Source organism: Paenibacillus sp. MABNR03, assembly GCF_050455445.1.
GTDB classification, from domain to species: domain Bacteria; phylum Bacillota; class Bacilli; order Paenibacillales; family Paenibacillaceae; genus Paenibacillus; species Paenibacillus xylanilyticus.
The window spans coordinates 115343-173013 of record NZ_JBCIYR010000007.1 but is presented as its reverse complement, the minus strand read 5'-3'; the positions used below and the strand labels follow the sequence as shown (position 1 = coordinate 173013).

Annotated in this window: 47 protein-coding genes, 1 pseudogene and 1 riboswitch (2 of these 49 running past the window's edge); of the genes and pseudogenes, 10 read left to right on the top strand and 38 right to left on the bottom strand. The window is 47.2% G+C overall.

The features are described from left to right. The 9 genes from rsbW to AAIH57_RS26135 all read right to left on the bottom strand — a co-directional run. Positions 1 to 221, bottom strand: partial view of an anti-sigma B factor RsbW gene (gene rsbW / locus AAIH57_RS26175; RefSeq protein ID WP_175395333.1) — the start only. Its footprint begins 232 nt before the window's first position; only the first 221 of its 453 coding nucleotides appear in the window; its start codon is at positions 219 to 221; its stop codon lies beyond the left edge, outside the window. Positions 222 to 239: 18 nt separating this feature from the next. After that, on the bottom strand, positions 240 to 578 hold the full coding sequence (locus AAIH57_RS26170) for an STAS domain-containing protein (RefSeq protein WP_095361785.1): 339 nt from the start codon (positions 576 to 578) through the stop codon (positions 240 to 242). 86 nt (positions 579 to 664) lie between these two features. Beyond that, positions 665 to 2338, bottom strand: a complete 1674-nt coding sequence (locus AAIH57_RS26165; RefSeq protein WP_175395332.1) for a response regulator — start codon at positions 2336 to 2338, stop codon at positions 665 to 667. Between the two features lie 16 nt (positions 2339 to 2354). Continuing rightward, entirely contained in the window at positions 2355 to 3227 is an 873-nt protein-coding gene (locus AAIH57_RS26160) for a CheR family methyltransferase (protein WP_175395331.1), read from the bottom strand. Positions 3228 to 3298: 71 nt separating this feature from the next. Beyond that, a complete protein-coding gene (locus AAIH57_RS26155) occupies positions 3299 to 7018 on the bottom strand; it encodes a response regulator (protein ID WP_175395330.1) in 3720 nt (1239 codons plus the stop codon). Beyond that, positions 7015 to 8184, bottom strand: coding sequence for a PP2C family protein-serine/threonine phosphatase (locus AAIH57_RS26150; protein WP_175395329.1), 1170 nt, complete (start codon positions 8182 to 8184; stop codon positions 7015 to 7017). Before AAIH57_RS26150 ends, AAIH57_RS26155 begins: the two co-directional genes overlap by 4 nt. Before the next feature lie 334 nt (positions 8185 to 8518). Further along, complete coding sequence (locus AAIH57_RS26145) at positions 8519 to 8863, bottom strand: general stress protein (protein ID WP_413037252.1); 345 nt, start codon at positions 8861 to 8863, stop codon at positions 8519 to 8521. Positions 8864 to 8964: 101 nt separating this feature from the next. Continuing rightward, a complete protein-coding gene (locus tag AAIH57_RS26140; protein ID WP_175395327.1) occupies positions 8965 to 9501 on the bottom strand; it encodes a hypothetical protein in 537 nt (178 codons plus the stop codon). 71 nt (positions 9502 to 9572) lie between these two features. Next, positions 9573 to 10085, bottom strand: a complete 513-nt coding sequence (locus AAIH57_RS26135; protein WP_175395326.1) for a DUF948 domain-containing protein — start codon at positions 10083 to 10085, stop codon at positions 9573 to 9575. A 218-nt stretch (positions 10086 to 10303) separates the two neighbouring features. Between AAIH57_RS26135 and AAIH57_RS26130 the strand changes: the two genes are divergently transcribed. Both AAIH57_RS26130 and AAIH57_RS26125 read left to right on the top strand, forming a co-directional pair. Beyond that, complete coding sequence (locus AAIH57_RS26130) at positions 10304 to 10468, top strand: DUF1328 domain-containing protein (RefSeq protein ID WP_017692264.1); 165 nt, start codon at positions 10304 to 10306, stop codon at positions 10466 to 10468. 408 nt (positions 10469 to 10876) lie between these two features. Continuing rightward, complete coding sequence (locus tag AAIH57_RS26125) at positions 10877 to 11341, top strand: hypothetical protein (protein ID WP_175395325.1); 465 nt, start codon at positions 10877 to 10879, stop codon at positions 11339 to 11341. Between the two features lie 95 nt (positions 11342 to 11436). Here AAIH57_RS26125 and AAIH57_RS26120 read toward each other — a convergent pair whose 3' ends face one another. Further along, the gene (locus AAIH57_RS26120; protein ID WP_175395324.1) at positions 11437 to 12324 is read right to left on the bottom strand and encodes a cation diffusion facilitator family transporter; all 888 of its coding nucleotides are present in this window, start codon (positions 12322 to 12324) and stop codon (positions 11437 to 11439) included. A gap of 291 nt (positions 12325 to 12615) precedes the next feature. On the opposite strand from AAIH57_RS26120, the gene AAIH57_RS26115 reads away from it, so the two are divergent. Then, a complete protein-coding gene (locus tag AAIH57_RS26115; protein ID WP_095292429.1) occupies positions 12616 to 12804 on the top strand; it encodes a hypothetical protein in 189 nt (62 codons plus the stop codon). 104 nt (positions 12805 to 12908) lie between these two features. On the opposite strand, the gene AAIH57_RS26110 is transcribed toward AAIH57_RS26115, so the two are convergent. The 6 genes from AAIH57_RS26110 to AAIH57_RS26085 all read right to left on the bottom strand — a co-directional run bounded on the left by AAIH57_RS26110 (position 12909) and on the right by AAIH57_RS26085 (position 21566). Beyond that, on the bottom strand, positions 12909 to 14534 hold the full coding sequence (locus AAIH57_RS26110; protein WP_430023552.1) for an ABC-F family ATP-binding cassette domain-containing protein: 1626 nt from the start codon (positions 14532 to 14534) through the stop codon (positions 12909 to 12911). Between the two features lie 206 nt (positions 14535 to 14740). Then, the gene (locus AAIH57_RS26105; RefSeq protein WP_430023551.1) at positions 14741 to 15784 is read right to left on the bottom strand and encodes an MBL fold metallo-hydrolase; all 1044 of its coding nucleotides are present in this window, start codon (positions 15782 to 15784) and stop codon (positions 14741 to 14743) included. 67 nt (positions 15785 to 15851) lie between these two features. Next, the gene (gene cydS / locus AAIH57_RS26100; RefSeq protein ID WP_170948273.1) at positions 15852 to 16004 is read right to left on the bottom strand and encodes a cytochrome bd oxidase small subunit CydS; all 153 of its coding nucleotides are present in this window, start codon (positions 16002 to 16004) and stop codon (positions 15852 to 15854) included. Positions 16005 to 16009: 5 nt separating this feature from the next. After that, entirely contained in the window at positions 16010 to 17044 is a 1035-nt protein-coding gene (locus AAIH57_RS26095) for a cytochrome d ubiquinol oxidase subunit II (RefSeq protein ID WP_175395321.1), read from the bottom strand. Further along, on the bottom strand, positions 17041 to 18387 hold the full coding sequence (locus tag AAIH57_RS26090; RefSeq protein WP_175395320.1) for a cytochrome ubiquinol oxidase subunit I: 1347 nt from the start codon (positions 18385 to 18387) through the stop codon (positions 17041 to 17043). The genes AAIH57_RS26095 and AAIH57_RS26090 overlap by 4 nt, the downstream gene beginning before the upstream one ends. A 332-nt stretch (positions 18388 to 18719) precedes the next feature. Continuing rightward, positions 18720 to 21566 carry an ATP-binding protein gene (locus AAIH57_RS26085; protein ID WP_430023550.1) on the bottom strand — a complete coding sequence of 949 codons (2847 nt, stop codon included), beginning with the start codon at positions 21564 to 21566 and terminating at the stop codon, positions 18720 to 18722. Positions 21567 to 21907: 341 nt separating this feature from the next. Between AAIH57_RS26085 and AAIH57_RS26080 the strand changes: the two genes are divergently transcribed. After that, positions 21908 to 22606 (top strand): response regulator transcription factor, encoded by a 699-nt coding sequence (locus AAIH57_RS26080; RefSeq protein ID WP_175395318.1) that lies wholly within the window; start codon positions 21908 to 21910, stop codon positions 22604 to 22606. A gap of 15 nt (positions 22607 to 22621) precedes the next feature. On the opposite strand, the gene AAIH57_RS26075 is transcribed toward AAIH57_RS26080, so the two are convergent. Next, a complete protein-coding gene (locus tag AAIH57_RS26075) occupies positions 22622 to 23086 on the bottom strand; it encodes a hypothetical protein (protein ID WP_175395317.1) in 465 nt (154 codons plus the stop codon). Between the two features lie 224 nt (positions 23087 to 23310). Between AAIH57_RS26075 and AAIH57_RS26070 the strand changes: the two genes are divergently transcribed. The 3 genes from AAIH57_RS26070 (at position 23311) to AAIH57_RS26060 (ending at position 27215) form a co-directional block, all read left to right on the top strand. Further along, the gene (locus AAIH57_RS26070; protein ID WP_175395316.1) at positions 23311 to 24453 is read left to right on the top strand and encodes a virulence factor; all 1143 of its coding nucleotides are present in this window, start codon (positions 23311 to 23313) and stop codon (positions 24451 to 24453) included. A gap of 145 nt (positions 24454 to 24598) precedes the next feature. Next, a riboswitch (Lysine riboswitch) is annotated at positions 24599 to 24818 on the top strand. A gap of 115 nt (positions 24819 to 24933) precedes the next feature. Continuing rightward, positions 24934 to 26403, top strand: coding sequence for an amino acid permease (locus AAIH57_RS26065; RefSeq protein WP_175395314.1), 1470 nt, complete (start codon positions 24934 to 24936; stop codon positions 26401 to 26403). 173 nt (positions 26404 to 26576) lie between these two features. Continuing rightward, complete coding sequence (locus AAIH57_RS26060) at positions 26577 to 27215, top strand: class D sortase (RefSeq protein WP_430023549.1); 639 nt, start codon at positions 26577 to 26579, stop codon at positions 27213 to 27215. Between the two features lie 108 nt (positions 27216 to 27323). Here AAIH57_RS26060 and AAIH57_RS26055 read toward each other — a convergent pair whose 3' ends face one another. From AAIH57_RS26055 to xylA, 10 genes and pseudogenes are all read right to left on the bottom strand, one after another. Next, positions 27324 to 31988 (bottom strand): collagen binding domain-containing protein, encoded by a 4665-nt coding sequence (locus AAIH57_RS26055; RefSeq protein ID WP_430023548.1) that lies wholly within the window; start codon positions 31986 to 31988, stop codon positions 27324 to 27326. 201 nt (positions 31989 to 32189) lie between these two features. Continuing rightward, positions 32190 to 33317, bottom strand: coding sequence for a transglutaminase domain-containing protein (locus AAIH57_RS26050; protein WP_430023547.1), 1128 nt, complete (start codon positions 33315 to 33317; stop codon positions 32190 to 32192). Between the two features lie 195 nt (positions 33318 to 33512). After that, positions 33513 to 35894: a YcdB/YcdC domain-containing protein gene (locus AAIH57_RS26045; protein ID WP_430023546.1), complete on the bottom strand. Its 2382-nt coding sequence runs from the start codon at positions 35892 to 35894 to the stop codon at positions 33513 to 33515. 269 nt (positions 35895 to 36163) lie between these two features. Beyond that, positions 36164 to 37099 carry an alpha/beta hydrolase gene (locus AAIH57_RS26040; protein WP_312884260.1) on the bottom strand — a complete coding sequence of 312 codons (936 nt, stop codon included), beginning with the start codon at positions 37097 to 37099 and terminating at the stop codon, positions 36164 to 36166. Positions 37100 to 37219: 120 nt separating this feature from the next. Continuing rightward, a complete protein-coding gene (locus AAIH57_RS26035; protein WP_430023545.1) occupies positions 37220 to 37852 on the bottom strand; it encodes a bifunctional 4-hydroxy-2-oxoglutarate aldolase/2-dehydro-3-deoxy-phosphogluconate aldolase in 633 nt (210 codons plus the stop codon). Between the two features lie 197 nt (positions 37853 to 38049). Next, positions 38050 to 39120 (bottom strand): glycosyltransferase, encoded by a 1071-nt coding sequence (locus AAIH57_RS26030; protein WP_430023572.1) that lies wholly within the window; start codon positions 39118 to 39120, stop codon positions 38050 to 38052. A gap of 423 nt (positions 39121 to 39543) precedes the next feature. Further along, positions 39544 to 40062: pseudogene (locus tag AAIH57_RS26025) on the bottom strand (hypothetical protein); the annotation flags it as partial. After that, the gene (locus tag AAIH57_RS26020) at positions 40013 to 40729 is read right to left on the bottom strand and encodes a glycosyltransferase family 2 protein (protein ID WP_430023544.1); all 717 of its coding nucleotides are present in this window, start codon (positions 40727 to 40729) and stop codon (positions 40013 to 40015) included. The gene AAIH57_RS26020 and the pseudogene AAIH57_RS26025, both read right to left, overlap by 50 nt. Before the next feature lie 209 nt (positions 40730 to 40938). Beyond that, a complete protein-coding gene (gene xylB, locus AAIH57_RS26015; protein WP_175395307.1) occupies positions 40939 to 42432 on the bottom strand; it encodes a xylulokinase in 1494 nt (497 codons plus the stop codon). A 661-nt stretch (positions 42433 to 43093) separates the two neighbouring features. Continuing rightward, positions 43094 to 44410 (bottom strand): xylose isomerase, encoded by a 1317-nt coding sequence (gene xylA, locus AAIH57_RS26010; protein WP_175395306.1) that lies wholly within the window; start codon positions 44408 to 44410, stop codon positions 43094 to 43096. A gap of 199 nt (positions 44411 to 44609) precedes the next feature. Between xylA and AAIH57_RS26005 the strand changes: the two genes are divergently transcribed. Together AAIH57_RS26005 and AAIH57_RS26000 are read left to right on the top strand one after the other, a co-directional pair. After that, complete coding sequence (locus tag AAIH57_RS26005; protein ID WP_430023543.1) at positions 44610 to 45776, top strand: ROK family protein; 1167 nt, start codon at positions 44610 to 44612, stop codon at positions 45774 to 45776. 145 nt (positions 45777 to 45921) lie between these two features. Further along, entirely contained in the window at positions 45922 to 46119 is a 198-nt protein-coding gene (locus AAIH57_RS26000; RefSeq protein WP_053779005.1) for a hypothetical protein, read from the top strand. 271 nt (positions 46120 to 46390) lie between these two features. Here AAIH57_RS26000 and AAIH57_RS25995 read toward each other — a convergent pair whose 3' ends face one another. Both AAIH57_RS25995 and trxB read right to left on the bottom strand, forming a co-directional pair. After that, positions 46391 to 46621 carry a glutaredoxin family protein gene (locus tag AAIH57_RS25995; protein WP_095361761.1) on the bottom strand — a complete coding sequence of 77 codons (231 nt, stop codon included), beginning with the start codon at positions 46619 to 46621 and terminating at the stop codon, positions 46391 to 46393. Between the two features lie 65 nt (positions 46622 to 46686). Then, positions 46687 to 47628, bottom strand: coding sequence for a thioredoxin-disulfide reductase (gene trxB, locus AAIH57_RS25990; protein WP_175395304.1), 942 nt, complete (start codon positions 47626 to 47628; stop codon positions 46687 to 46689). 254 nt (positions 47629 to 47882) lie between these two features. On the opposite strand from trxB, the gene AAIH57_RS25985 reads away from it, so the two are divergent. Continuing rightward, a complete protein-coding gene (locus AAIH57_RS25985) occupies positions 47883 to 48614 on the top strand; it encodes a ZIP family metal transporter (protein ID WP_430023542.1) in 732 nt (243 codons plus the stop codon). Between the two features lie 124 nt (positions 48615 to 48738). On the opposite strand, the gene AAIH57_RS25980 is transcribed toward AAIH57_RS25985, so the two are convergent. The 9 genes from AAIH57_RS25980 to AAIH57_RS25940 all read right to left on the bottom strand — a co-directional run. Further along, entirely contained in the window at positions 48739 to 50688 is a 1950-nt protein-coding gene (locus tag AAIH57_RS25980; RefSeq protein ID WP_430023541.1) for a heavy metal translocating P-type ATPase, read from the bottom strand. A gap of 298 nt (positions 50689 to 50986) precedes the next feature. After that, entirely contained in the window at positions 50987 to 52294 is a 1308-nt protein-coding gene (locus tag AAIH57_RS25975; RefSeq protein ID WP_430023540.1) for a homocysteine synthase, read from the bottom strand. Positions 52295 to 52528: 234 nt separating this feature from the next. Then, the gene (locus AAIH57_RS25970; protein ID WP_430023539.1) at positions 52529 to 53374 is read right to left on the bottom strand and encodes a sugar phosphate isomerase/epimerase family protein; all 846 of its coding nucleotides are present in this window, start codon (positions 53372 to 53374) and stop codon (positions 52529 to 52531) included. A gap of 35 nt (positions 53375 to 53409) precedes the next feature. Further along, positions 53410 to 54162: a 2-dehydro-3-deoxy-D-gluconate 5-dehydrogenase KduD gene (gene kduD, locus AAIH57_RS25965; RefSeq protein ID WP_175395299.1), complete on the bottom strand. Its 753-nt coding sequence runs from the start codon at positions 54160 to 54162 to the stop codon at positions 53410 to 53412. Positions 54163 to 54264: 102 nt separating this feature from the next. After that, complete coding sequence (locus AAIH57_RS25960) at positions 54265 to 55023, bottom strand: DeoR/GlpR family DNA-binding transcription regulator (protein WP_430023538.1); 759 nt, start codon at positions 55021 to 55023, stop codon at positions 54265 to 54267. 35 nt (positions 55024 to 55058) lie between these two features. Beyond that, on the bottom strand, positions 55059 to 55898 hold the full coding sequence (kduI, locus tag AAIH57_RS25955; protein WP_413037363.1) for a 5-dehydro-4-deoxy-D-glucuronate isomerase: 840 nt from the start codon (positions 55896 to 55898) through the stop codon (positions 55059 to 55061). 217 nt (positions 55899 to 56115) lie between these two features. Further along, positions 56116 to 56445 carry a cytochrome o ubiquinol oxidase subunit IV gene (gene cyoD / locus AAIH57_RS25950; protein ID WP_175395297.1) on the bottom strand — a complete coding sequence of 110 codons (330 nt, stop codon included), beginning with the start codon at positions 56443 to 56445 and terminating at the stop codon, positions 56116 to 56118. Then, a complete protein-coding gene (gene cyoC, locus AAIH57_RS25945) occupies positions 56446 to 57060 on the bottom strand; it encodes a cytochrome o ubiquinol oxidase subunit III (protein WP_095292385.1) in 615 nt (204 codons plus the stop codon). It lies immediately after the preceding gene. Next, positions 57060 to 57671, bottom strand: partial view of a cbb3-type cytochrome c oxidase subunit I gene (locus AAIH57_RS25940; protein WP_175395296.1) — the 3' end only. 1359 nt of this gene lie beyond the right edge of the window; only the last 612 of its 1971 coding nucleotides appear in the window; its start codon lies off the right edge, out of view; it ends in the stop codon at positions 57060 to 57062. Before AAIH57_RS25940 ends, cyoC begins: the two co-directional genes overlap by 1 nt.

Here is a 57671-nt window from a genome sequence, read left to right as displayed (position 1 = left end):
CTGTCCACTTCAAAAACAACCTCAACCATGCCGCCTTCGTGTGAGTAGGCATAAAGTACAGAGTTGTTACAAGCCTCAGATACAGCAACTTTCATATCCTCAATGTCCTCATAAGAAAATCCCATTTTGGACGCAACACCATAAAGATTAAGTCTTACAATATCCACGTAATCAGCTGTCGCCGGTAAGTTAAGGGTGACTCTTTGAACTTCTGCATTCATTCCTTTTTCGATCCTTTCCTATTGGGAATTCTTCTGTGAGACAAAGAATTTGGCAATACCCGTCATATCAAAAAGCTTCTGAATCTGCGCAGGAACTTCTTGTACTTCAAAGCGTGCTTCCATTCCATGTCGTGCTTTCAGAACAGATAACAGGATTCCAATCCCTGTGCTATCGATATACTTCAGGTCCTTCATGTTAATAATCAAATCCTGTTCCTTGTTGTCCACAAGCGGCTCCATGACCAAACGAAATTCAGGAGCTACTGACAAATCCAGTTCGCCAGTAAGGTATACCGTGCACACGCCGTTTTGTGTTTCGGTCTTTGCATTGAATTTTTCATTTTTATTTGTATTCATTAGACATCTCTCTCCTGATCAATGGTTTCCTTACCTAATAACCCAACTTGAGCCCACATGAAACAAAAAGCAAATTAACAATTATTTCAATTGGCATGATTCATGGCTGACGAGGGGGATTTGTAGATTTGCCGCTCCTCCTGAAATCGTGACAATTTTTGCTTCACACTTCCCATTTTGACGGGTTTGCTGATGTAATCATCCATCCCGACAGCCAGGCAGCGCTGCTGGATACCTTCCATTACATTTGCAGTCATGGCCAATACGACAGGCTGTTTTTCTTTGGGCAGACTTTCCCGTATCCTGCGTGTACATTCCAAGCCATCCATCACCGGCATTTGCAAATCCATAAATATATAATCATAGTTCGGATTCTCTAGAACCATATCCAGCGCCTTCTGTCCATCTTCAGCGGTATCCGAGATAAAGCCCAGCTTGCTAAGCATAATGGCCATCAATTTCTGGTTAATCGGATGATCATCGACAATTAATACGGAAGGCTGCATTTCATAACGTTCCATATCCTCCGATCGTTCTTCTCCATTCCCATTTAACAGCTCCGTCTCTACATAACGCTGAACCTGAATTGTGAAGATAAAGGTAGCACCACGCTTTTCGCTCGTGTCCAGATAGATGTTCCCACCCATCATTTCCACTAGCGTTCGGCAAATAGCCAGTCCCAGCCCGGTTCCGCCGTATTTGCGTGTCATGGATGTATCAAGCTGGGAGAATGGTTGAAACAGGCGATCCACTTTGTCAGATGAAATGCCTATCCCTGTATCTTTTACTGCAAATTCCAGCGTCATTCTGCCGTCTTTTTCTTCGTTAATGGATACGATCAGATACACTCCGCCTTGATCCGTAAATTTGATTGCATTGGCAATCAGATTCATTAGGACCTGACGCAGTCTCGCCATATCTCCATAAACCAGTTCCGGGACAGAATCCTCCAAAAAGTAGTCCAGCTCCAGATTCTTCTTCCCCGCTTCCACAGCAAACAGGCCCAGAACTTCTTTTATACATGTAACGAGATCAAATGGATGCTCCTCGAGCTCCATCTTCCCGGATTCCATTTTCGTAAAATCAAGAATATCGTTAATAACTGTTACAAGTGCATCCGCACTTCGTCTTACGATATCGACGTATTCTTTCTGATCGTCTTTCAATTCAGTCTCCATCAGCAAATCAACCATACCGATGACACCGTTCATCGGTGTCCGGATCTCATGACTCATCATGGCGAGAAATTCGGTTTTGGCATTTGCCGCAATCTCCGCTTCCTCTTTGGCCTGAATAAGCTGCTGATTCATTTTTTCGAGTTCCTGTGTTTTCTGGTGAAGCAGCATGGTTTGGGTTTTCAGCCGTTTGTTTGTAATGAACATTTCAACAAACCCATCAATTTTCGATTTTAAAATTTGAGGAATAAACGGCTTAACCATGTAATCGATGGCACCCGCCGAATACCCGGCAAATAAATGTTCTGCTTCCCTGCTGTTGGCAGAGATAAAAATAATCGGTACATCCTTTGATTTATCGCGCGCTTTAATTAACTTTGCTGTCTCAATTCCGTCCATTCCAGGCATCTGCACATCCAGCACAATGACCGCAAATTCGTCTTTAAGCAAGCATCGAAGTGCCTCTTCTCCAGAAGTTGCCTTGACGAGTTTATATTGTTCCGATTCCAATACTGCTTCCAAAGCAAGCAGATTCTCGGGGCGGTCATCTACCAATAATATGTGGATTGGTTCATTGAGCCCCATGGCTAACCCTAACCCCCTATTTGATCTTCCGGTATATTTTTTCCGTCCGGTCTAACGGCTCGTAGGCATCGCTGAATTCCGTAAAATGTATTGATTCCTTGGATCCCAGCACAAGGATGCCGAAGTGGCTCAAGCTCTCATGAAACAGCCCGTGCACATGATTCCGCAGTTCATCATTAAAATAAATCATTACATTGCGGCAAAAGATAACGTTAAACTCGTTAAATGACCGGTCAGTTGCCAGATTATGCTCCGCAAAAATAATGTTTTTCCTCAAATAAGGATGAAACATAACGGAGTTATACTTCGCTGTATAGTATTCGGAGAAGGCTCTTGTACCCCCTGCCTCCAAATAGTTTGTCGTGTATAGTTTCATCTTTTCGATGCCATATACGCCTTCCTTGGCCTGCTGCAAAGAACGGTCATTCATGTCGGTAGCATAGATGCGTGCCTTATCATAGAGACCCTCCTCATGCAGCATGATCGCCATGGAATACACTTCTTCGCCCGTGGAACAACCCGCGTGCCAAATCCGAATATACGGATATGTTCTTAACACAGGAATGATCTTTTCACGGAACGTCCGGAACAGCGTAGGATCGCGAAACATCTCGGTCACAGGAATGGACAGGTTTTGTACGAAACGCTCAAATGCAGAACGCTCATGTAAAACCAGTTCCTGCAGACCGGATATCGTCTTAACACCTTCCGAATGGGCATAATGCCAGATTCTTCGTTTCAAAGACGGCAATGCGTAATTTCTGAAATCATATCCATATAGACGGTGCATACCTTCCAATAACAACTCAATCTCAATCAATTCGCGTTCTTCGTCTTGCGGCATGCGGACCGATTGTTCATCAGCCTCGGTAGGTTCCCACGGTGTCATAGATTCTCTCCACTTCTTCATTTGTTACTTGCGTAATAGATGTATTGTTGTTCATTACCCAAACTATCGGGTTACGAATACAGCCACACACGCATTAATGATAACAGTTGATCCGTTTGGATCGGTTTTTTCACATAATCGGATGCGCCGGCTTCAATACACTTGCCCCGATCATCCTTCATGGCTTTGGCCGTCAGCGCAATAATTGGCAGTTTCTCAAACCTTGGAATCTGTCTAATCCGTGTCATAGCCTCGTATCCATCCATTTCTGGCATCATCATATCCATGAGTACAAGATCAATCTCCGGATTCTTATCCAGAATCTCCAGGGCTTCACGCCCGTTCTCAGCAAACGTAACATCCATTCGGTAACCTTCAAGCACACTCGAAAGTGCAAATACGTTTCGGATATCATCATCTACGAGCAGTATTTTTTTGCCTTCAAATAAGGTCTCCTTGTTATGAAGCTTCTGCAAAATTCTTCGCTTGTCTTCCGGCAGATTGGCTTCTACCCGGTGCAGGAACAAGGTTGTCTCATCAAGTAAACGTTCAGGTGATTTCACGTCTTTGATAATGATGGACTCCGCATATTTGCGGAGCTTCATCTCTTCCTTGCTATCCAGCTCCTTGCCTGTGTAGATAATGATCGGAAGATCATTCAGATATTGATCATCCCTGATCTGATCCAGCAATTCGAATCCGGTCATGTCTGTCAACATCAGATCCAGTACCATGCAATCGTACCGCTGGCTATGCAATTCCGTTAAAGCCTCACTGCCTGTAGATACAGCGGTTATGGCCACATCATCATGTCCAATGAGTTCTATAATGGCTTTACGCTGAACTTCATCATCTTCCACAATAAGCAAACGTTTCAACTGATTCTCTGTATAGGATTCGATATGCGAGAAGGCTTTATCCAGCGAATCCTTGCTGGAAGGTTTTTTCAGGTAGGCAATTGCGCCCATCATCAATCCCTGTTTCATATCGTCAATCACAGAAATAACATGTACTGGTATATGACGTGTTGCCGAGCTGCTTTTCAGTTCGCCCAGGATGGCCCAACCATCCATGACCGGGAGCTGAATATCGAGAATAATCGCATCCGGCAAATATTGACGGGCCATGTCGAGCCCCTTGTCTCCTTGCGTTGCCACAATCGCCTTGAATCCTCTTCCTCTGGCCATATCCATCAAAATATGAGCAAAGTTGACGTCATCTTCAATAATGAGCAATATTTTGTCTCCCTCGATGAGATTGCTCTGATCATCCTCTACATGCACGGATACAGCTGTGTCGGTTGCTGGCATCTCCATCAGGGAAGTGGCATCAGGATCCGGTGCAATTACAGTCTGCCGGCTTGAACGCAAGGTTCGGGACCGCCTTGCAGACGAATCATACTCTGCAGATGCGGCTGCTTCGATAACTCCTTCGTCCTCCGGAGCCGCTTCCTCATGATTGTCAGGAAGGTATAATGTAAACGCACTGCCCACACCTTCGGAGGATTCGACTTGGATCGCACCGCCCAATAGACGTGCCAACTCACGACTGATGGATAATCCCAGTCCGGTACCCCCGTATTTGCGGCTGGTTGTTCCATCAACTTGCTGGAAGGCCTCGAAGATCAAATCCGTTTTGTCAGAAGGTATTCCGATCCCGGTATCCTTCACGGTAAATCCGACATACTCTTGATTGGTATTCAGATAACCCGGAAGTTCCTCAGGTGTCATTTTCCGTCCAATAATGCTTACGGATCCCCGATTGGTAAATTTAAAGGCATTCGACAGCAAGTTGCGCAAAATCTGCTTCACACGGTGACTGTCGGTATACACCCATTCAGGTAAAGTGCTGTCGAATTGAATGTTTAGATCCAGTTCTTTTTTGTTCGCCATAGGCCCGAAGTTTTGTTCCACAAAAGCGGTCAATTCATCCATTCGAACCGTCTCATAATTGATATCCATCTTGCCCGCATCGACTTTGGAAAGGTCCAAAATCTCATCAATCATCTTAAGCAAATCTGCGCCCGACATATAAATCGTTTGAGCATATTCCTGCTGCTTGCTGCTGAGGTTGCCTTCCTTATTTTCAGACAGCAATTGGGACAGGATGAGCAGACTGTTCAGCGGAGTTCGAAGTTCATGCGACATATTCGCCAAAAATTCGGACTTGTATTTGCTTGTCATCGACAGCTGCATCGCCTGCTGTTCCAGCTGTGTTTTCGTTTTCTCAATCTCGTCATTTTTCTCTTCCACTTCACGAACCTGCTCTTCAAGTGCACGGGTCTTGGCAATCAGCTCGGTATTGAAATGTTCCAGCTCTTCCTGCTGACGCTGGAGCAATTCTTCAGAGCGCTTAAGAGCCCCCGTCTGTTCTTCCAGGTTTTCATTGGAGCGACGTAATTCCTCCTGCTGTGTTTGCAGTTCCTCGGATTGCACCTGAAGTTCTTCTGTAAGTGCCTGCGACTCACGCAGCAGCTCTTCCACGCGCAAGCGGCGCCGAACATTGTTAAGAATGACGCCCAAGTTCATGATCAGCTGGGAGAATAACTGCTTATGCAGATCATTAAACCCTTCAAAAGAAGCCAATTCGACCACACCGATCAGCTCATCCTCAAAAACGACAGGATAAATCATGATACTGGTAGCACGGGTAGAGCCTGAGGCAGAACCAATGTTCACATAATCTTCAGGTGTATTTTCAAGAATAATCGGTTTCATATCGAGAGCTGACTGGCCGATTAGCCCTTCACCAACCCGATATACTTCCTTGCCAACGTCCTCGTTCTCTTCAAAGGCGTAAGCACCATACCGTCTCAATTCATCGGGGTGCTTCTCTTCATCAATCAGATACACCACGCCGAGCTGTGCTCCAAGCACTGGTGTAAACTCGCTAATAAACATTTGCGAAATCTGACGAATTGAACCGATGCCGCGCAGCAATTCAGGTACTCTGGCTATATTGGAGCTCATCCAGTTCTGATCCTGCTGGGCCTTCATATAAGCCTTCTCTATTTCTAGTTTTTCTTCCAAATCAGCAGATACATCTTTGAATACACTGGCAATCTGCCCGATCTCGTCCGTGGACTTGACCTGAATACGTCTGATCGTGCGATATCGGCCTTTACCAAAACTTGTAATCATCATCGACACCGTATTCAGACCTCTTGTAATGCTTGGCAGCACCCAGAGGATAACGCCAAGTGCAAACAGAAGCCCGACAATCATAATGCCTACGGTAATCTGAACAGCACGGTTGAATTCCTCGTTCGCTTGCTTGATCTCCGTATCAATCTCCTGATCCTGAAAACGAGAGAGTGCATTCAGACTATCCACAGCTTCCTTTTGCACAGCGAGCCCTGTTGAATTACGGTAGTTATTGGCATCTTCGATACGCCCTTGAGACAAGAGGCTGAGCTGTCTCGTTGAGTACGCACCATAGGCTACCCAGGCCTCATTGACACGGTCGACCAATTGATGCTCACCTGCGCTATCTGCCCGTGCACGTACTTCCTCTAGATAGCCTTCTCCTCTCTCTTCCATCTCCTTGAGTTCACCATCGGCGGCACTAATCGAATTGTTCGGATTAAGCAACAAGTTAGTCAGCAATTTTCCTATGTCATTGACCTCTCCACGTACCGATGAAGTGTTCCTGACTTTCAGATAACGATCCTGATACATCTGATCGATCTGTTGATTGGCACTACTCATCCGCTCGTAACTCACGAAAGTGAGCACAAGTAGAATAGCCATGAGAGCAGTAAAGCCAATCAGCAGTTTATTCCTGATCTTCATTCAGCTTCCGCCCCTTTATTCAATGTGATCCATACCAAGCATTTATCATCATCCCGCTCCTGCGGAATTTCATCATCAAAAAATAACGCCTGCATCGCAGGTTCATTCCATTGATGTTCACCTTTTAACTGTTCAATCAAAAATTGGAGTTGTTCCTCCTGGTCTCCTTGAACAGCTTCTGTTAAGCCATCCGTATAGAGTGCAATATGTCCCTCACCCTCATAATGAATGGTCTGCGGTTCAATATCCATTTTGTCGAACAACCCCACCGGACAACAAACCGAATCAAATGTGGTTACACTTCCATCGCCTTGGAAAAATAAAGCTGGTGGGTGCCCTGCATTGACATAATCAATACGCTTCATTCGGGTGTCTACAACCAGGTAAATAGCTGTAAAGTAGTACTGTACCAACTGTTTTTCCAAATGCAGTTGGTTAAAACGACGATTCAGCTCCTGAATCACCTTCTCCGGATCCACATAGGTCGTAACCGTATCTTTCAGTACCGAGGCAATGAACATGGTAAACAGCGAGGAAGAGATTCCGTGCCCCATCATATCCAGCAGCAGTACCCCGTAACGGCCTTCCCCTAGTGGGTACCATGAATACAGATCCCCCGCAAGTTCGAATGAAGGTTTATAGATCGCATTGACATGGAACAACGGATCTTCGATAGCCGGACTTAATACTGCATTCTGTACCATGGCAGCCAGCTTAAGCTCATCCTGGATGCGCTGATCACGTTCCTTATGCCAGTCCTTTTCCTGCTTCAGACGGAGAGCGAGGCGAATTCGGGCCATCAGTTCCACTTTGTTAATCGGTTTCGTTACATAATCCGACGCTCCGGCGTCCAATGCTTCGGCAAGTTTTTTGGAGTCACCGATCGCTGTAACCATAATAATGGGAATATCCTTAAGATTTTCGAATTTCTGCACAATTCTGCAGGCTTCGATCCCATCCATTTCAGGCATCATCATATCTAGCAAAATAAGGTCAATATCCGACGGTTTCGGACGGAGTTCGTTGTTTTCCTCCCCAATTCCCAATACTTCAAACATTTCCATGGCTGAACTTGCCGTTAAAATGTCACGATAGTTCTCTTTTTTCAGAATTTCTCGAATAATAATGACATTCGTCGGATTGTCGTCAACAATAAGTATTTTCATTTCTATCTCCCTTATCTGTGGCGTTCCGTTCCGGGTTTGTCGATTTTTATCAAGTCATGTAACAACCCAAAATATACATTTTTCGCGATCAATACGGCGGTAGACATAATATTTCCTACTATAACTATAATCTCAAAAGCAAAAAACTTCTATCAGTAAATGGCACCACTACAGGAAAACACACCTGCTTGCTGCCCTGTTTTTGCTGCGTTCTGATCCCGCTTCCAAACTCGCAAAAACATAGATAAGGAATGGGGATATCCCCATTCCTTATCTATGTTTTTGATCCTAAAGCCTGTCCTTTTCAGGATGCTTCGGTTAACATGTATACCAATTAATCTTTCTTTTTGGCAATAACAAGCACTTTGCCTTTATCGAGTTCAGTCTCGTAGAAGTCCGCCTCAGCTTCGGTAAAGCCCATGGATACAATTTTGGCCCGGAGTTCATCACCACGTGAACGGAACAAATTCGCCATGGAATCGAATACGCCTTCCTCCTTGATACCGATCTCCTTGGCATCAGCTGTATCAGCAATTCGATCCGTACGATCCTTCTCGTGGGCCAGAACGAAGATATGATCAGCAAGGTATCCGGTATTCTGCAGTTCTTTCACCGCTTCTACCGCTTGGACTCCGTTTTCTACCACTTTTGCATAAGCTTGCGCATTGGTTGAATTCATCGTTTCCACTCTCCTCTGATAATCTTCATTTCGAGCTGCTTTTAATATATAACCTTACGATATTTGATTGAAACGCTTCTTTAGAAGAAACTTTTTCCCTTTTACTGGAGATGATCCTCAAAAAGATCAACACCATCAATCCGCTCGGTGCCAGGCTTCATATAAACCTTGATGGCCTGATGACCTCGCAGATACACTTCTCCATCTTCAGCCACAACATAGGGCTCGCCCAAAACCTCGCGGATGGACTCAATATCCATGTCGATCCACTGCTCATTGAGCTTCAATCGGCCTTCGGTTCCATCAATGTGCACATACTGGATTTCTCCGGTATCCTCACAGAGCCCAACCTTGACATCATTGAATTCAAATTCAGGACAACCAAGGTATGGATCTACCTTCTTTTGAAGCGGCTGACCTTTCTCTGCTAAAATATGACCTTTGCTGTCATTCAGAGAGATGCCATTCAGAGTCCGAAAATGCTGAACCGGTCCGGATCGATCAGCAGCCAGATTAACCTCTGGTACTTCCTCTTCCACTACCGTCCATTGCATATCTTGAGCAGCAGGTACTGCTGCTGCCGGTTGAACGGAAAAGGGAGAAATTACGCTAAACATAACAAGCAGTAGTTTCATCATGATTCTCACCCTTTCATTTAGTTCAGTTCATCACCGCTCTGAAAGACATTCAGGATTACACAGCGGTCACGTTACTTGCGCATACGTTGCCAAACATTTGCGGCCAGATCAATATATTTCACCCAATTTTTCCCGCCCTTTGCAGTATCATTATATGTAGCTTGATAACTTTGCAGGGTCCGATCGTTCGGTGTCGCAGGCGTTGTCTGTACTTTGGCTACCTCTGAACGTTTGTTCTGCTGTTCTTGATTGTTTCGTTTGGTTTGAAATTTGGCGATCATGGTCGTGGATACCTGTTTGGCAGCCTCTGTCACCTCATTCAAAACCTCCCCAAGATTCTGTACCGATTCCATTACCGGATCAATTTGCTTCATTTTGTGCTGTACGTCGACAGTAATATCGTTGGCATGCCTTACCGTCTGTTTGACTTCATAGCTCAGTTCATCAATCGTCTTTTGAACTTCCTGAAGTGTCTTGGATACGTTGTCGAGCGAGCCTTGAGCAGATTTCAATGTACGAATTAAGAAGAAAACCAGCACTGCAAACGCCACTGCAATCAAGGCAACACTAATTTGATAGATCATAGAAGAACCTCGCTTTCTCATTTACATCGTTTTGTTATTGCTATAGTTACCCGACCATTTCAAGTGCGAAACAAATTCGAATCGAACTTCATCATATACTTAATTTGGAAAAAGCCCTTATGTTTCAAGGTAAAAACCCTAGGTTAAAGAACAACTACAACACGGCGGCGGCATTAACGCTAAGCGCCCCGAATCTCTATACGAAAGGATGAATACTCATGTTGAAATGGTCTGTACTATTTCTGATTATTGCTCTTGTTGCAGGTATTTTCGGCTTTTTCGGAATTGTTGAGGCAGCGGCTTCCATCGCGAAAGTTCTCTTCTTCATCTTTGTTGTATTGTTCGTCATCTCCCTGATTACCGGACGCAGCCGAATGCGATGAATCAAGTTAATCTCGCCACTTATTTAACAAGATTACATACAAAAGCCTAACGCGCTTGCAAAAGCCGTTGGGCTTTTGTTATGCTCTCACCTTTTTTGCATCAAACGACCCAGGCCAAAAGGTCCCCCACCTAATTATTATGTATTACACTCCTTTCGGGTCTATTCCATCCTTATTCCGCTCCAAACTGTTCCTTTATGAACAAACAGGACTTTTCTTACATAGCCAACCCGGTTTTCTCCCACTCAAGTCTGATATTCACAAGATTTCCTTATACCCACATATGCTCCAGTTGACACTGGAGAATAAAAGAAAATATTGTTAAAATGTTGATTCATAAGTGAGCTTGCCTGGTTACTTTTAACACAGAACAACAAATTACATACCTAACCCGAGGAGGAAAAACAAATGAAAAAAATCGTAAGTTTTGCCGCTGCTTTGACTTTGATGGGTTCAATGGCTGCTGCTGCCGGTGCTGAGGAAGCGGTTACTGGAACAGTAACCCCAGAGACAGGAACGGAGGCAACAACACCTGCTGAAACTACACCTGCGGTTGAAGTGAACAAACCGGTTGTAGAAACGGTTGAAGGCACAGTGGAGACGGTTACTGGTGCAACTTATGGAACGGATGAAGACAAAATCTTTGACGAGCCTGTTGTAAAACCGGGTGACGAAGTTCTTGTCCCTACAATGCTGCTCAACCTGCTGGAGCGCACATGGTTCTACGATACACCTAACGGTAAACCAATCGGTGCACTGGGTGCCCAAGTTATCGATACAACAGGTGAAGTTGTAGACGGTTTCGATGGCGGCGAATGGGTTCAAGTATACACTTGGAAAGGCAAAGCGTGGATCCACGTTGCCATTCAATAGTATCGTATAATCGTTCTAAACATAAGTAAAGAGGACAGCGCACACAGCGACTGTCCTCTTTTTTTTAACAAACGTTACCTGCCCTCTCAGACATTTCACGAATGGTCTGCCAAATCATCCATTCTCGGCTCTACGTGCACATGAACATGCATAATATTATGTGATCGCTTCAACCGTTCCTCCACTTGATCGCAGATCTGGTGACCTTCAATCAGACTAAGCCCGCCATCCACTTCAATCACTACATCCACAAGTACATGACTCCCATGTACACGGGCCTTGACGTCCTTGATCATTTCCACACCAGGAACCCGGGCAACAGATGATCTAAGATCCGTTAACTGTTCCTGATCGAATCCGTCTGTCAGGCGATGCGTGGAATCCCGGAATATTTCCCAGGCGGTTTTGCAAATCAGAAGCCCGACAGCAATCGCAGCTACCTTGTCCAACCACGGTATTCCGAATTGTGCACCCACAATCCCGACTGCGGCTCCGATACTTACCCAGGCATCTGAACGATTGTCCTTGGCAGCTGCCATGAGGGCCTGATTGTTAATCTGTAATGCCAATCGATGATTATAGCGGTACACGCCGAGCATAACCACTGCACAGATTACAGCGACCGCTGCTGACCATAGATTAGGAGCTGCAAAGTCCCCTTCGTACCACGAACGTACTGCTTCGACTAATACCTGAAGCCCGACCATGGCCATAATAAAGGAAGCAATTAAGGCAGCAACCGTTTCTGCTCTGAAATGGCCATAAGCATGATCTGAATCGGGTGGTTTCTGGGAAATCCGAAGCCCAATCAATACAGCAACCGAAGCAACAATATCCGTAAGGTTATTAAAACCATCTGCCAGCAAGGCGCTGGAAGCGAATAAATATCCACAGATTAGCTTAAAGGCGGACAATACCAGATAGGCCGCGATACTGACCCAGGCCCCTCGTTCCCCTTTACGTATTTCCTCATAAGCGTTCAAACCGGGCGACACTCCTTTTACGTTTCGTATTACGGTTTTTCTATGGTACCAAATGCCACCCGTGTGGGTCTATAGAAACAGTGTTGCCAAGTTGCATGGCTGTAGGGATGCTGAAACAAAGTTGCCAAGCTGCATTGCTGTAGGCGTAGAGAAAAAATGTTGCGCCAGTCAAAAAGTCAAGGATCCCCGCTTATTATCAGGTTGCCCTTGTGGGGCTTTTGCAAAACGTATAAAATAAGTACATCCCGTCCAATCCGGACGGCTTACTGTAAGACCGGGAGGGAAATAATGATGAGCGAAAACACTGAACCGAAGAAAATCAGTTTGCAGGATGCCATACGCCAGAAGCTGGCGCAAAAGAAACAACAGGCGAACTCCGGTAACCAATCCAGCGCCTATTTTGAAGGCGGACCAAAAGCGATGAAGAGTCAAAACAACAAAAAGCCCAACAATCAGCGCCGCCGTACGGGTGGATCCTAGAGATACCTGGAACCTATCTATGCAAAAAGAACCGCAAGCTCCTTCAACAGGGCTTGCGGTTCTTTGTATTACTGGCGTTTTTAACCTGCTCGTTGTTGCCTTAATTAAGCTTCAACAGGGTACATTTTGTTACGCAGTTCTTTAATTTCGTCACTCTCCAGATATTCATCATAGCTCATTTGGCGATCGATAATGCCATTTGGCGTAATTTCGATAATCCGGTTTGCAATCGTTTGGATGAACTGATGGTCATGGGAAGTGAACAGCATGGTGCCGTCAAAATCAATCATACCATTGTTCAGCGCGGTAATGGATTCGAGATCCAAGTGGTTCGTTGGCTCATCCAGAATCAGGGCATTGGCACCTGTTTGCATCATTTTCGCCAGCATACAGCGGACTTTTTCTCCCCCGGAGAGCACACTAGCCTTTTTCAGGGATTCCTCGCCTGAGAAGAGCATACGACCCAGGAAGCCACGAAGATACGTTTCGTCCTGATCTTTGGAGTATTGGCGCAGCCAATCGACCAAAGTCATCTCTACACCGTCGAAGTATTTCGAGTTGTCTTTCGGGAAATAAGCCTGTGATGTCGTTACACCCCAAGTATATTCACCGCTATCCGCTTCCGTTTCACCCATAAGGATGTCAAACAACAGCGATTTAGCATTACCATTGGGTCCAACGAATGCAATTTTATCCCCTTTGTTTACCACAAAGCTGACATCATTCAGCATGTTGACACCATCAATCGATTTGCTGATACGATCCACGGTTAACAATTGTTTACCCGCTTCACGTTCAGGTTTGAAGTTGATGAATGGATATTTACGGTTTGATGGACGAAGATCATCCAGCGTAATTTTGTCGAGCTGCTTCTTACGCGAAGTCGCTTGCTTCGACTTGGAGGCATTCGCCGAGAAGCGTTGAATAAAGGCTTGCAGTTCTTTAATCTTCTCTTCTTTTTTCTTGTTGGCATCACGCTGCAAAGCAAGTGCTAATTGGCTGGATTCGTACCAGAAGTCATAGTTACCTACATACAGCTGGATTTTACCAAAGTCGATATCCGCAATGTGAGTACATACTTTGTTCAGGAAGTGACGGTCATGGGATACGACAATTACAGTACCTTCATAATCCATCAAGAAGTTCTCAAGCCATTGAATGGATTCGAGATCCAAGTGGTTGGTAGGCTCATCGAGCAGCAGGTTGTTTGGACGGCCAAACAATGCCTGTGCCAGCAAAACACGAACTTTCTCATTACCGCTCAGTTCTGTCATCTTCTTCTCATGCATGTCACGATCGATACCCAGACCGATCAGGAGTGCGGCTGCATCCGGCTCAGCATCCCAGCCATTCAACTCGGCAAATTCACCTTCAAGCTCACCTGCGCGCAGACCATCTTCTTCTGTAAAGTCTGTTTTGGCATACAGCGCATCCTTCTCTTTCATGATGGAGTACAGACGGCTGTGACCCATAATTACGGTTTCGAGAACAGGGTACTCATCATATTCAAAGTGGTTTTGCTTCAAAACGGCCATACGTTCGCCCGGGGTGATGTGCACCTCTCCCGAGTTTGCTTCAATTTCACCGGACAAAATTTTCAAAAATGTTGATTTGCCGGCTCCGTTGGCGCCGATCAGGCCGTAACAGTTGCCTGGTGTGAATTTGATATTCACATCTTCAAAAAGTGCACGTTTTCCGTAGCGGAGCGTGATGCCGCTTGTACTAATCATTAAGCATACCATCCTTTATTTTAATAATCTGCATACTGCATTAATAGCAATCATGGATTCAATATCCCGTAGCCTATTCTGGCACCATATTATAACACAAAAAAGCGGCAAATTCGAAAATTGGCCGCTTTTTACTCGTTAAAGTTTTGGTAAATGTGAAATTCATGCGGATATATCTTTACACTAACATATCTGGATCGCTTTTGTTAGTCCTTTTGATGATCCTCGTGACGAATACGCAGCGTCTCACCATGTCCAAGTACCCGAATTCGCTCTTTTTGGATTCCAAGTCGTTCACGCTCGACTTCAAGCCGGTCCAGTGCTTCCTTGGGTGTATCGTCCGCGAGTTTGAACGTGCCATAATGCATCGGAACCATGAGTTGTGAATCGGACTCCACAAATCCCTGCAGCGCTTCCTCGGGGGTTACATGCTGGGATGTCATAAACCATTCCGGGTCATAGGCACCGATTGGCATTAAAGTGACACCAATGTCAAAGCGTTCTCCGATTGTTTTGAAGCCCTGGAAGTATCCTGTATCACCCACAAAATACAACACGGGCGGACCCCCTGGTTGCGTCGATGTTTGAGTTGTTTGCGATCCAGTGGATGCTTCCTTCTGCTCGCTTGCAGCCGCACTCTCCTCAGCGGAAGTCGTCAGTGCATGATTCTGCTCTAATACATATCCACCCCAGTGGGACGTATTCGTATCAAATAACGTTCGGCGAGTCCAGTGCTGTGCAGGAACAAAAGTTATTTTGACACCGCCTAATACCATATGCTCCCACCACTTCATCTCATGGCAACGATGAAAACCTTTGCGTACCATTTTTCGTTTGAGCCCATCCGGTACGATGAGCAACGTTTTGGCGGTGACCAGCTTCCGCAATGATGCCAGATGTAAATGATCATAGTGGGAATGGGAGATCAGGATGACATCCAGCGGTGGAATATCATGAATGGGAATACCAGGGGGACCCAGTCTCCGTTGAAATCCCATTTTTTCAGCCCACACGGGGTCAGTCACGATGTTCAGTCCATAATATTGAATAAAAAAAGTGGAGTGACCGATCCAGGTGATGGTCGTCTCATCCCGGTTGGCATGCAGATAATCCAACTCGGGCGGGTGCTTGGGCACGGTATACGAATAATCCTTTACCTTGCTCCGCCGCTGCTCCCTCCACTGCTTGAATTCCTTCAACGTTTTGTCCGTACTTACATTATCAATATTGTTATAACGGATTTTCGGCATGAAAGGGCCCTCCTCCCTTCCTAATATCTTAACCCATCCTAAGCCTCTTTGAAAAAAAGAGCAGTGATTAATCTTTTGGGTTTTTGCATACAGCCAGATAGACGAACAGAAACGCAATAGCGGCTACGATAATCAGAGGTGGAGCATACATGATCGTGAATTCCTCAAAAAAACTCAAACCCGTTATCCCCGGAATACCTGTTGCGCCTTCCAGATTCATGAGGTTCACCCTTTCTTTTTGCCCGATTGGCCACGGACATAATTCGCATCAAACAGGAACAGCTTCATAATCAGAATCAGCGATGGAATAAGCACCAGCAGACCTAGACTGAATGCGGTAATGAGTGCAATGCCCATCGTCCGGTTGGTGAAGCTGTCATAAATATTAATGTAAGGATACAGGATGTATGGCAGATGTGACCGTCCGTATCCATACCAGGCGAAGGCAAACTGCAGCATCACGGCGATAAAGCACCAGCCAAGATACTTTCGTTTCCATACGAGAGAGACCGCAACAACAAAACAAATAAACGAGGCGATAAACATCCACGAGATATTGACCATCTGCTCAAAGTGCACCGGATTTTGTTTGTTAATTTGTAAAAAAGCCAGAAAACTGGCAAAGATCGTGGGCAAGCTCCACAGCAGCGCATACTCCCTCAGCACTTCAAATGCAGTCTCATCTTCTGCCCTCTTGGCATAATAGGAAAGGAACATCGCCGAAATATATAGCACACTTACGAGCGCAAGCAGCACGACCGACCATGTGTAGGGATTCGTCAGGAATTCACCCCAGCGAAAAAACACCTGCTCTCCTACCTGCTCGATAATTCCGCCCTCGGATATCGCCAAAATGGTGGAGAATACAGCCGGAATCAGCAAACCCGTCGCACCATATAAAGCCATGTAGATACGACTGTTTTTTCCATGATTCCCATAGGTGTTATACGCGTAATAAACACCCCGAATGGCCAGAAGCACAATGGCCAGGGAGCCGGGGACCAGCAGAGCTGTTCCATAATAAAAGGCACTATCCGGATAGAATCCCACCAGCCCCACTACGAAAAAGATCAGAAACACATTCGTGACTTCCCACACGGGCGACAGGTAACGCTGAATAATGTTGTGAATCTTGTTCTCATGCCCCGTCAACAAACTGTAGAAACTGAAAAATCCTGCTCCAAAATCGATGGAAGCCACTATCAGATACCCAAACAAAAACGTCCATAGAATCGCGATGCCTGCAATTTCAAAGCTCAATGAACGATCCCTCCTTCCAGGCCAAGCGACTCCAGCTCTTTCTCTGCTTCCTTGTTACGAAACAGCTTGCTGAGTACCCGGATAGCCGAAAAACAAAGGACCAGATAGAGCAGGATGAACAGAACTAGCATCCAGCCTACAGATGTAGAGGTGGTTGCAGCTTCCGACACTTTCATATACCCCCGCAAAATCCAAGGCTGTCTGCCCACCTCGGCAAACATCCAGCCCAGCTCTATGGCAACCATGGCCAGCGGACCGAGGAAAACGATACCGAGTAGAAGCCACTTCGGATACGGCTTTCTTCCAGGAAGCCAGCGGCGGAACACATACAGGACAGGAATCAGCAGGATGATCACCCCTGTCGTTACCTTCAGATCGAACATGTAATGAATGGACAGCGGCGGCCGCAGATCAGCGGGGTATTCTTCCAGCCCTTTTACTTCGGTGTCCAGTCGATTCCCTGCCAAAATGCTGAGCGCATAGGGAATCTCGATGGCGTATTTCACTTCATTGTTCTCATCCAGAATGCCGCCGTAGACGAGCGGGGCCTCTTTCATCGTCTTGAAATGCCATTCGGCTGCCGCCAGCTTCTCCGGCTGGTATTTGGCCAAAAACTTACCCGAGGAATCTCCGAGCATGACCGTGCTGACGGCAAATACAAGTGCACACACCGTGGTCAGTTTAAGTGCCTTTTTGTAATAGACATGGTCGCGGCCACGAAGCAGACTGAACGCCGCGATGCCTGCAAGGACACCCGCACTCAGCGTATACGAGGATCCCAGCACGTGAGAAACCTTGGTTGGTGTGGCGGGATTGAGCATGGCTGCAATCGGATGAATGTCCTTCATGATGCCATTGATTAACGTAAACCCTTGAGGCTGGTTCATGAAGGAATTCACCGTTGTGATAAATATTGCCGAAGCCGATGATCCCAGTGCTACCGGAATAAGCAGCAGCATATGTGTATATTTCTTCTTGAACCGATCCCATGTATACAGATAAATCCCCAGAAAAATCGCCTCCACAAAAAAGGCGAACGTCTCCATAAACAGCGGCAGGGCAATGGCCTGGCCCGCTACCCGCATGAACATCGGCCAAAGCAAACTAAGCTGCAGACCGATGGAGGTTCCGGTTACAACACCCACGGCAACGGTAATCACAAACCCCCGCGCCCATCTGCGTGCCAGCAAGGTGTAGTGGATATCGTTTGTACGTAACCCCCGCCACTCGGCTAGCGCAATCATTAGCGGAACGCCTACGCCGATTGAGGCAAATATAATGTGCACAGCCAAGGTAAGGCCAGTCAAAATCCGGCTGAGCAGAACAGGGTCCAGCGATGACATGGGTGACAACTCCTCTTCAACATTAGTCTTTATGTACAGTTCTCTTGCACTCGCTTGTCCGACATCTTAATAACTCATGATACGGATGATACTCTTCACAACGGCATACAGTACGACAACTGCTGCGACCAGGCAGACAATAATGAGCGTTTTCTCCTGTTTGCGAAACATATACCTGCCATCCTCCTTTTGAAACGAATGCAAATTATGGCTCTATAGACAGTTTGCAAAAGATCATGTTTTTTTATCCTGAAAATTTAAAAACAAAAAAGCCCTTATCCTTCAGCATATCGTTCACTGAAAAATAAAGGCTTGAGGATCTGACATTTTGCCTACAGAAGATCCTCCTGCTTTGGCAATCGAATCTTGAATGTACTTCCTTTGTCAGATGCAGATATAAACGTAAGCGTTCCATGATGGTCTTCCACAATTTTGCGTGAGATATACAGTCCAAGTCCGGTTCCCCCGATCTGCCTGTGGTCCGAGTTATCAACACGATAAAACTTGGTAAACAGCATGTCCTGCACGTTCTCCGGTATGCCTATTCCGTAATCACGCACATCGATGCATATCCATTCGTCTTCTTCCCACAGGGTGATGTCAATCCGGTCTGTTCCAGGCGAATATTTGACTGCATTGCCAACCAGGTTATGAAGGACCTGAACCATCCGGTTCTGGTCCGCATACGCAAAGAAGTCACCGTTAAAGGCATGCACATAAATGCGCTGAACCGATTTGATATTCCATTGCTCGGCAACCCCCTCAATCAATTCGAGCAGAGGTACATAGGTCATATGATAAGTCATACCATCGTTGTCCAGACGCTGGATATCCAGTACGTCATCAAGCAGGCTGCTCAGCCGGCTGCCCTCCGACGAGATGGTTTCCATGAATTCCTGACGCTGTGAAGCGGGTAAATCATACATCATCATTAACTCCACATAACCCATGATGGTAGCTACCGGGGTCCGCAGCTCATGGGACACCACACTGATTAACTCATTTTTCATCCGGTTCAGACGTTCTTCTTCCGTACGGTCACGGAATACAAGCAGGAACCCATGGTTTTTGCCAGGTACATCCACTTGCTTGATATAGAGGGAGAACACACTTTTCTCCATATTATTAAATATAAATTCAGTCTCCACGAAGGAACGTTCCCCATGTAAAAATGCCTTCGTTTGCTCCACCAGATTGAAATCATCCGTTAAGACAACCTGATCAATGGCCTCGGCAAATTCTTCAATAGATCTGCCCAGGAAGTTGCCGAGGCCGAACATCTTTTCTATCCTTCGATTAACGATGGTGATGGTACCGGAGCGATCTGACATGACAAGCCCTTCCCGGACCGACTCAATAAAGTGTTCACTAATATCACGCTGTTCCTGAATGGCGATTTTCTCATTAAACAGCTCTGTATTCAGTCTCTCCAGCGCAAGCGCATGGCGCACACGCTCTTCTTCTGCTCTTGTCTTATCGGTAATATCCTTGATGAAGAGGTTATACAGCTTTTCATTGTTACCCAGTTGAATTTCCACAATTTTGTATTCAATGGGAAATACAGAACCATCTCTGCGTATGCCTGAAATCTCCTCGACGTTTGCATGCCGCTTGCCTTGAATATATTCGAATCTTTCCAGCATTTTTTTGATTTCCATACAACTCGCTCCCTGAAAAAGGGATGGTGCATCAGTCTCAAGGATGACCTCTTCCCGTTTCAATCCAAACATCCTTTCGGCTTCGGGATTGAACTCAATGATCAACCCGTTGGAATCCACAGCAATAATGGCATCAATCGATGAATCGATGATGGCCCGTTTGATCTCCTCGCTATTTTTCAATTCCTTGGTCCGTGCACGAACCCTGTCTTCCAGCGTCAACTTATCCTGACGAATCTGCTCGAATTGCTCCAGAAGAACATCTGCCATTTTACGCAGATTGCCGATCAGAATTTGAACCTCGGTGACATGACTTGTTGGCCAATCCATCTTGCCGTTTCGAAATAACAGCCTCGGGAGTAAACCTGTCATCCGGGTGAGTCTGATCAGAGGACTTACAACCTTTTTGCTTAAAGGAGCGGCCACAACCATGGAAGTTACAAAAATGAGAAACAGGCTTTGAAGTGTTGTCAGATAGATGGATTCAATCCGGGGATAATAATTGGCCGAACTAGTCTCCACAAAGACACTATAGGGTAAGCCCGAAGACATATCCGCCTTATAGATAAATGAAGCATGTTTCCAGTAGGTGAGCGCATCACTGTAATAAGCATCTCCTGGACGAAAGATAATGGAGGATTGCCCTTCCCTTAAATAACGATAATTGCCCGTATTCAGATATTCGCCAATCTGTAAGCTATCCAGTCCGGAGGCAATCACCCGATTATGGATATCCAGAATAATCACATTCACATCTAAAAGATGATGATAACGCACCATGCTCTGCTGCATATTCTGAATCGTTAAATATCGCTCGTCCAAATCCTGAATCACTGCATTCGAAGCATGCTCCAGATTAAATACAATATTCTCGTTAATTTGATTTAACTGTCTGCGGCTGTCCGCAGATAAAAGAAAAAGAGATACAACCACAACAAAAACAACTACGTATTTAAAAGCAATTCTGCTCAGAGGGATCGTGCCTGTCCTCTTCGATTGCGACTCGCCATTGGTAATCCAGAAGTCTACCACTAATCCAGCGATCAACGCGTTAACCATGCTGATTACAGCGATATGCATATATGCATACTTTACATCGTCCAAATTTACGTTTAGGATGAAGTGCCCATAACCTAACACAGGCAATAACATAACGACCCAGAATACAGCATTCGCCTTCATGATACTTCCGTTTTTCCAGCGGATCTGCCATCCCAGCATCCAGATCAATTCAATGAAATGAGCACAAATCATATATAAACTATGTGAAGTTGGCCCTGTATACAACAGGTGTAATCCACTGATTGCAGTCACGGTAATAAATCCATAGATGCCGCCATGCAAACGCAGGGCAACAAGTGCAGCTGCACTGCCAAACATCAATTGAACGCCATAAAACAACGTTAGTGGATAGATGCTCCCTAGCGTTCCAAGCACAATCAGGATCACGGTACCGATCCATGCAATCCGAAGCTTTTCTATCACCCATCCCAGCATTTGGGCTGCCTTTAACTTAAGCATGGGCTGAAGTCCTCTTGGTTCGTTTCTTTCTCCCAGTTTAACAACAACGTTGGTTCCTCCTATAAGCTAGAGCCGTTCTGCCTACTTTTCTTTCCTCATTTCCCCCAGATACATTATACTGTAATTATCACAAGGTTTTTTCGTTGGCAAAATTTGATTTATCGGCAAAATAGACACAGCTATGGTAAAATACTGAAGTTCTGCTCGAGTTTGTACTCCCCTACATATACAACCTATATTTTGGAATATAAACATTAAAAAATTTGTGGTATTTCTACACAAAACACAGCGTTTTTTTAGTAATTTCTTAACAAATTCTTTTCACCAGGAGTGTGACCTCTATGTCTATCAAAGTACTTCTTATAGAAGATGAGAAAAATCTGGCTGACATGATTGCTTTCTTTCTTGAGGAGGAAGGATACATAACAGAACGGGTTCATCATGCCCGTGAGGCACTTCAACTTTTCCCACGGTTCCAACCGGATATTGTTGTCACTGACCTGATGCTGCCCGAAATGGATGGAAATGATCTGGTAGATGCATTTCGCCAGCATTCCACTGTACCCATTCTCATGATTTCTGCCAGTACGATGCTGAATGACCGGCTCAGAGCATTGCACAATGGCGCTGACGACTTCTTGTGTAAGCCTTTTAGTCTGAAGGAGCTCGACGCACGAATTAAGGCACTGCTGCGCAGATCCGCCATCTCCTATCCCGATAAACCGGCAAAAGAGGATAAGCCGTCCGAAGATACGGGGCATGTGAGTGTAAATGAATATAGACGAACCCTTTTTGTGAATGGAGTGGAGATCGAGGTCACTCATATTGAATTTGAGATTATGAAGGAATTGTACAGGAATCCAGGGAAAGTATTTACCCGTAATGAACTCATGGACCGAATCAAAGGTTCGGAGCGAGCCTATTTGGATCGTACCATTGATGTACACATCTCCAGTTTGCGAAAAAAAATTGAACCTGATCCCAAAAATCCCCGCTATATCAAAACTGTTTGGGGGACAGGCTATAAGTATGTGATGTGATCTAAATAAGCCTATCTAATGGCCATGCCCTCTCCGTGTGAATTTTTGAATCGACACGGCGGAGGGCATGGCCTCTTCATGATTCTGTAGCGTGGAGTGCAACCACTCCTGCATGTCCAACATGAGTTGATGTGGTTCACGTTGATTCCACAGAATCATTTTGATAACGCCGTTACCCGTGACCTGCTGCAAATGCTGTCTGCGAATTAACGATTGAAAATCCGTAATGACCAGCAGAGGAATCTGCGGCAAAAAGGCCCGGATTGCATTGGATGCAGAGATCGCTTGGCTGGCATCCATGTAATCGATAATACAGTAACGTGATTTTTCCCAAGTGGCTATCGGGCGCTTCTTCTCGTTTTGTTCTTTGTCCCGAATGGATATTTCCTGCCCTTCCACTATCCATTGATTGAACATTTCAATAATATTCTCATAAGCAATACCGCGGTTTCCGTCCGAAAGTACGGTTATACGTTCCATAGCTGTTACCTCCAGTTGATTCATTCTATTTATTGTGCCAATCTTCATTTAAAAATGTTTGTGAGTGAACATGAAAGAAGTGTTAACAATCTTAGTACTTCTCACACAACTATGTAAGGTTCATCAACCATTTCGCAGTTTGCGCCCATTCATGTAAAATAGGAGTATACCCGTTCTATCACGGGAACTTTAATGTAGAATCCGGTACAGGAGGTTATGAACCGATGAATATTATTTCAATTGAACCAACGCCCAGTCCCAACACAATGATGCTTCACCTCGATGAACGTCTGGAGGACGGGATCCGCAAAACATACACGCTGGACAATGAACGGTCTGCTCCAGCATTTATCCGCCAGATGCTACATATTCCTGGCGTTAAAAGTGTATTTCATACCACAGACTTCGTTGCGCTGGACCGCAAGGGTAATGCAGACTGGTCTGTCATTCTGGGAGAAGTTCAGAGCCGTCTGGGACAACAAGGAATTGACCTGGACTGGATTGAATCCGAAGACGCATCAGGCGAGCACTTTGGTGAAGCACAGGTGTTCGTTCAGTTTTTCCGTGGTGTACCCATGCAGATTCGGGTCAAGGCCGGTGCCAAAGAGGAACGGATCTCCCTATCCGATCGATTCGTTAAAGCTGTTACCGAAGTCGCCAGCGCAACCCTGATCAAGGAACGCAAATTAAGCGATTATGGTGTGCGTTATGGTGAACTGCCGGATATTGCCCGCGAGGTTGAGCAGGAACTGGAAGCCGCTTACCCGCCGGAGCGTCTGAAGCAAGTCATCGAACAGGCTATTGCGCATGGTACCAAAGCGGAAGAGTTTGTGGAACGGCGTCGTCAGCTGGAAGGTGCCGAACTGGAAGAAGCGCTGAGCAGTGAGGATTGGAACGTGCGTTACGCGGCCTTTGACGGCATGGAACCCACGGAAGAACGCCTGCCACTTGTGGCTCGTGCCCTCCATGACAGCAAGATGCAAATACGCCGGTTGGCCGTTGTTTATCTTGGTGACATTCGTACGCCGGAAGCCATGGAATTACTGTATGAAGCACTTAAGGACAGCTCCCCCGCCGTACGTCGTACCGCTGGAGATACATTGTCCGACATCGGCGACCCGGCTGCAACCGCGGCGATGACAGCAACACTTACCGACAGCAGCAAACTGGTACGCTGGCGTGCAGCGCGTTTCTTATACGAAGTGGGAACCGAAGAAGCGGAACAGGCTCTGCGGAAGGCAGCCGATGACCCCGAGTTTGAGGTCAGCCTCCAGGCCAAGATGGCGCTCGAGCGAATTGAATCCGGCGAACAGGCTGCTGGTACGGTGTGGCAGCAAATGGCTGGACGCAACAAAAAGACGGAATAATCCCCATTCGGGGAACATCCAACTTTTGTTATTGCATGATGAAGACAGGAAAGGTATACTGAATGTCTGTTTGAGCAACAGAACATGGCATGTAACGTTCTGCTATTCAATAATTTCATAGACAATAGATACACCTCATCCACGATGATGAGGTAGAGGTCGCGGGTGCGATCAGTAAGCTGAAGGAGGCGCTAAGGAGCCGCTCATGAGATCAGCCGAAAGGTGCACCCGCCGAAGCCTGCTGGACGGTTCCTTACGTTGTCCAGTACGGTTGGGGCTGCTGCCGAAAGGTACAGAACTGTCACAGAGATCCAAACCAGCCAGCTTGGGTGGTATGAATTCTTCTGTGTTGAGCTATCTTATAACATCTGGGACAGGTGCGGACAATGGATATAAAGACCGCGGGCTGAAGCCTGCGGTCTTTTGTGTGTAGCCTCATTGATCCATATCATCAGTACGCTGAGTGAAGGAGTGTTTTCATTGCAAGACCGCAACAAACAAACAATAACAACAGACGGTTCCCTGAAAAAAGGATTGCGTGCACGGCATATGACGATGATCGCCCTCGGTGGCTCCATCGGTACAGGATTGTTCCTCGCAAGCGGCACCGCCATCTCCACAGCCGGTCCGGGTGGTGCACTGATTGCGTATGCGGCCGTAGGCATCATGGTTTATTTTCTGATGACAAGCCTTGGAGAACTGGCTACTTTCATGCCTGACTCCGGTTCGTTCAATACGTATGCTGCGCGTTTCGTTGATCCTGCACTTGGCTTCGCCATGGGCTGGAATTTCTGGTACAACTGGGCGGTTACCATTGCTGCCGAGCTGGCCGCGGCTACGGTACTCATCAAATATTGGTTCCCTGACAGCTCATCCATGTTATGGAGCCTGCTGTTTCTTGTCTTAATCTTTGCTCTAAATGTATTATCCGTTAAAGGTTATGGAGAGTCCGAGTACTGGTTCGCCATTATCAAGGTTGCTACCGTCATTATCTTCCTTACCGTGGGTGTGCTTATGATCTTCGGTATCCTGGGCGGAGAAGCAGTCGGATTCAGCAACTTTACTGTAGGCGATGCACCGATCCATGGCGGATTCTTCGCTGTGCTTGGTGTATTCATGGCTGCCGGGTTCTCGTTCCAGGGAACCGAGCTGATTGGTGTAGCAGCCGGCGAGAGTGAAAATCCGCGTGAGAATGTACCTCGTGCCATTCGGCAGGTATTCTGGCGGATCCTGATCTTCTACATTTTGGCGATTACCGTAATCAGTTTGATCATTCCGTATACTCATCCAAACCTCTTGAAGGGTGATCTGGAAAACATCGGTGTCAGTCCATTTACGCTCGTATTTGAAAAAGCCGGGCTCGCCATTGCAGCTTCAGTCATGAATGCTGTCATTCTGACCTCTGTGCTGTCTGCCGGGAACTCCGGCATGTACGCTTCAAGCCGGGTTCTCTATGCTCTTGCCCGCGATGGCAAGGCACCGCGTTTCCTTGGACGACTGAATAAAAAAGGGATTCCGATGAATGCCCTGCTTGTAACCACAGCCGTTGGCATGCTGGCGTTTCTCGCCTCCCTGTTCGGCGATGGTATTGTGTATACCTGGCTGCTGAATGCATCTGGCATGTGCGGGTTTATTACTTGGCTCGGGATAGCAATCAGCCACTATCGCTTCCGTCGTGCTTACGTTGCTCAAGGCAGGGATTTGAAAGATCTGCCCTATCGCGCACGTTGGTTCCCATTCGGACCGATTTTCGCCTTTGTGCTCTGTATTGTCGTCATCATCGGCCAGAACTATCAGGCGTTTACGGGTGACCAAATTGATTGGAGCGGAGCTCTCGTAGCTTACCTGAGTGTACCTTTATTCCTGATCCTCTGGTTGGGTTATAAATGGATCAAAAAAACCAAGGTGGTTCCACTGCAGGAATGTGACTTCACAACTTCTGCCGAATAGTTTTTATCAATCTGCATGAATATATGGAAGCAAAACGTACAGGCAGCATTCTCTCCCGAAGTGGAGAAGAGGCTGCCTGTTTTTTTGTCTGTCTGTCTTGTTCAGGTTTTGTATATGTCGCTCAGGTAAGATAGTACCTCAGTACATTTCTTTCTTAAAAGGGGCCTATGCGCATGAAAAAATATTATTCCCTTCTCATTCTTTTGGGGATCTTTGTCATTCTATTTCCATCTCTACAGGAAAAGTTTTATGACTGGCAGCAGGACAGAGTCATGAACAACCTCCAATCCGACTTATCCAAACTAAATTACTCATTTGAACAAGCCATGAGCGATACCAGATCCCCCGATCCAGCCATCGAGGAAGAACGTATACCGAATGTAGACTCAGGCGCGCTAGGCGTCATCGTCATAGACAAGATTGATGTCCAGCTGCCCATCCTGGAGGATGCCACGGAAGCCAACATGAAGGTATCAGCAACCCATCTGGTGGAAACAGCTCCGATCGGCAGTGAAGGAAATGCAGCAATAGCAGCCCACCGTGCTCATAAAAAAGGACGCCTGTTCAATCGGCTCGGAGAACTGGAGATTGGCGACCAGATTGATGTTACATTAGCAGATCAAACTCAAATCCGATACAACATCGATCGAATTTCCGTTGTGGAGCCTACGGATCTGTCTGTGCTTGAGGATCCACATTTGGGACAAGTGCTGACCCTAATCACTTGTGATCCATTGATAAACCCGACACATCGGCTAATCGTCCGAGCCGTTGCCGATACCACGGATGCTCCTGATCGCGATCTTTCGTAGATCCACTTCATAATTAAACACCCCTGGTGTATGCGAGGAGGAATTTAATCCTCCAAGCATATACACAGGGGTGTTTTTGTAGTCATGCAACTAAAGATACGCGGTATATTAAGCTTGGTTATGCTTCATTTGCTGTCTACGGCGAGTAAACCAATAACCTAGACAGCCCAGCAGAATCAAAGCTGCTCCGGTAAAGGTGTACCCTGCCCGGCTCTCTTCTCCTGTCTTAGGAAGCATGCCTTGGGATTGTTGGTTTTGAGCATTTTGTGCCCCCGCGACATCGGTTTCTGAAGGAGTAGAAGCATTCTCCCCCTGCCCATTGCCCGGGTTCGATTTATCACCTGCATTTGCATCACCTGCATTTGCAACTGACGTCGGGTCCTCACCAGGAACGGCTGGGTTTGCTGAATCCGGTGAAGTGCCCGCGGACTCCAGATCTGTCGGATCCTCAGGAATCGTTGGTTCTGGAACTGACGTCCCCGGGGAAGTTGGTTCTGGATCCGTACCCGGAACAACTACAGTACCTGGAACGGTTGTTCCTGGATTTGATGTTTCTGGTGCCGGTGTCTCTGGTGTTGGTGTTGTTGGTGTCTCCGGTATTGGTGTTCCCGGATTGCTTGGCGTACTCGGACCACCCGGAATGACAATGACTTTATTCGTTTTTTCAACAACAACGGTTTCCGTTTGCTTATTCGTAATCTCGAATTCAACTGGAGTGTTATCCAAAACATATCCTGAGGGTGCCTTAACTTCAACCAGTTGATATCGGTTTGGCTCCAGGTCCTCCAGATAAAGCTCACCGTTTAGATCGGTTGTAAGCTGTGCTTCATCAATGTCTGGAACCACTTGGAATTCCCAATCTCCATTTTGATCCATCAGAGCCGTCTGAACACGCAATTCAAAAACAGCACCTTGAAGATGTTGCGTTTTGGATTCATTGGTTTTAACCAATTTGACAGAACGGTCATTTTCTTTGTTTTCTATGGTTAACTTGGTTTCCGGTTGAATAATCGATACAAGCGTTTCAGGCTGTTCGATCACGAAACCGTCCGCCTTCGTCTCTACCAATGTGTATGGACCGTAAGGTAAGCTGTCGAATTCAATTACACCGTTAACATCCGTAACATCTTTGCCAATTACGCTACCAGTGTTGTCACGCAGTTCAAATTCAATTCCGCTTAACACAGACTGATCCTTGGCATTGACTTTGGTAATAACCAACTTGCCATCCGTTCCCATTGCATTGGTTTGCGTGAGGGTAACGATCTGAGTTTGATCAGCGACAATGGTAAATGGAATCGGCGCTGCATCCAGTGTGTAATACTCTGGAGCGACAACTTCAACCAGCTCATAATCTCCTGGCGGCAAATCGCCTGCTGCGATTCTTCCATCCTCACCTGTCGTTAAATCCTCACCAATCTTTTCTCTGGTTTGATCCGTTTTCTTCAAGTACAGTTCAAACGTTGCACCTTTCAACGTCTTCGAGGTATCAACAGAGTCAACCTTGGTTAATTGGAAGCCCTGACGGATTTTTTTGTTTTCAATTTCATACGGTTTGTCCGCATCTTTAAATGCGACCGTTTTGCCTGTAACAGATCCATACTCGGAGTCTACCAAATAACCCATCGGCGCGGAAACTTCTTTTAGTTTGTACGGAATTCCATCGTTCTCATTCAATCTATAGTTTCTGGTTGAACTGGTTTCTCCATTGGAGTCTGTAGGTTTCAATGTTTCAAGAAGCATGCTTCCCGATGCATTATAAATTTCAAATACCGCTCCCTCTAATGGAGCCCCGGTGTCATCTACTTTTTTAATCTTAATCTGACCAAGTCCGGTAGATGAACCTCCACCTGCTCCAGCCAGTGAAACGCGGATACCTTCCTTACTATCTGAACCCAGCACGGAGGAGGACTGACCTGCAAAGTCAACTTTATTGGAAATTCGATCGCCGCTATCCGCATTAATAAACGATTGATATTTCAGGATAAATGCAGTATTGACTGCCTTAAGGAACCTAAATGTAAATGTGTTCCCCTCTACAACCAATTCATAATCATCCGTGCTCACAGCACCGGCTTTGGTAGAAACATTACCGGAATTGTCCGCCGGAAGATCGACATGGTACAACTTCAGGGAATCCGCTAATAAGATCTGATTGTCCGATAGGGTATCGGTCAGCTCAGAACCCGCTGGAATGTAGGATTGACTTGGGTTGATGTTTACTGTCCAGGAGGCCAGATCACTTGTGCCTTCCTGCTTACCTGTTTTGGCTACATAAACGCCGCCGTGTGCAGGTGTTACAGTGGCCGATTTATTAAATCGTACCTCTCCACCTTCTCCATCACTCAAGGTTGCATGATTGGAGTACGTGCCGTCAATGTCATATTCGCCATCCAGGCTCGTTTTATAAACAATCCGATAGGCTTCCTTGCCGATGTTGCCCAGATCCAGTCTGAAGCCCTTCCCGTCCGAATTGAGCTGAAATTGTCCATCGGTCAGAGAAACCTCGTCACCAATGTCGATAACATTATTTTCCCCTTCCAACAGCAGCTTGTTCACTTTCAGGGAACCATCTACAAAGGATTGATCACCAATGTAGTTATCCTGGATAATTGCATCCTGAATGTCGTACAAATTATAATTCGCATCGATCGTCCAGGTGATAGTTTTGTCCTTGGCGCTGTACTCACCCTTTTTATTTCCGTTCTCAATGGTATAACTTTGTGGTGTGACATCTGCCCACTTGGTTATTGAAGTCTGTTCTATACCCGACTCTTTCCAAACAATCGTGCCCGTGTTGCGGTATACATTACCTGTTGGCATTCCAGCTGTCGGATCAAAGCTTGTCTTGTATGTGATGGTGTGTTCGCCACTGATCATACCGCCATCTACCAGTCGAATGGAGAATCCCTTTTCATATTCAGAGTCATCTGTGGCCGCGATTGGGTCCTGCACAAACTGATCTGCCTGAGGTCCGGTGATCTCCAGTGTACCGGGCACCAATTTCATATGTCTGCCTTCGTAATCATCCGTTATGACAATGTCTGTCATGTCTTTCCGATCACTATTTATTACTAATTTCCATTCAATTTCTTTCTTATTGAAATCTTCACTTTGTACACTTTTGGCGAAAATGATTTCTCGGATGTCTTTCGTCGTTGTTTTTTCCAATCCGCCGTACATTTTGACTGTATTGGATACGGTCGCATTTTTGTACACACGATCGATGGCTTTGGTTTGATACACAATTTCATAAGCCTTGGAGATATCATTATTGAATTGCAGCTTGAACCCTTCATCGAACCCTTTGCCTACGCCCTCTATTGCATATTCACTAGAATTAACCGGTGTTGAACCAGATGGTCTGCCACTGTTATTGATCTCCACTTGGTTAACCTGGACCGAACCAGGAACAAGCGCATACTTCGTCGTGTCAAAATGATCCTCAATCCACGCATTTTCCTTCAAAATCGCTTGTTGGTTGTAGTTGTATTGAACCTTCCACGTGATCGTTTGGGTTACCGGATCATAACCGCTATCCTGACCGGATTTATTCAGCGGTTCATTAAAGCTAATGTTTACTCTACCTTTAGCGGTTTCTTGGTATCCATCATCACCAGTAAGGTTGACCTGATTTTCATATGGACGATTTGTAAAAGGAGTCTCCGTCGGTGCTGTGACACTCGTTGTGTACGTCACCCGGTAGCCTTGATTAATGCTGCCAAGGGAAACCGGAAACTGTGATGCTGTTTGCGTGATTTCTCCTGCTTTTACCGATCCATTGATTTGAACTTCCAATGAACGAATCTCGATATCTCCCTTGAGGTTTAGCCCTTCTGGAAAAACATCTTCAAGTACCGCATTTTTGATTTCTTTTTCACCCTGGTTAAAATCAACGGTCCATACGATTTCATCCGAGTTGAAATTGTTTTTATTCGCAACCCCTGATTTCGTCAGTTTGTCCACAGCCGTATTGGCAAAATGCACATCAATAATGCCTTGTCCAATGGAGCTGAAATCGAATGGCTGCTTTAAGCCGCCTTCCATCTTGCTTGCATCATATTTGACCCATACATAAAAGCTGCCTTGCAGCTGCGCACCTTCGATCAGGTCACTGAACGTAAACGTCACCTTTCCATCCGGATTGACGACATATTCGCCAGCTCCACCATCCAGATTGCCTTTTAATTGCGATTCAATCTTGAATTTGTCTGGCAGATCGAACGTATAGGTTGATCCAGCTCCATAACCGTGAGAATCGCTCGGGAATGACCAGCCGAAGACAACTGCTACCTGATCATTCACATTCGGACGAATCTGATCGACCGGATTACCTTTCGGTGTAATGTTCCCATTCCCATCATATCCTGGAATTTCGTCATACATTTGAACACTTGTGATTATTTGTTCCTGAATCTCTGAGGCTGCTGCCATGGCTGTCATACTCTCCTGATCATCCACTACAGTCTCTGCACCCTCTGCTGCCTCCCCTGATTCAGGAGTGACAGGTACAGTGCTGTCCGGTACGGTGGTATCCGGTTCAGCAGTATCAGGTTCAGCGGCATCAGGTTCGGTGGTGTCAGGCACCGTGACCTCGCCAGGATCCACATCCACAGTTTCAGCTTCCTGGCCTGGCGTCTGAGTAGCTACCCCTTCCCCCTCTGACGTGACTGTAATATCCTGAGCATGTGTGATTTGAGTAAATGCAAATCCGTGCATTAATTGTGTAACCAGCAGCAAAGCAATGATCACTATGCTCACTTTTCTTTTCATCCGTTGCATATCCCCCTCTAGCGTAATGTTGGCATAACAATAGGCCAAGAATTAGAATACCAAGGGCATATATACAAAAAATAGACAACTCTTTATTACAGGTCTGACTGGAACCTTAAAACACAAAAAAAGGACGCTCCTCATCGGAGCATCCTTGTAAACTTCACACCATATTCTAGCTTGAGTACGCATAGCGGGACGTCATAAGGTCCAGTTAATTTCGACACGCAGGTCTGTCGTATCTTCCATTTTGGACACATAATACGATATCGATTTCATCCCGAGCTGGTATAAATGCTGCAAATCTTCAACCAGGCCTGATTCTGTACCTTTGTATCTGAAAGTAAACGTGGTTCCGCCATCCTTCAGCACGTTCTGCACCTTGGTTTCCAGTGCGGAATGCCCACTAATCGCATCTTTCTCGTCATAGAGCGAGTATTCCAGAGTATGATACAGCTTCTGATATGCAGCTGCCTTGCTTCCTCCTGTTTGCATCAAGGTTTGCAAGGCTTTCCGATAGGGATCAGCTGCAGCCGGGTATTTGCCTTTGCCCGACCATATATGGTCACGTGCCATTTCATCGTCACTGAGCAAATAATAATTATGACTAACCTTCCCTTTGCGGTCAGGTGTCGGATCATCCCAGGTTGTGTCCATATGGTACCACTTCCCGTCCAGCTTCACGATATTCCAGGCGTGCAGTTGGTCACCCGCTGTACCTTCCACGATCCGGTTATCAATGCCCACCCGCTCCAGCATGCGGTAAGCAAGCAGGGAATATCCCTGACATACGGTGCTGCCTGTGACGAGTCCGTCATATGCCGTATATTTTTGCAGAGTTGTATCGTAGGCAAGGTTAAGAACAATCCAGTCATGGATCGCTTTCACCTTCTCATGATTCGTCATGCCTGGTGCAATGATCTCTTTTAAGACACTGGTCACTTTACGATTAACGTAATCGGTCTGTTCTTTGGTCTCCCGGTAGGACAAATTCACATGGACCTCGGCGGACACGTTGGAACCTTTATAATTAAAAGCATAACTTTTGACGGTATATTGGATATAGGGATCACTGGTCATTGCTTCATCAATGGAGCTCTGCAGCTGTTTTTTGAGACCTTTCACATCGCCCTTGTATGTAAAAACAAGCTCCTCCGTCCGCTGCGACATTGCAGTAAGCAACGTCTGGCGTAAATCCGTCGTTGTGGATATGTCTGATGTGCCCGAAGCAGCATACAACTGATCCAGGTCCACCGTGCGCGGTAACGCCACAGCGATCAGACAGCCTGCCAGCAATATGGTGATCACTCGTTTCCCGTTCTTGCCCATGAAAGGATACCACCTCTCTTTGCAAAGTTCTCATGCCTCATTGTATCACAAAAGCATCTCGCGTCAGGCTTCTAGTTTTGTCGAAAAGAATCAAAAGAGACCTTCCGCAGAAGGTCTCCCTTGTCTTCAGCAAATAACACATAACCGTTATATCCATCCTATGACTTCCTACGCCAGGTTATGCAAAAACACTTCTTAATACAGGCGACTGCCTGTCATAAACGTATCCGTCTTGCCCTGCAGCTGGGCCAACCGCTCCAGTACCTGTGCCGCTTCAGCCACGGTCACCTTGCGTGCCGGCATGAAACGCCCTTCAATGGAAGGCAGCAACCCCAGCTTCATGCTGAGAGATACCGCACCCTTGTTCGTAACGGCATTTGCATCGACAAGGTTGGGCAGATCCGATGGCAAGGTGTAGAAACCAGCCAGCTTCTCGTAACGAAGTATACGAACAAGCAGAACAGCCAGTTCTTCCCGGGTCATCTCCTCCTGTGGATTCAAATTGACTTCCGGATCAGAGCCCGCGAGCCAGCGCTGGTCGATTAATGTACGCACGGCTGGATAGTAAGGGCTCTCGGCCGTAATGTCCGCATACAGCTTGTCATTCCCGTTCACAGTGTAATATAAGTCCAGATTCGGATTAACCGCTCTAGCGAGATAGTTAAACCAATCTCCTCTGGTGATCACCCGATCCGGGAAGACGCGTCCCTGTTCATCAGGAATCAGGACACCATGCTTGTTCATATTGAGTATTGCTTCTTCAGCCACATGACCAGCAATGTCACTAGGTGCAGCTTGGACTGCCGTGCTGGAAGTGCTGTACAAAGACATCCATTCGCCTGTATTGGCATCAAGTACTTCATAGCTGCCGTAGATCGATTTATCATCCCGTGTAGGCATATACGCAAGATTTATTCCCGACGGAGTGACTTGGCCACTGCTCGTACCATGTCCACCGTAACGGGAGTATGCCAGAACCAGCTTGAATTCTTCCAGGTAGGCAGCTTTTGCCTCTTCGTAACTAATCGCCGGCTCCTTGCTTGCGGGCAGCTGCTCAGGCGTTGCAGCAAGATTGGCATAAAATTCGCTAATCGTTCCATCCTTCAGGACCTGTACCTGTACCAGATCATCCTTAACCGCTATTCCATTCAAGTAGCGTTGAAAGATAAATGTACGGGCGTCCTCTACCTCAAGCACGCTGGACAGCTTGAACTGTTCTGTAGCATCCGGCACAAGTGCAATAACCGAATGGATTGCAAGTTTCTCGGCTTGCGTGCGGGTTACGGATTTGCCTTCTTTTTCTTCAGCCGGTTTCTCTTCTGCAGCATCCGGACTCATTCGCTGATACAGGCTATAGCTGTAAATTTGTCCGGTGGTGGCATCCACCTGCGCTGAAATGTCTCGCATGAACATATAGGACATATTCGCGTTTCGGTTGCTCCAGCTCAGACTCCAGACCTGATTGTTCGGACTCCAGTAGCTTCCTTTATTTAACTGGCTGTAATCCAACTTGTATCCTTCCGGAATATCAAAGTTCTTTTTAACCAGGTTCTCTGCCTGCTTGGCATTCAGTCTCTGTCCATTCGCTGGAACAAAAGCGGCAGCGCTGCCTTTCAGCGGTTTGTCCTGCTGTACGGTATCCTCAGTAATGGCTTTCCCAGTCATAGCGTTGAACCGTTCCAACGTATTCGCCTCAAGCGGAACCATGCTGGAATCCTTCGGCATATATCCAAGATAGTACTGCTGACCTTGCTTTGAAGACAGGCTGTTTTTCTTAATGTAGGCGAGTTCTACATCGAACTGTTCTTCGAATTGCTGCCGTGCCTTCTCTGCAGGTACAGCCGGTTTCGATGAAGGATATTCCGCTGCGGTCGTCATTCGTGAATAACCTGTTACCAGGCCACTTTGATCCACACTTATGTAAACCGTCTCCGCCTCAGATAACAAACCGTCATGCTTCAGTTGGTACGCAAATTGATATTCGGTTCTGCCGAACAACGATTGCTGCCCTGCCGTTTGGTACAGATCTCCCAAAGTTGCATATGCGTCTTCCTTCAATCCAGGAATTGCCTTGTGCAGAAAGGCCACAGCCTGTTCTTCGACTTCATCCTTGGTCAGTTTGACTTCCGAATCAGACAACTGCTTATCCAGTAAATCAGATGGCATATGCACACTCAGTACTTCCCCTGTCCCTGCATGTACAGATGCGTTAAACCCCATAGAATGATTACCCTCGGTAATCTGGAATCCGATGTCCCATGTTTTGTACTCGAGCGGAGGGAATCGGTTATTCGGATCAAATTGTGCCGATGTAATGGTAGCCTTCTTTAGCATGGGAAACAGTTTCAATATATTCTCACTGGCTTGCTTGGAGGAGATCTTAGCCCCCTCAGGCACGTCATTGCTAGTCATGTCTAGTTGTTCATTTTCCCCCGGTGCAGCTTCTGTTACCTGTTCTGCTTGCGCTGCTGACACGCTGCCTGCAAACCCTGGAGTCTGCGATGCCAGAAGCAATGCCGCCATGGCTGCTGATGCAGCTTTGGCTGTCATCATTTTGAATCGAATCTGAAAACTCAAATCTGGACCTCTCCCTTCAATTTCACACATCAACTTTTTGCATTAATCCATATCTTTGGGTTGAAGCAAATGTTCACATGGATGCATGCCAAATAACTCCGCATGAATATGGTCAGTCTATTCTATGATACCATAAGCTTCCTTTTTAATCGTCCTTTTCCCAACAATTTTACAAATGAGAATTTTTTCAAAAGATGCTGAACAGCAAAAAAACGCCAATCTGGTTGGCGTTCTCTATGTCAGCCTGCAACATTATGTAGGCTCTATGATCATTCACGATCTATTACAGCAGCACTGGAATCGGTCGATTTCGCCTGAACTTGTACATGGTTTTTCAGGAAAGGGATTACGGTCTGCCAGAATACAGGATCTTCCTCTGAACAACTGTGCCCGCCGCTATTGACCCACAGATGTTCGACAGGCGGATCTGCCTTGGACATGAAGTACTCCAGTTCACTTGGCGGGATAAAATTATCTCCTTTGGAATGCACCATGAGCATCGGCAGCTGCATGCCTTTGCGCCGTTCATTCAGAAGCAGGACGGGGTCCCGTTGACGATACGTTTTCAGGGATTCCCCCAGCCGCCAGAACCAGATTCGCGGAATCAACTGGGCGAGTGGAAACAGGGGCAATCGCCGACGTTTCAGCTCCGAACTGACAATCACTTCGAACTGGGATGGCATGGAATCCGTAATGACTGCCGATACCGGAATATGTTCCGTTACTGCCATAATGGTTCCCAAACCGCCTAGCGAATGCCCCAACACACCGATGGCACCCGGATCTATCTCCGGCCGGGAAGTCGTGTAGCGCAATGCTGCGAGCAGATCATCACGGAACAGGTAGGCAGATGCCGCTTTTACCGGATCACTTGCTCCATGACTTCGAACATCATACATGAAGAGAGCGTATCCCGCTTCCCAGATGGGACGGGCATAGCGGAGTACACGTGATCGATTGGAACCCCAGCCATGGGCTATAATAATTAGCGGCCACGGTTTGGGAACGTGGACCCCAGCGGGAATAAACCATCCGTGAACCCGCCCACCTCCACTCTCGAAGGTTACATCTTCGAATGGCATAGGTGGGGTAAGCGTAATGGGGATCTTTTTGGGTGTCTGGCTCTTCACCGCTGCCTTCCATAAGCCACCTGCCGTTACAGCGGCAACAGCAATAACTCCACCAATCATCGTTCTCGCTTTCACTGTGCACTTCTCCTCTCCGCCTTTGTCATACACCTATTCTACGACAATACCATTAACGCCCTGTTAAACAGCCACATCTTTTATATATACCCAAATGTACATATTGTTGATTGTGTTATCTTACCTTTTGACTCTCGCTGCTTCCACAAATGCATGTGTACATGCAGCAATCTGTTCATGATTTCCTGCCTCCAGTGCCTCTCTTGGCAAAAGTGCACTGCCAAGTCCAACTGCCGCTGCACCAGCAGCAAAATAGTCCGTAATATTGTCCAGATTAGCTCCACCCGTTGCAAGCAGTGGAATATGATTGAGTGGGGCCTTGATCTCCCGCAAATACGGCAGCCCCAGACTCGCCATCGGAAATAACTTCACCACACGTGCACCTGCTTCATGGGCAGCTACAATTTCGGTAGGCGTCATGGCTCCTGGCCAAATCTCCACCTCATGTTCTACAGCATATTCAATTACAGACAGATCGACATTGGGCGATACCAGAAATTGCGCACCCGCTGCGACAGCTTCCTTAGCCATCTCCACATTCAGGACCGTTCCTGCTCCAACATAAGCTTGTCCTTCATGCTGAGTCCGCCAGTCTCCAATAATCTCAAGCGCGCCGGGTGTATTCAGCGTCACTTCCATCAGCCGGATACCCCCATCTGTCATGCCTTTCCCTGCTGTTATGGCAGCTTCACGGCTAATGCCGCGAACAATGGCAACCAGCCTCGACTCCAATAGCACTTCCGTCAAATTCATTCGAGCTTCCCCTTGCTTCATAGATTCGGCAGCCGAAGACAGTATTAGTATCACCGCTTTTCCGTTAATTCATATTGTAAAACGATTCTCCACTTGTTGAAATACAAAACTAAAAAACCTCTCTTGTAATCATGGACGAATGTTGGTGGAGTTCCACCCATCCGAACCATAACTATAAAAGAGGTTTTTGCCTTGAGTTAGGCCTCTTCCAGAACACCTTCCTTTTCCATATCCTTAAAGTACTGGTCGTTGTACAACATGCTGGGGTGTGTGGGGTGATACGCCATAGCAATATCATTATGCTCCTTTGCTTTGGCGCGGTTGCCCAACCGGTCATAACATACACACAGCTGCAAATGGGGCATCCACGTCCATGCGGCTTCGTTCAGTACAACCATCGGATCTGCAGGACGCACAGCTAGGGTCGCCTGTTCATACCAGAACAGCGCCTTTCGGTAATCTCCGCGGTCCGCAAAATAACCGCCCAGGCGGCAGCAGATCTCTGCTCTCGGCAGATCATAAGCCAGGGATCTCAGCAGGGATGAAACTTCCTGTTCAGGGCGGCCAAGTGCTGCTTCACAGTCTGCGATTTTCTGACATGCCGCAATCTGATCTTCCACCCAGCCAAGACCGGTATCCAGAAACTTCCCATAATACGCAATAGCATCCGCATGCTGTCCATGATCTTTCAGTTCATTGCCAAAGTAATAAAGATCCCGCGGAGAGAAATGTTCTCCTGCTTCCTCCCGTTTGCGGTAAATCCTCAAGTTGCGATCCGTGTACTCCTTATCTTTCTTATGGGTCACCGCAATATCGCTATGCAGCAGATTGCCGCCAACTTCCAGATATTCATGCACTGCACCAATCCAGCGGTAATTACGATCACGACGTACCAGCCGATTCCGTCTCAGACTATAGGCCACCTTCCCTTCTGGCGTGAATGAAAGGTTATAGGCCATGGTAACGCTGTCGACAGCGGGATCCAGGGAACGTTTCAAGGCGATGAGCTTCGCCCGGTCATCCGGTTCAAACACATCGTCTGCATCCAGCCATAATATGTATTCATTGGTGGCCTGATCAAAGGCAAAGTTACGCGCGGCTGCAAAGTCGTCAATCCATTCAAAATTGATAACTCTCTCCGTGTATCTTGCAGCTATTTGGCGCGTGCCATCTGTTGAACCGGTGTCCACGATAACAATCTCATCAGCAATGCCATTCACCGAATCCAGACATCTGGCGAGGGAAGCTTCTTCATTTTTTACAATCATACACAGGGTAATGCTGATCGCCTCTTCTCCTCGTCTGACCCTGCGATTATAAGCAGCTGCGCCGGGGAGTTCAGATAAGCGATAGATATGATAAGCCGGCAGGTGGGTATCCACGTATAAACGAAAACCCAGTGCCTGGGCACGTATGCAAAAATGGCGATCCTCGCCCCAGAACGATACATTGGGAATCTGATCGAAGGAAACTCCTGCTTCCAGAGCAGACTTGCGAATGAGCGTACATGCGCCAAGCCCGCCTACTTCGTAACAGCCAGGCACACGCAATTGATTCAAAAAAGCCTCCGTTTGAGTGCTCTCGTCTTCAATCTCCTTGCCCGCCTCGATCTTGCCGCCTTTGCGAAACAAGGCATACTCATCCTGCAGCCATACTTGCGGCATTTCCCTTGTGCCCGGCTGCCAGCGCGTCCAGAAAATATTCGATACAATGTCCTTTTTGGAGGAGACAAGCTGCTCCAGCGTCCGGGGATGTAGAACAAGATCCGAATCAATCAGGAAAACAGCGTCATACTTCTGGTCCAGGGCATACTGCAATATGCGATTTTTCAAACCGGCTACTCGCCAAATCTGCTCGTCACGCCAATAATGGCCTCCTTCATCCCTGTTGTATACCCCTTTTTCCTGAACGGATTCATCATCATGATCTGAAGCAAAGACGGTTCCTTCATGCTGAAGAGCAAAATCACGGAGGCTATTGGATGATGCTTCCTCTTCATTATCATCCACAAATAAATAGTCCGTCTCCACCGTCGTTCGCTCCAGCAGTTCCAGAGATTCCAGAAACTCGCGAAGCACCGCAGCTGTCTGACGAACCGGACTGGCGATCAGCACCTTTTCCTTTTGTTTTACCTTCTTCAAAATGCATGTTCCCCCTTCCCTAATCCAACCATGGCAGCAGCCTTGGATCTGTATCCAGAATGGATTCATACTGTTCTCGCCAGCCGTATCTGGCTTCCGGGTCCAGAGCCTGATAGCGCTCATATTTTCGTATACGATCCTCTTGGCGAGCCCAGCCATAATGTTTCACACGCGGAGTGTGGCACCCATAGGCAAAATGCTGAATGGTTAACGGAAAACGTCCGCAATGCTGCGGTGTTTCCTTCCATTCATAATTCCATTCAGGACGATAACGAACGAGAAATGGCCTGTAATACGCATGCGCTTGCCAGTATTGATCTTCCCGGTAGTGGGTATCACTCCACATATCAAAAAGTCTGAAATAAATGGCGTCTTCGTTCCCGCTCAGCAGCTGATTACGCAGCACACCAAAATCAGCCGTAAGAATTTCATCGGCATCCAGATTCAGAATCCATTCGGGCTCAGTAGCCACCGTTGCCTCCCATTGCTGTTTGCGCAGACTCACTTCATCGGCAAACCTAGACGCCGGGTTCTCCACCAATAGAAGTGGGATCCCCTCCAGCAGGTCTCTGCATATGGCAACCGTATCATCCGTGCTCCCATCATCAATGATGACTGCTCGATCAATCCACGGCCTGTGCGTTTGCAAAGCCTGGCTGAGATATCGCTGCTCTTCATTGCGAACAATCATGGACAGCGTAATATGCGGTCTTCCATCTTCCTCTCGATCATTCAACGCCTCACCCCCGTGCGTAAGCTGGCTCGAAAACCCTTTATACTCAATCTATGCTTATCTGGAATACGCTTATGTCTGACGACTCACCATTCCCTCTGATTCCCCGCTTATCGTATTTCCGAGGTTTCAATTCCTGTTGAATAAAAAACAAGAAAAGCACCCGCTTCAGCGAGTGCCTCTGTTAACTACAATTGGATTAATGTCATGAATTAACGATACTCTGCCAACCGATCATTCAGGCTGCGTGTCTGTCCATATACATCCTGATACAGGGCAAAGAGTCCATCATATACGGCTACTGTTTCCGGATTCGGTGCATAGGATTTTGCAGGACGAATGAAGGCTTCCGCACAATCCTGCAGGGATGGGAACCAGCCACAGCCATACGCTGCAAGCATCGCCGCGCCCATTGCCGGACCTTGTTCACTCTCCAGCTTCACAATAGTAGCGTTAAAGATATCTGCCTGCATTTGCAGCCAGGCTTCATTTTTGGCGCCGCCTCCGATGGAGATGACCTCATTGACCGTTTTGCCTGCACCACGCAGAATATCGATCGATTCCCGCAGGGAGAAGGTGATTCCTTCCATCACTGCCCGCCCAAAGTGCTCAAGCTTATGCCCTGCATCCATGCCGATGAAGCTGCCGCGAATATTCGCATCTGGATGAGGCGTACGCTCTCCGACAATATAAGGAGTGAACAGCAATCCGTTACTGCCAGCCGGAACCTGATCAATGCCCTGCAAGAGAACATCAAACGATTTGTCCGCTGCAAACGTATCCTTAAACCAGGAGAGGCTGTACCCTGCTGCCAGAGTTACACCCATGATATAGAAGGCATCCTTTTCCCCATGGTTAAAGAAGTGCACTTTGCCTTCGAAATCGAGATCTTTGCGTTCTTCATAAGAAAGCACTACTCCGGACGTACCGATGCTGCACATCGTCTGCCCTTCACTCAGAATGCCTGCGCCAATAGCCCCGCATGCATTGTCCGCGCCGCCTGCGAATACTTTTGTTGCAGCCGCAAGACCTGTTTGATCTGCGATCTCCGGAAGCAATGTACCCACTTCCTCAAACGATTCCACGAGACGTGGACACAGCGAGATCGGCAGATCAAAAGCTTCGGCAATCTCCGTGCTCCACTGTTTGCCTGCAACGTCCAGCAGCAATGTACCTGCTGCATCCGAATAATCCATCGCGTAATCCCCTGTCAAGCGATAACGAACATAGTCTTTTGGCAGAAGGAACAAGGATGCTTGCTGCAGCAGTTCCGGTTCATTCTCCTGTACCCACAGGATTTTTGGCAGCGTGAAGCCTTCAAGCGCACGATTCCGGGCAATGCTTAACAGTTTGCCATCCAGCACCTTCTCGATGCGGCGGCATTGGGCCGTTGTACGTGTATCGTTCCACAGAATGGCGTTGCGCAGCGGTTTGCCCTCGGCATTCACCAGAACGAGTCCGTGCATTTGCCCGGAGAAACTCAGCCCCTCAATCTCCGAAGGCTGTACGCCGGAAACTTCCAGCAATTTGCGCAGGGAGACAATTGTCTGCTCTACCCAATCTTCCGGATTTTGCTCGCTGTATCCAGCCTTTGGCTGGTGGAGCGGATATGCCTCAGATGCTTCAAATGCCACTTTTCCTTCACGGTTAACCAGTACGGTTTTGACCGCGCTTGTTCCCAGATCGACACCAATTACGTAACTCATAGGTTAACTCCTCTCGTTTGTAACAGGATTGTATAAATGTAACCCTGATTCTCATGTGGTCACTCCGTGATCAGAAAACCCTCGGATCGCCGTTACCCCCAGATTTCCTTTATACCCTTTAGCAAGAGAGAAATCCGGGGATAAGCCTATGCTGCCGAAGCCAGCTTTCTTTCAGAAAGCTCTGAGCGAACGCTACCGCTTCCTCGGGTCCTTTCTGCTCACTTCGTTCTGCCTATACCATCTTGAGACAACCATTTATATCAAAACAGTAAAAACGTACTCGTTCTTATAGTGGAAAGATTGATCCAATGACCTTGATTAGTTATTGGTATAAATGAAACCCTCATCAATTGAACATGTAACCACTTCGTGATCAGAAAACCCTCCGATCGCCGTTACCCTCGGATTTCCTTCATTCCCTTTTCCAAGGGAGAAATCCGGGGATAAATGCGAACGCTTCGCTTCTTCAGGTCCTTTCTGATCTCTTCGTTTAGCATGCAAATTATTCATTCTATAAAAAATTTAAAAACCGCCCCCGCCTTCCCAGGGGAAAGACGGGGACGGTCCGAATGTCATGCTTGTTCAGGCGTTCCATGGTACAAGCTTGTTTACAAACAGAGGCAGATGCTAATGACCTGCCTCGTACATGTTTCTTCCGGTATTAGTCAGCCAGGATGTACTGGTTGAGTTTTGCTCTCAGCAATTCTTGACGTCCGGATTGGTTTTTGCGTGGGTTTTCGTTGTTCAACGCGTATTCTGCAAGGGAAGCCAGTGTAGCTTTACCTGCAACCACATCTGCACCAATACCTTCGCTGAAGCTGCTGTAACGTTTTTCGATGAAGTCATCGAATACACGGTCTTCGATCAATTTCGCAGCTACTTTCAGACCTTTTGCGTACGTATCCATACCTGCAATGTGAGCCAGGAACAGATCGTCTGCTTCGAAGGAACCACGGCGTACTTTGGCGTCAAAGTTCACGCCACCGCGGCCGATACCACCGTTTTTCAATACTTCGTACATCGTCAATGTAGCATCGTACATGTCCACCGGGAACTCGTCCGTATCCCAACCGATCAGCATGTCGCCTTGGTTGGCATCGAGGGAACCGAGCATGCCGTTTGTGCGGGCAACGCGGATTTCGTGGTCGAATGTGTGACCCGCCAGAGTTGCATGGTTAGCTTCCAAGTTCAGTTTGAAATGTTTGTCCAAACCGTATTTTTGCAGGAATGCAATGGAAGTTGCTGCATCATAGTCATATTGGTGTTTGGTTGGCTCTTTTGGTTTAGGCTCGATCAGGAATTGTGCATCAAAGCCAATTTCCTTCGCGTAGTCTACAGCCATGTGGAACATGCGGGCAATGTTGTCTTGCTCCAGTTGCATGTCTGTGTTCAGCAACGTGTCGTAACCTTCACGACCGCCCCAGAATACATAGTTTTCAGCGCCCAGACGTTTACCCACTTCCAGGCCTTTCTTGATTTGTGCTGCTGCATGCGCATACACATCAGCGTTGCATGTGGAAGCTGCACCAAACATGAAGCGCGGGTTGGAGAACATGTTCGCCGTGTTCCAGAGCAGTTTTTTGCCGCTGGATTTCATGTGGTCTTCGATCAGATCAACGATCGTATCGATGTTGCTGTAGAACTCACGCAGGCTGTTGCCTTCTGGTGCGATGTCCACATCGTGGAAACAGAAGAACGGAAGATTCATTTTTTCCAAAAATTCAAAAGCCGCTTCCACGCGTACTTTCGCGAGGTCCAGACCGGAGTATTTATCCCAAGAACGAACAGCTGTCTCCGCACCGAACGGGTCACTGCCGCCTGCAGTTAATGTATGCCAGTAAGCCATGCCGAAACGGAAGTGCTCTTCCATCGTTTTGCCAGCAACAACTTCTTCCGGATTATAATGTTTGAATGAAAAAGGGTTGGTGGAGTCTTTGCCTTCAAACGCGATTTTATTAACGGATTCAAAATAGGCCATGTAAAATGCCTCCTCAATAGTTTTAAAGAAATCGTTTACACCGTTATCCTAACACATCGCTTATACTTTGTCTATTGGTTAAACAAAGTAAAATAAAATTGTTTTTTCCGGGGTTGTTTACGCTATAATAGTCGAATAGCTTCGGCACGGGATGAATGATTGAACCCTTTTATATACAGAATAGGAGTGCCTGATTCTTATGAAAATTACCGGAGACCAGATGCTGGTCAAAAAAATAAACAAGTCCATTGTCCTGGATACCATTCGCCGTCATGCCCCCCTTTCCCGCGCGCGGGTATCCGAGATTACGGGACTCAACAAAGCAACCGTATCCAACCTTGTTGCCGATCTGATCAGCGATGAGCTTGTACAGGAAATTGGTCCGGGGGAGTCCAGTGGCGGTCGCAAACCGCTCATGCTGCTGTTTCGGGGAACGGCTGGATATGCGGTTGGTCTGGAGCTCAGCGTAAAGCACCTGAAGGGTGTTCTTACCGATCTGGAAGGCCATATTATAACGGAGTACGCCAAGAAGCTGGAGCAGCACGATGTCCCTTCCGTATTAACACAGTTGAAACTTGCAGCTGAACATCTGATTCAATCTGCCCCCCCTTCCCCGCATGGTGTGATTGGCATTGGCGTCGGAGTGCCTGGAATGGTGGATGAGGCAGGTACGGTCCTGTTTGCACCCAACCTGGGTTGGGAAAAGGTCGCTCTGCGCTCCATGCTGGAGGAGGCGTTCGAGCTTCCTGTTACGATTGACAACGAGGCCAATGCAGGGGCTCATGGGGAATTGAACTTTGGCAGCGGAATCGGTGTACGTCACCTGATCTACATCAGTGCAGGTATGGGGATTGGATCAGGAATTATGGTGGATGGTGAATTGTACAAAGGCGCCTGGGGCTACGCGGGCGAGACAGGACATATGTCGATTGAAGCGGAAGGCAGACCTTGTTCCTGCGGCAATCACGGCTGTTGGGAGCTGTATGCTTCCGAGAAAGCCTATGAGTACCCTGACCACCAGCTTCGTTTGCCTGCCCACACGACCCGGGAGCTGGTAGAATATGCACAACAAGGACATGAAGCCGTACTGGAACTGTACGAGAACATTGGCCGCAAACTTGGGGTGGGCATCACGAATATCGTCAACAGCTTCAATCCTGAGCGCATCATTATTGGCGGGCCACTCTCGGAAGCAGGTCCATGGATTGAGACGGCTCTCCAACAAGTGGTCGAAGAACGAACCCTGCCCTATCACCGTCGCAGTTTACAGATTGAATGGGCCGCGCTGGGCAGCCGTTCTACACGCATTGGTGCCGCTTACTCGGCCATTTCCCAGTTTTTAGGGAAAATACGAGTTTCCGTCTAATAACCGATGAAAATTGACATCATTTCGCCCCATTTCCTCCCTTTTTGTTAAAGAAATCCAGAGTTATAATGGGGATATGTGATTTTTGTCATGGCGGACTGACTGCCGCTGTGTTAATTCCTATAACGAAACGGAGTGAAAACCCGTGACCTACGTGGATACTTCAGATATCTCGGCGCAAATGTTTGTCACCGTACTCCTGTTCTTGATCGTGCTTGCGCCGCTGTTCAGCCTCGGCATACTTCGTTTGTTTCAGAGCAAAAAGAAGGCTGGCTTCATGTATATGCTGTCAGGCGTATTGGTGTATGTTGTTTTTCAGACGTTTATGAGCATCTTTTTTTAGATGGAATAACTGGATTAAAAGATGAATCCCCTTCCGCAGTGAATCTTAGAGCTCTTGTTACCATGTGCTCTGGGTTACTACGTAAGGGGATTTTTCATGTCATCTATTTTCAATTATCATGCTTAACTGGTGTTGATGAAACGGGTTAATTCCAAGCAAAGAAGCCTCAGTCCTGTTCTGGACTAAGGCTTCCTTTATATTATATATTCAAACGGCTCGCGCGAACCGGAATAGCTGAATGCAGCTTGATTGAATCCCTGTAATTGGATAATTAAGCGTCCAGCGCTTTTGCGAATTGCGTTTTGTTCATACCGAGGATGCGGTGTTCACCAATAACGGTCAGAGGTACTGCACGTACGCCCATATCCCATACTTGTTGTGCGAACTCGTCACTTGTCTCGATGTTGCGCTCTTCGTAAGAGATTCCTTTTTCCGCCAGGAAAGTCTTAACTGATTTGCAGTTCGGGCAGTTGGTCGATGTGTATACAATTACATTTTCCATTATTCATTCACCTCATATAGTTTATATATAGTATAACGATTATTTAACCATTTAAACGAGTTACCTTACAGTGCTACTGCGCTATGCTCCAGGCTCTCGATGAATTTCTCTGCATCCATTGCAGCCATACATCCGCTGCCTGCTGCTGTAATCGCTTGTTTGTATCGAGTATCCTGAACGTCTCCACAAGCGAATACGCCTGGAATATTCGTTTCGGAAGTACCTGGTGTGGTCATAATATACCCATGTTCATCCGTTGTAATCTGTCCACCGAGGAAACCTGTGTTTGGTGTGTGACCGATCGCTACGAATACACCGCTAGCCGGAATGATTTCTTCTTCACCTGTTGCGTTGTTCAACACTTTCAGTCCGGTTACCCCATTGTCGCCAGCAATGACTTCGATCGGTGTACGGTTCAGTGCCATTTCCACTTTTTCGTTGCTGCGTGCACGATCTTGCATGATTTTGGAACCGCGCAGTTCTTCACGACGGTGTACCAGGGTTACTTTGGAACCGAAACGGGACAGGAAACTTGCTTCTTCCAATGCAGAGTCGCCACCGCCGATGACGATGATCTCTTTGTTGCGGAAGAAGAATCCGTCACATGTTGCACAAGTGCTGACACCGCGGCCCACGTTAGTTTCTTCTCCAGGAATACCAAGGTACTTGGCAGATGCACCAGTAGACAGGATCAATGTTTCCGATACCAGTTCACCCATGCCTTCAACCTGGATTTTGAACGGACGCTCACTCATATCGATGTTGTTTACCCAGCCTGTGCGGAATTCTGCGCCAAAGCGTTCCGCTTGTTTACGCATGTTGTCCATGAGTTCAGGACCCATGATACCATCAGGAAAACCTGGGAAGTTCTCCACTTCAGTTGTTGTTGTCAGTTGACCACCAGGTTGTGGTCCTTCAATAACGAGTGGGTTAAGGTTGGCACGAGCCAGATAGATTGCTGCTGTCAGCCCTGCAGGGCCAGTTCCGATAATAATGGATTTATACATGTATAGTTCCTCCCCCGAGTTCTGCAAAAAGGTCCGGCCTATCGGCATCAAAAGCAAACGCCTTTGCATACACTAAATCGATAAGCCTAAATCATGTCCACAAGACCTGCCCGATATGACAATAGCCCTATGCAGAATTGGAATTCTAATTTATAATCATTCTAATCTGTTGTTCATTATGATCTCTTTTATGTACGGTGTCAATGCTCGGCAGCGATTATGAAGAAGTCTTCATCAGGAGGGAAAATGGAAGCATGAACGATGCAATCATTGGCAGCTTTATCTCAGCCATGTCTACTGGCCTTGGGGCCATACCTATTCTATTTATGCGCAAAGTGACCCACCGTCTGCGCGATATCTTACTTGCTTATGCAGCAGGCATCATGACCTCAGCTTCGGTGTACAATCTCATTCCCGAAGCGCTGGGACAGTCAAACCTGTTCGTACTTGCCTTTGGTATTATGCTCGGCAGCATGGTCTTGCTGGTACTCGAGATGAAAATTCCCCATGTGGATCTTGAAAATCCGGAGAAGATGCCTTTCAAAATTGAAGCCAAAGCCTTTATGATTATTGCAGCCATCACCATGCATAACCTGCCTGAAGGGTTATCCGTAGGCGTCAGTTATGCCAGTACCGATGCCAGCTTAGGCAATCTTATTGCCTTTTCCATTGGGCTGCAGAACGCACCCGAGGGATTCCTGGTCGCTCTCTTTCTCGTGAATCAGAACATCGGCCGCTTCAAGGCACTTGGTATTGCTACCCTGACAGGCGCGGTTGAAATTATCACAGCCATGATTGGTTATACGCTCAGCAGTCTAGTGGCTGGCCTCGTACCCTATGGGCTCGCGTTTGCGGCGGGTGCAATGATGTTCATTGTTTATAAAGAGCTCATACCCGAAAGTCACGGGGACGGCAACGCACGTGTGGCTACCGTTTCATTTTTGCTTGGACTGATCACCATGATCGGTTTGACTGAACTATTCTAAGCAAGCCCTCTTTTTTAGAAAATGAATGTACACCGAAAAGAACCTGAGGACAGATCAACTCTGCCCTTCAGGTTCTTTTTTTGGTCACAAATGAAGATTCCATGAAATTACTGGGATAGACTCATTAACGCAACAATCTTAGACCATTCAGAATAACCAGAATTGTACTGCCTTCATGGCCAACAACCCCTAGTGGCAATGCCACGCCTTGCAAAAAGTTTCCTGCAACCAGAGCCGTTATAACCGTAATGGCAAAAAACATATTCTGCTTCACGGTCCGTTGAGCCCTGCGTGCCTGCCCAATGGCCCAAGCAATTTCTTCGATATTATCATTCATCAGCACCACATCTGCCACTTCCAGCGCCGTACCGCTACCAGACATGCCCATTCCCATACCCACGGTAGCCGCAGCAAGTGCAGGTGCGTCATTGACGCCATCACCAACCATGAGCACCTGCCCATATTGTTTACGCAATGCCTGTACCTGCTTCACTTTGTCTTCAGGCAGCAAATCGGCGTAGACGAGGCTTACTCCTGTTTCTTGTGCAATCACGGCTGCCGGCTTCGCTCGGTCACCTGTCAGCATGGCCACTTTCACGCCCAGTTCTTCCAGCTTCTTCACCGCCGCTGCGGCCTGTGGCCGAACCGTATCCCGCATGGCAATTAGACCAGCGAATTCACCATCAGCCATGACTACAGATACCGTTTTGCCTTCACTCTCAAGACGGGCACGTTCCGCATCCCAAGTTGAATTGGTACCCGCATGCATTTCGTTTGATTTACCAATACTCCATAGAACTCCGTGCACGTTCCCTTCAATTCCCCATCCCGTTAGTGTTTGTACCTGCTCGGCATCTTGAATTGCAAGGCCTTCACGAGCTGCCTGATCGACAATGGCACGAGCCAGCGGATGCTTGGACAAGTTCTCAATTGCAGCAACTGCAGACAGCATTTTTACCCGATCCATGCCTGCCGCCGTTAAAATATCTGTGACTTGGGGGGTGCCCATGGTCAATGTTCCTGTTTTATCAAAAGCCACCACCCGGGTCTGAGCCATGTTCTCCACATGGGCCCCACCCTTGAACAGTATGCCACGACGAGCACTGCTGGACATTGCAGACAGCATGACCGGCATGATCGAAGAAACCAGCGCACAAGGCGAAGCCACAACAAGAAAGACCATCGCCTTATAAAAGGCTTCACTCCAAGTCCATCCAAACAACAAGGGAGTTCCTGCGATAACGAGCACAGTCCCACCCACAACTATCCGTGCGTAGATCCCTTCGAATCGCTCAATAAAGCGCTGGGAGTCCGGTACTTCGGCCTGTGCCTCTTCCACTAATTTTATGATTTTGCCAAACAGTGAACCTTCAGCCGATTTGGTTACCTCTACGTACAAAGCGCCCTCCCCGTTTACTGTGCCTGCATACACTTCATCACCTTCAGCTTTACCCACAGGCAGGGATTCTCCTGTAATGGAGGCCTGATTGATGAATGAACTCCCGCGGTACACGGTGCCGTCAGCCGGAATTAACTCGCCTGGTTTAACCAGCAGCAGATCGCCAGGTACCAGTTCATCGATGGCGACAAGATTCATCTTTCCATCCTCAATGCGCAGTGCCGTCTCCGGCTTGAGTGCCAGCAGCGATGATATATCCTTATGACTCCGTTCGGTAGCATAACTTTCCAGTGCACCACTTAATGCAAAAATAAAGATCAGCATCGCACCTTCATTCCAATATCCGATGGCTGCTGCACCCAGTGATGCGGCGATCATTAGCAGATTCACATCCAGGTCACGGTCCTTGACCAGTGTCTCGATGCCCTCTTTCGCCTTGGTCCATCCCCCCAGTGCATAAGACACGATGTACAGCATGACAGATAATGTGTTGAAATACGGTGACGTTCCCCATGCAATAAGCATTAATAATCCACTGCCGAGGGCTGCCTGCATCTCCTTATTCCGGAGCATGGCCCGGAAGTTCGGTCTGCGTCCACGGTTTGGATTAGGGGAATGTACGGAGCGCTGTTCCGCTTTTGCCTGGGTTTGTAAAGGTTGATGTATCGCTTGCATGTGAATCACAATCCTTTCTCGTTTCATGGAAATAACATTGGTGTCGTATTGAGAATGAGAGCCATTGTTAATGCCCTAAAAATGACACATGCTGCTGCGGGAATCCCGCAGCAGCATGGTTTTTGAATGAGAATGATAATCATTTTTGTACTTATGCAATTATGTTTACTCAATACAACTTTGGCTTTATTATATGCCTCGGCCTGACGTTTGTAAATGGGCATTTTCCAATCGGTCGATAGAACGATAAAAAAACCGCCTGTCCCGGAGGACGGCGGCTGTTGCAATATTTATTTGATTACACGCTAACACTTGCTCCCTGACTTGCCTTGATGGCTTGTTCCAGATCATACAAAATATCCTGAATATTCTCCGTACCCACAGACAAACGAATCAGTTCAGGATTAACCCCTGCGGCTGTCTGCTCCTCTTCTGTCAGCTGCTGGTGCGTTGTACTTGCCGGGTGAATAATCAGTGACTTGGAGTCACCCACATTCGCCAGGTGAGAGAACAGTTTTACACTTTCGATGAGTTTGCGCCCTGCATCTACGCCGTCTTTAATCCCAAAGGTCAGGATTGCACCCTGCCCTCTAGGCAGATACTTCTGCGCGAGTTCATATGAGGCATGGCTCGGTAGACCCGCGTAGCTCACCCACAGAACGTCCTCGTGTTTCTCCAGATATTCCGCAACAGCCAGTGCATTGCTGCTATGACGTTCCACTCGCAGATGAAGCGTCTCCAGTCCTTGCAGCAGCAGCCATGAATTAAATGGTGAGATCGTTGCGCCCAAGTCGCGCAGCAGTTGTACCCGGGCTTTGATAATATATGCAATTGGGCCAACGGCTTCGGTGTATACCACACCATGGTAAGAGGCATCCGGTTCGGTCAGACCCGGGAACTTGCCACTTGCTTTCCAATCGAATTTTCCACTATCGACAATCACGCCTCCAATGGATGTACCGTGACCGCCAATAAATTTCGTCGCCGAGTGAACCACAATATCCGCTCCATGTTCAATGGGACGAAGCAAGTACGGGCTCGGGAAGGTATTATCCACGATCAGAGGAATGCCATGCTCATGAGCGATGGCTGCCACGGCTTCAATGTCCAGGACATTGCCCTGTGGATTCCCGATTGTTTCCGCATATAGTGCTTTCGTTTTCTCTGTAATGGCCGCCCGGAAATTTTCCGGATCACTGGAATCAACGAATTTTACATCAAGGCCCAGTTTCGGCAGCGTTGTCGAGAACAAGTTATACGTACCACCATACAAGCTCGCTGAGGATACAATCTCATCCCCTGCACCTGCAATATTGAGGAGAGAAAACGTGATGGCTGCCTGACCGGAAGCAGTAGCCAGTGCCCCTGCTCCTCCTTCCAACGCCGCAATACGTTGTTCAAATACATCGGTTGTCGGATTCATCAGACGGGTATAGATGTTGCCAAACTCTTTCAAACCAAACAGATTGGCAGCATGTTCTGTGTCCTTAAAACCATAGGATGTGGTCTGGTACAAAGGTACAGCACGTGCATGGGTTGTCGGATCAATCTCCTGGCCTGCATGAATTGCCAATGTTTCAAATGAAAGCTCACGTTCGTTTGACATAAATCTGAATCCTCCCTTGGCTTATACGTTTCAAGATCCTGATGTCCTCACATGGTGGCGTATGTTTTCCATATTCTCTCACAAGATGTCTTGTTTGAAAAGAATTATTTCCGATTTATCCGATAAGAAATATTTTATATGATTGATTCACAAGCTCATACCAAAAAACCTTTGCGAGGGCAAAGGTTTCCTGGCTATATAAATACTGCAATATCAGCTTATCCTGAGCCTAGCCTATACCCGCACACCATTCCATACTTCACGCAAATATTTGGCCGCTGGTACAGCTTCTTCCGCCGTTACACCCTCAAGTGAAATATCGATATGCGGCTTATAGGTTTTTAACAACTCAAAAAATAACGGGTAATCCAATATGCCTGCCCCTGGCACGGGATTTATCTTCTCGCCCTGTGCATTGAAGGCCACATCCTTCGCATGAATGACAATGATTCGCTGGTATAGGCTCTCCATCACATCACGCAGGAAAGCTCCTTGATCAGCGACATGCGGCTGTTTGATCAAATTGCACGGATCGAACAACATGCCCAGGTTGGTGGAAGGAATCTCCTCAAACAAACGGGTCATATGTTCACGTGTATGAAGTGTATGTGTAGATACAGGCTCAATTGCCGCATGCACACCCCACTTTTCAGCTTCCTCCGTGATTTCCTCCAACGTTTCCCGCAGCACTGTCCATGCTTTTTCTTCATACCCATCAGGATGAGTGGCCTGGTATGTGTCCAATCCTCCCGTTTCCGTCGCTACCATGCTGCAACCGAAATCCCGGGCATAACGCAGATGTTCTTTGAACCGTTCAATATCTGCACGTCTGCGTGCAGCATCCGGATCGATCGGGTTAATATAACAGCCCAATACAGCAATCTTAACTCCGCGCCTTGCAAATTGATCCCCGATTTCATTCGCCAGTCCGGGGCTCAGTTTGCCATTAGCTGAGTCAACATCCGATAAGGCTTTGGCAAGCGCCAGCTGTACTGAATTGAATCCGTGATCTGCAACCGTTTGCGCCAGCTGCGCTGTAGGCTGCTGGCCAAACGTATGTGCCAGAATACCAAGTTTCATGTCACTGCCTCCTTAGCATTTGATAGCAGAACAGATTAACGAGCCATCCAGCCGCCATCCACATTCAGTACATGACCATTCAAATAGTCCGAAGCCGCTGATGCAAGAAAAACTACCGGACCTTTCAGATCTTCAGGGGTTCCCCATCGTCCTGCCGGAATGCGTGCTGTAATATCCCGATAACGGTTTTCATCCGCACGAATCTGAGTGGTATTATCCGTCTCCATATAGCCTGGTGCAATACCGTTAATTTGTACACCCTTGCCTGCCCACTCATTGGCAAGTGCTTTGGTTAAGCCTGCAACGCCATGTTTACTGGCCGTATAACCTGGTACGTTTATGCCGCCCTGATAGGACAGCATGGATGCGATATTGATAATTTTGCCGCTGCCGCGCTCAATCATATGTCTGCCCGCCAGTTGACTCAGGAAAAATACCGTGTTCAGGTTAAGACCAATGACATCGTGCCAGTCCTGTTGTCCGTGGTCAGCGGCAGGCGTGCGGCGAATGATCCCGGCATTGTTAACGAGAATATCAATTCTCCCCTGAAAAGCTAACGCCTTTTCAAATACCGCTGGCAATTCATCTTCACGACTTAAATCGGCTTCAATGATATATGCTTTTCGCCCGAGAGCTTCGATGGCACTTGCTGTTTCCGAAGGCTTTGAATAGGAAACGAGTACCACATCGGCCCCGGCTTCGGCCAGGCCAATAGCCATTCCCTGGCCCAAACCGCCGGACGTACCGGTGACAAGAGCAACTTGTCCGCTTAGATCAAATGGATTCATGAATGATTCCTCCGCATGTTATGAGATGCAAACCTATGAGTGATGCAAATCAACTTCTTTTGCTTATGCTTAGCTATTCAGGCATCAAGTGCTTCTGTGCATTTAGCTTTGATAATCGACTTTGACTCCGATTTGGTTATACAGTTCTGCCGTCTCCTCATCCAGATGACTGTCACTGATAATACAATCCAGCTCCGAGCAGTGTGCAAAGGTCCGCAGCGCAAATTGCCCGAATTTATAATGGTCGACAACGCCGAAGACCTGCTGAGAAGCAGAGATCATTGATTTTTTCAGTGGAACCAGATCACCTGTGTATATGGATAGGCCGAATTCCGGATGTAATGCAGTGGTCGAGATAAATGCTTTATGAATGTTAAGACTGGAAATGAAAGATGCCGTGTCCTCACCAACCAGCATATTACGGACTCTTGCTCCTCCGGGCACGACCAGTCGGACCTGCTCCTTTTTGGTCAGCTCCGCGATAATGAAGAGGTCATTGGTTACAACAGTGAGCGGCTGATTGTCGAGCCGCTTTGCCATTTCCAGCGTTGTGCTTCCTCCGTCCAGTGCAATGATTTCATTAGGACGTATATAAGCGAGCGCACGCTCGGCGATTTCGGTTTTCTCCGAATGGTGCTTCTCTGTGGCTCCACGACTCGTGAGAATGCCGTACTGGTCATTCTGAGCCAGCATGGCACCACCATGAACACGTACTAGCAATCCCATCGCTTCCAGTTTGTCGAGATCCTCCCGAACCGTCTTGCCCGTTACCTGCAGCAGTTCGCTCAGATCGCTGACGGTCACTTCTTGGCGCTCCAGCAGAGCCTCCATAATCTTTTCATGTCTTTTCAATGGATTCATGCAATCAACTTCCTGTTTCTTTGGAATTTACGCGTTTATTTCAGGTCTTTCATCGCCACGCCGTCCATATCCTCGAACGTTTGGTTTTCACCAGCCATGGCCCAACAGAATGTATAGCTGCTTGTGCCAACGCCACTGTGGATGGACCAGCTTGGAGAGATGATCGCCTGACGGTCACGCACAACCAGATGCCGGGTCTCGTTCGGTTCACCCATCATATGGAATACCACACCGTCTTCCGGCAGGTTGAAATACAAGTATACTTCGGAACGACGATTGTGGGTATGTGCAGGCATCGTGTTCCACATGTTACCCTTATCGAGCTCCGTAATACCCATCACCAGCTGACAGCTCTGAATTCCGCCCTCACCTTGATGAATGTAGCGATAAATGGTCCGTTCATTCGAACTTTCAATGCTGCCCAGATGGTTCGGCTGAGCCTGTTCCTGGGTTGCCTTCTGCGTAGGATAAGCATGATGTGCTGGTGTAGATACAAAGTAGAACTGAGCCGGTTGATCGTTTCCATTACTTTTGAACACGACCTCTTTCACACCTTTTCCGATATAAAGGCATTCTTTGGCCCCAATCTCATAACCCTGACCATCCGCAGTTACGGTTCCGTGGCCTCCAACGTTAATGATACCGATTTCACGACGCTCCAGGAAAAAGTTCGTTCCGATATCCTTCAGGTTCACTTCAAGCGCAATATCTTTGCTTTGAGGTACGGCCGTTCCTACGATATAACGATCCACATGGGAATACACAGTCACTAGTTCATCTGTCGCGAACAACTGCTCCATCAAAAACTCTTCACGCAGACGGGACGTATCATAATTTTTCACTTCATTCGGGTGTGCAGCATAACGATTTTGCATCATTAATCCATTCCCTTCGTCATTTGAATGATGTTGATTGATTTTTAGGTAAAGTTCATATAAGTTCATTTTAGTTCATTTTGTATCTTTTGTGTACCTCTTTTTAAATAAAAGATCGTTTTATTCCAGTTTATTTTGACGCTGCTTATTCTGGATAAAACAAAAGAGGATCTCCACAGTCTGCAGTGCAGACCGGGAGATCCTCTTTATTCAAACCTTAATGTGCAACGGTATTGTTCAGCATGATCCAGATCGAACCAATAACGATGGTCATCATGATCAATAGACCGAAAATCAAAGCCATGACATTCCAGCGTGGTTTTCCTGTTTCACGAATATGCATGAAGAAGAAGAGTTGAACCACAAACTGAAGTGCAGCCGTTACGAGAATAACAACCATTGTTCCTGTTCTGCCCATCATGTCGTTCAGTACAACCACCAACGGGATGATTGTGAGGACGATGGACAGAATGAAGCCGATGACATAGGACTTCATTGAACCATGCTGTTCGTGAGCATGGGAATCATGTGAGTTATGCTCTGCCATCTACATCACCCCCATCAGATAAACGATCGACAGGAGGAAGATCCAGACGACGTCCAAGAAGTGCCAGTACAAGCTGATTACGTTGATTTTACCGCGAGTAACATCGGTAATACCACGTTTTTTCAGTTGGAACATCAGTCCGATCATCCAGATCAGACCCAGCGATACGTGAAGTCCGTGAGTTCCCACGAGGGTGAAGAATGCGCCGGAAGCAGCACTTGTAGTGTAGCTGAACCCTTCGTGAATCATCTCAACAAACTCCGTTACTTCGAGTGCGATAAACGCTGCACCGAGAACGGCTGTAACTGCCAGCCAGCTAATCAGTTGCTTCACTTTACCTTGGTTCATCGCAAGCACTGCAAGTCCACTTGTAAATGAACTTGTGAGCAAGATAAATGTCTCGGCAATAACGCCAGGCATTTTGATCAATTCAGACAATATAGGTCCGCCCGCCGTATTATCACGCAACACAATAAAGGTTGCGAACAATACGGAGAACAGGATAACGTCGGAAATCAGGAAAAACCAGAAACCGAGCAATTTCAATTCTTGTGGATCATGGTGACCATGGTCGTGACCGTGATCGTGACCATGCTTAGCGGCTGCTTGAGCCATTATACCGACCCCCTTAACGACGCTTCGGTACGCTTAATTTCGTCGACCGGAATGTAATAGTCCGTGTCGTATGAGAATGAACGAGCGATCATGCAGATCCCTACGCCAGCGAGTCCGAGAATCGCCATCCACAGCCAACCGAATACAAAGCCGAAGCCGGCGATGAACCAGAAGACGGACATGATAAACGGAATTGCGGAGTTCTTAGGCATATGAATCGGCTCAAGCGGCTGTTCTGGTGGATAGATGCCTTTGGCACGACGTTCTTTCTCTTCCCACCACTCATCAATATCATCACCGCGAGGTGTAATGGCGAAATTGTACTCAGGAGCTGGTGAAGGAATCGACCACTCAAGTGTACGAGCATCCCATGGATCGCCGGATACTTTGAGCGTTTTGTATTTGCGAATACCGTCTGCAATTTGTGCAACCTGGAACAGGAATCCGACACCCATCAGGAATGCCCCGATAGTGGATACAAAGTTCAGTTCCCACCAGCCGGTATCCCAGCCGTAGGTGCTCAGACGACGTGTCATACCCATCAAACCTACAGCGTACTGCGGCATGAAGCAGACATAGAAACCAATATTCCAAGTCCAGAAAGCCCATTT

What these genes read in the sequence shown, in the direction of transcription:
- AAIH57_RS26110 (WP_430023552.1), bottom strand. Translation starts at nt 14,534, where the DNA reads ATGATTAGTACAAGCGGCATCACGCTCCGCTACGGAAAACGTGCACTT.
- AAIH57_RS26130 (WP_017692264.1), top strand. Translation starts at nt 10,304, where the DNA reads ATGTTGAAATGGTCTGTACTATTTCTGATTATTGCTCTTGTTGCAGGT.
- AAIH57_RS25985 (WP_430023542.1), top strand. Translation starts at nt 47,883, where the DNA reads ATGAACGATGCAATCATTGGCAGCTTTATCTCAGCCATGTCTACTGGC.
- AAIH57_RS25975 (WP_430023540.1), bottom strand. Translation starts at nt 52,294, where the DNA reads ATGTCAAACGAACGTGAGCTTTCATTTGAAACATTGGCAATTCATGCA.
- AAIH57_RS26145 (WP_413037252.1), bottom strand. Translation starts at nt 8,863, where the DNA reads ATGAATTCAACCAATGCGCAAGCTTATGCAAAAGTGGTAGAAAACGGA.
- xylA (WP_175395306.1), bottom strand. Translation starts at nt 44,410, where the DNA reads ATGGCCTATTTTGAATCCGTTAATAAAATCGCGTTTGAAGGCAAAGAC.
- AAIH57_RS26060 (WP_430023549.1), top strand. Translation starts at nt 26,577, where the DNA reads ATGAAAAAATATTATTCCCTTCTCATTCTTTTGGGGATCTTTGTCATT.
- xylB (WP_175395307.1), bottom strand. Translation starts at nt 42,432, where the DNA reads ATGAGTTACGTAATTGGTGTCGATCTGGGAACAAGCGCGGTCAAAACC.
- trxB (WP_175395304.1), bottom strand. Translation starts at nt 47,628, where the DNA reads ATGTATAAATCCATTATTATCGGAACTGGCCCTGCAGGGCTGACAGCA.
- AAIH57_RS26135 (WP_175395326.1), bottom strand. Translation starts at nt 10,085, where the DNA reads ATGATCTATCAAATTAGTGTTGCCTTGATTGCAGTGGCGTTTGCAGTG.
- AAIH57_RS26105 (WP_430023551.1), bottom strand. Translation starts at nt 15,784, where the DNA reads ATGCCGAAAATCCGTTATAACAATATTGATAATGTAAGTACGGACAAA.
- AAIH57_RS26055 (WP_430023548.1), bottom strand. Translation starts at nt 31,988, where the DNA reads ATGAAAAGAAAAGTGAGCATAGTGATCATTGCTTTGCTGCTGGTTACA.
- AAIH57_RS26115 (WP_095292429.1), top strand. Translation starts at nt 12,616, where the DNA reads ATGAGCGAAAACACTGAACCGAAGAAAATCAGTTTGCAGGATGCCATA.
- kduD (WP_175395299.1), bottom strand. Translation starts at nt 54,162, where the DNA reads ATGAATCCATTTGATCTAAGCGGACAAGTTGCTCTTGTCACCGGTACG.
- kduI (WP_413037363.1), bottom strand. Translation starts at nt 55,898, where the DNA reads ATGCAAAATCGTTATGCTGCACACCCGAATGAAGTGAAAAATTATGAT.
- AAIH57_RS26085 (WP_430023550.1), bottom strand. Translation starts at nt 21,566, where the DNA reads ATGCTTAAGTTAAAGGCAGCCCAAATGCTGGGATGGGTGATAGAAAAG.
- AAIH57_RS26125 (WP_175395325.1), top strand. Translation starts at nt 10,877, where the DNA reads ATGAAAAAAATCGTAAGTTTTGCCGCTGCTTTGACTTTGATGGGTTCA.
- AAIH57_RS26070 (WP_175395316.1), top strand. Translation starts at nt 23,311, where the DNA reads ATGAATATTATTTCAATTGAACCAACGCCCAGTCCCAACACAATGATG.
- cyoC (WP_095292385.1), bottom strand. Translation starts at nt 57,060, where the DNA reads ATGGCTCAAGCAGCCGCTAAGCATGGTCACGATCACGGTCACGACCAT.
- AAIH57_RS26075 (WP_175395317.1), bottom strand. Translation starts at nt 23,086, where the DNA reads ATGGAACGTATAACCGTACTTTCGGACGGAAACCGCGGTATTGCTTAT.
- AAIH57_RS25960 (WP_430023538.1), bottom strand. Translation starts at nt 55,023, where the DNA reads ATGAATCCATTGAAAAGACATGAAAAGATTATGGAGGCTCTGCTGGAG.
- cydS (WP_170948273.1), bottom strand. Translation starts at nt 16,004, where the DNA reads ATGAATCTGGAAGGCGCAACAGGTATTCCGGGGATAACGGGTTTGAGT.
- AAIH57_RS26090 (WP_175395320.1), bottom strand. Translation starts at nt 18,387, where the DNA reads ATGTCATCGCTGGACCCTGTTCTGCTCAGCCGGATTTTGACTGGCCTT.
- AAIH57_RS26005 (WP_430023543.1), top strand. Translation starts at nt 44,610, where the DNA reads ATGAAAATTACCGGAGACCAGATGCTGGTCAAAAAAATAAACAAGTCC.
- AAIH57_RS25980 (WP_430023541.1), bottom strand. Translation starts at nt 50,688, where the DNA reads ATGCAAGCGATACATCAACCTTTACAAACCCAGGCAAAAGCGGAACAG.
- AAIH57_RS26035 (WP_430023545.1), bottom strand. Translation starts at nt 37,852, where the DNA reads ATGAATTTGACGGAAGTGCTATTGGAGTCGAGGCTGGTTGCCATTGTT.
- AAIH57_RS26150 (WP_175395329.1), bottom strand. Translation starts at nt 8,184, where the DNA reads ATGAAAATACTTATTGTTGACGACAATCCGACGAATGTCATTATTATT.
- AAIH57_RS26050 (WP_430023547.1), bottom strand. Translation starts at nt 33,317, where the DNA reads ATGGGCAAGAACGGGAAACGAGTGATCACCATATTGCTGGCAGGCTGT.
- AAIH57_RS26160 (WP_175395331.1), bottom strand. Translation starts at nt 3,227, where the DNA reads ATGACACCGTGGGAACCTACCGAGGCTGATGAACAATCGGTCCGCATG.
- AAIH57_RS26080 (WP_175395318.1), top strand. Translation starts at nt 21,908, where the DNA reads ATGTCTATCAAAGTACTTCTTATAGAAGATGAGAAAAATCTGGCTGAC.
- AAIH57_RS26030 (WP_430023572.1), bottom strand. Translation starts at nt 39,120, where the DNA reads ATGATTGTAAAAAATGAAGAAGCTTCCCTCGCCAGATGTCTGGATTCG.
- AAIH57_RS25970 (WP_430023539.1), bottom strand. Translation starts at nt 53,374, where the DNA reads ATGAAACTTGGTATTCTGGCACATACGTTTGGCCAGCAGCCTACAGCG.
- AAIH57_RS25995 (WP_095361761.1), bottom strand. Translation starts at nt 46,621, where the DNA reads ATGGAAAATGTAATTGTATACACATCGACCAACTGCCCGAACTGCAAA.
- cyoD (WP_175395297.1), bottom strand. Translation starts at nt 56,445, where the DNA reads ATGGCAGAGCATAACTCACATGATTCCCATGCTCACGAACAGCATGGT.
- AAIH57_RS26155 (WP_175395330.1), bottom strand. Translation starts at nt 7,018, where the DNA reads ATGAAGATCAGGAATAAACTGCTGATTGGCTTTACTGCTCTCATGGCT.
- AAIH57_RS26140 (WP_175395327.1), bottom strand. Translation starts at nt 9,501, where the DNA reads ATGATGAAACTACTGCTTGTTATGTTTAGCGTAATTTCTCCCTTTTCC.
- AAIH57_RS26165 (WP_175395332.1), bottom strand. Translation starts at nt 2,338, where the DNA reads ATGGGGCTCAATGAACCAATCCACATATTATTGGTAGATGACCGCCCC.
- AAIH57_RS26170 (WP_095361785.1), bottom strand. Translation starts at nt 578, where the DNA reads ATGAATACAAATAAAAATGAAAAATTCAATGCAAAGACCGAAACACAA.